The sequence below is a fragment of the Pseudomonas sp. HD6422 genome, from assembly GCF_025377065.1.
Taxonomy (GTDB): domain Bacteria; phylum Pseudomonadota; class Gammaproteobacteria; order Pseudomonadales; family Pseudomonadaceae; genus Aquipseudomonas; species Aquipseudomonas putida_U.
In genome coordinates this window covers 1-45603 of record NZ_JAHWIW010000041.1, presented here as the reverse complement: position 1 = coordinate 45603, position 45603 = coordinate 1, and the positions used below count along the sequence as shown (strand labels likewise).

Annotated in this window: 38 protein-coding genes and 1 pseudogene; 18 read left to right on the top strand and 21 right to left on the bottom strand. The window is 59.2% G+C overall.

Translation table 11 applies throughout. The features are described from left to right. Positions 1-120 precede the first annotated feature (120 nt). Entirely contained in the window at positions 121-636 is a 516-nt protein-coding gene (locus KY379_RS23590) for a DUF6586 family protein (protein WP_133328630.1), read from the top strand. Between the two features lie 50 nt (positions 637-686). Then, positions 687-920, top strand: a complete 234-nt coding sequence (locus KY379_RS23585) for a hypothetical protein (protein WP_133328628.1) — start codon at positions 687-689, stop codon at positions 918-920. Between the two features lie 50 nt (positions 921-970). On the opposite strand, the gene sulA is transcribed toward KY379_RS23585, so the two are convergent. Then, complete coding sequence (gene sulA, locus KY379_RS23580; protein WP_133328626.1) at positions 971-1447, bottom strand: SOS-induced cell division inhibitor SulA; 477 nt, start codon at positions 1445-1447, stop codon at positions 971-973. Between the two features lie 13 nt (positions 1448-1460). Beyond that, positions 1461-2069 (bottom strand): transcriptional repressor LexA, encoded by a 609-nt coding sequence (lexA, locus tag KY379_RS23575; RefSeq protein WP_261241548.1) that lies wholly within the window; start codon positions 2067-2069, stop codon positions 1461-1463. Positions 2070-2313: 244 nt separating this feature from the next. On the opposite strand from lexA, the gene KY379_RS23570 reads away from it, so the two are divergent. After that, on the top strand, positions 2314-3021 hold the full coding sequence (locus tag KY379_RS23570; RefSeq protein ID WP_133328622.1) for a TetR/AcrR family transcriptional regulator: 708 nt from the start codon (positions 2314-2316) through the stop codon (positions 3019-3021). Between the two features lie 37 nt (positions 3022-3058). Continuing rightward, on the top strand, positions 3059-4057 hold the full coding sequence (gene nagZ, locus KY379_RS23565; RefSeq protein ID WP_261241570.1) for a beta-N-acetylhexosaminidase: 999 nt from the start codon (positions 3059-3061) through the stop codon (positions 4055-4057). Positions 4058-4206: 149 nt separating this feature from the next. Here nagZ and KY379_RS23560 read toward each other — a convergent pair whose 3' ends face one another. The 3 genes from KY379_RS23560 to mfd are packed head-to-tail and all read right to left on the bottom strand — an operon-like array spanning position 4207 to position 11572. Beyond that, positions 4207-7542, bottom strand: a complete 3336-nt coding sequence (locus KY379_RS23560) for a DEAD/DEAH box helicase (protein WP_133328618.1) — start codon at positions 7540-7542, stop codon at positions 4207-4209. 1 nt (position 7543) lies between these two features. Further along, on the bottom strand, positions 7544-8113 hold the full coding sequence (locus KY379_RS23555; RefSeq protein WP_133328616.1) for a CsiV family protein: 570 nt from the start codon (positions 8111-8113) through the stop codon (positions 7544-7546). A gap of 9 nt (positions 8114-8122) precedes the next feature. After that, positions 8123-11572: a transcription-repair coupling factor gene (gene mfd, locus KY379_RS23550; RefSeq protein ID WP_196172135.1), complete on the bottom strand. Its 3450-nt coding sequence runs from the start codon at positions 11570-11572 to the stop codon at positions 8123-8125. A gap of 167 nt (positions 11573-11739) precedes the next feature. Here mfd and KY379_RS23545 point away from each other — a divergent pair, with 167 nt between their 5' ends. From KY379_RS23545 to sthA, 3 genes are all read left to right on the top strand, one after another. After that, a complete protein-coding gene (locus KY379_RS23545; RefSeq protein WP_261241549.1) occupies positions 11740-13203 on the top strand; it encodes a glyceraldehyde-3-phosphate dehydrogenase in 1464 nt (487 codons plus the stop codon). A gap of 156 nt (positions 13204-13359) precedes the next feature. Next, the gene (locus KY379_RS23540; protein ID WP_261241550.1) at positions 13360-14358 is read left to right on the top strand and encodes an FAD:protein FMN transferase; all 999 of its coding nucleotides are present in this window, start codon (positions 13360-13362) and stop codon (positions 14356-14358) included. Positions 14359-14562: 204 nt separating this feature from the next. Then, complete coding sequence (sthA, locus tag KY379_RS23535; protein WP_133328608.1) at positions 14563-15957, top strand: Si-specific NAD(P)(+) transhydrogenase; 1395 nt, start codon at positions 14563-14565, stop codon at positions 15955-15957. A 48-nt stretch (positions 15958-16005) separates the two neighbouring features. Here the strand turns inward: sthA and KY379_RS23530 are convergent, their stop codons facing one another. Both KY379_RS23530 and KY379_RS23525 read right to left on the bottom strand, forming a co-directional pair. Further along, on the bottom strand, positions 16006-16722 hold the full coding sequence (locus KY379_RS23530; RefSeq protein ID WP_196172133.1) for a glycerophosphodiester phosphodiesterase: 717 nt from the start codon (positions 16720-16722) through the stop codon (positions 16006-16008). Positions 16723-16754: 32 nt separating this feature from the next. Next, on the bottom strand, positions 16755-17339 hold the full coding sequence (locus KY379_RS23525) for a PilZ domain-containing protein (protein WP_261241551.1): 585 nt from the start codon (positions 17337-17339) through the stop codon (positions 16755-16757). Positions 17340-17432: 93 nt separating this feature from the next. On the opposite strand from KY379_RS23525, the gene KY379_RS23520 reads away from it, so the two are divergent. Genes KY379_RS23520 through KY379_RS23510 form a run of 3 tightly spaced genes read left to right on the top strand, consistent with a single transcriptional unit; the run spans position 17433 to position 20676 of the window. Next, a complete protein-coding gene (locus tag KY379_RS23520; protein ID WP_196172132.1) occupies positions 17433-18683 on the top strand; it encodes a lipoprotein-releasing ABC transporter permease subunit in 1251 nt (416 codons plus the stop codon). A 7-nt stretch (positions 18684-18690) separates the two neighbouring features. After that, a complete protein-coding gene (gene lolD, locus KY379_RS23515) occupies positions 18691-19374 on the top strand; it encodes a lipoprotein-releasing ABC transporter ATP-binding protein LolD (protein ID WP_014753922.1) in 684 nt (227 codons plus the stop codon). A gap of 60 nt (positions 19375-19434) precedes the next feature. Then, on the top strand, positions 19435-20676 hold the full coding sequence (locus tag KY379_RS23510) for a lipoprotein-releasing ABC transporter permease subunit (RefSeq protein ID WP_261241553.1): 1242 nt from the start codon (positions 19435-19437) through the stop codon (positions 20674-20676). A 33-nt stretch (positions 20677-20709) separates the two neighbouring features. On the opposite strand, the gene KY379_RS23505 is transcribed toward KY379_RS23510, so the two are convergent. Both KY379_RS23505 and KY379_RS23500 read right to left on the bottom strand, forming a co-directional pair. After that, positions 20710-22056 (bottom strand): heavy metal sensor histidine kinase, encoded by a 1347-nt coding sequence (locus KY379_RS23505; RefSeq protein WP_306466678.1) that lies wholly within the window; start codon positions 22054-22056, stop codon positions 20710-20712. Then, positions 22056-22736, bottom strand: a complete 681-nt coding sequence (locus KY379_RS23500) for a heavy metal response regulator transcription factor (RefSeq protein WP_261241555.1) — start codon at positions 22734-22736, stop codon at positions 22056-22058. Before KY379_RS23500 ends, KY379_RS23505 begins: the two co-directional genes overlap by 1 nt. 164 nt (positions 22737-22900) lie before the next feature. Here KY379_RS23500 and KY379_RS23495 point away from each other — a divergent pair, with 164 nt between their 5' ends. Next, positions 22901-23419, top strand: a complete 519-nt coding sequence (locus KY379_RS23495; RefSeq protein ID WP_261241556.1) for a cupredoxin family protein — start codon at positions 22901-22903, stop codon at positions 23417-23419. Positions 23420-23487: 68 nt separating this feature from the next. Next, a complete protein-coding gene (gene queF, locus KY379_RS23490; protein ID WP_133328592.1) occupies positions 23488-24318 on the top strand; it encodes an NADPH-dependent 7-cyano-7-deazaguanine reductase QueF in 831 nt (276 codons plus the stop codon). A gap of 85 nt (positions 24319-24403) precedes the next feature. Here the strand turns inward: queF and KY379_RS23485 are convergent, their stop codons facing one another. After that, the gene (locus tag KY379_RS23485; RefSeq protein WP_039614141.1) at positions 24404-24667 is read right to left on the bottom strand and encodes a DUF4404 family protein; all 264 of its coding nucleotides are present in this window, start codon (positions 24665-24667) and stop codon (positions 24404-24406) included. Positions 24668-24789: 122 nt separating this feature from the next. Then, a complete protein-coding gene (locus KY379_RS23480; RefSeq protein WP_196172127.1) occupies positions 24790-25353 on the bottom strand; it encodes a phosphonoacetaldehyde phosphonohydrolase-related protein in 564 nt (187 codons plus the stop codon). Between the two features lie 189 nt (positions 25354-25542). Between KY379_RS23480 and KY379_RS23475 the strand changes: the two genes are divergently transcribed. Then, positions 25543-26250, top strand: coding sequence for a VacJ family lipoprotein (locus KY379_RS23475; RefSeq protein ID WP_133328588.1), 708 nt, complete (start codon positions 25543-25545; stop codon positions 26248-26250). Positions 26251-26319: 69 nt separating this feature from the next. Here the strand turns inward: KY379_RS23475 and KY379_RS23470 are convergent, their stop codons facing one another. Continuing rightward, positions 26320-26625, bottom strand: a complete 306-nt coding sequence (locus KY379_RS23470) for a PilZ domain-containing protein (RefSeq protein ID WP_261241558.1) — start codon at positions 26623-26625, stop codon at positions 26320-26322. Between the two features lie 270 nt (positions 26626-26895). On the opposite strand from KY379_RS23470, the gene rssB reads away from it, so the two are divergent. Beyond that, positions 26896-28080: a two-component system response regulator RssB gene (rssB, locus tag KY379_RS23465; RefSeq protein WP_133328920.1), complete on the top strand. Its 1185-nt coding sequence runs from the start codon at positions 26896-26898 to the stop codon at positions 28078-28080. Beyond that, positions 28077-28559 (top strand): anti-sigma factor antagonist RssC, encoded by a 483-nt coding sequence (rssC, locus tag KY379_RS23460; protein ID WP_133328584.1) that lies wholly within the window; start codon positions 28077-28079, stop codon positions 28557-28559. Before rssB ends, rssC begins: the two co-directional genes overlap by 4 nt. A gap of 75 nt (positions 28560-28634) precedes the next feature. Here rssC and KY379_RS23455 read toward each other — a convergent pair. The 9 genes and pseudogenes from KY379_RS23455 to KY379_RS23415 form a co-directional block, all read right to left on the bottom strand. Beyond that, a pseudogene (locus KY379_RS23455) lies at positions 28635-29633 on the bottom strand (alkaline phosphatase family protein); the annotation flags it as partial. Positions 29634-29742: 109 nt separating this feature from the next. After that, positions 29743-30156 (bottom strand): hypothetical protein, encoded by a 414-nt coding sequence (locus tag KY379_RS23450; RefSeq protein WP_261241559.1) that lies wholly within the window; start codon positions 30154-30156, stop codon positions 29743-29745. Beyond that, positions 30153-32165 (bottom strand): hypothetical protein, encoded by a 2013-nt coding sequence (locus tag KY379_RS23445; protein WP_261241560.1) that lies wholly within the window; start codon positions 32163-32165, stop codon positions 30153-30155. The genes KY379_RS23450 and KY379_RS23445 overlap by 4 nt, the downstream gene beginning before the upstream one ends. Beyond that, on the bottom strand, positions 32162-33805 hold the full coding sequence (locus KY379_RS23440) for a hypothetical protein (protein WP_261261844.1): 1644 nt from the start codon (positions 33803-33805) through the stop codon (positions 32162-32164). The genes KY379_RS23445 and KY379_RS23440 overlap by 4 nt, the downstream gene beginning before the upstream one ends. A 301-nt stretch (positions 33806-34106) precedes the next feature. Further along, complete coding sequence (locus tag KY379_RS23435) at positions 34107-35564, bottom strand: tyrosine-type recombinase/integrase (protein ID WP_261241562.1); 1458 nt, start codon at positions 35562-35564, stop codon at positions 34107-34109. Between the two features lie 578 nt (positions 35565-36142). After that, complete coding sequence (locus KY379_RS23430) at positions 36143-36430, bottom strand: helix-turn-helix domain-containing protein (RefSeq protein ID WP_261241563.1); 288 nt, start codon at positions 36428-36430, stop codon at positions 36143-36145. 774 nt (positions 36431-37204) lie between these two features. Beyond that, positions 37205-38425 carry a lactonase family protein gene (locus KY379_RS23425; protein WP_261241564.1) on the bottom strand — a complete coding sequence of 407 codons (1221 nt, stop codon included), beginning with the start codon at positions 38423-38425 and terminating at the stop codon, positions 37205-37207. Positions 38426-38496: 71 nt separating this feature from the next. Then, positions 38497-39645: a 2-methylaconitate cis-trans isomerase PrpF gene (prpF, locus tag KY379_RS23420; RefSeq protein WP_261241565.1), complete on the bottom strand. Its 1149-nt coding sequence runs from the start codon at positions 39643-39645 to the stop codon at positions 38497-38499. After that, positions 39645-42272 (bottom strand): aconitate hydratase, encoded by a 2628-nt coding sequence (locus KY379_RS23415; RefSeq protein WP_261241566.1) that lies wholly within the window; start codon positions 42270-42272, stop codon positions 39645-39647. The genes prpF and KY379_RS23415 overlap by 1 nt, the downstream gene beginning before the upstream one ends. Positions 42273-42579: 307 nt before the next feature. Here KY379_RS23415 and KY379_RS23410 point away from each other — a divergent pair, with 307 nt between their 5' ends. The 3 genes from KY379_RS23410 (at position 42580) to KY379_RS23400 (ending at position 45529) form a co-directional block, all read left to right on the top strand. Beyond that, the gene (locus tag KY379_RS23410) at positions 42580-43899 is read left to right on the top strand and encodes a CitMHS family transporter (RefSeq protein ID WP_261241572.1); all 1320 of its coding nucleotides are present in this window, start codon (positions 42580-42582) and stop codon (positions 43897-43899) included. Positions 43900-44076: 177 nt separating this feature from the next. Further along, entirely contained in the window at positions 44077-45003 is a 927-nt protein-coding gene (locus KY379_RS23405; RefSeq protein ID WP_261241567.1) for a GntR family transcriptional regulator, read from the top strand. A gap of 223 nt (positions 45004-45226) precedes the next feature. After that, the gene (locus tag KY379_RS23400; RefSeq protein ID WP_261241568.1) at positions 45227-45529 is read left to right on the top strand and encodes a hypothetical protein; all 303 of its coding nucleotides are present in this window, start codon (positions 45227-45229) and stop codon (positions 45527-45529) included. Positions 45530-45603 lie beyond the last annotated feature (74 nt).

Sequence of the window (45603 nt, the reverse complement as noted above, 5' to 3'; positions counted from 1 at the left end):
AGGAACATTCTCGCGGTCGGGCATGGCCGTCTACCTGTAGGAATTCCCGTCCTTTAGGGCGGGGAGGATGTCAATTATGATGCAGCTATTCGCCTTGCAGCCTCATGGGAGAGCACCGAAATGGCCCAGGAACTCTACACCCGTACCAACCAGAAACTGTTCTTCGCCGGCCTCGCCCTTGAATCCATGGCCAAGGCCGAGCAAAGTCAGGCCATGAATGCCCAAGGCCTGGTCCAAGCTGAGCGGGAATCGTCGCTGTTCCACCTCTACGGCGCCCTGTTGGGGCTGTGCCATGAGATAGGCGGTTTTTACCGCTTGCCGGTTGCCGGCAGTGTTGAGCAGATGTTGGCCGACGACGCCTTGAACGACATCGCCATCCCCGAGGTCGCGGAATTGCTCGAGCTGGCCCGTCAGCGGGAAACCTGGCTGGCGCAAATGCTTGCCGCTTATGCCGATTTGTTCCGACCGCCGGTCGCCAGGAAAACGGCTAAAACCGACGTCACCCAGCCCCTGATCCAGGCCGTCAATCTCGATGCTGTCGAGGCTCCGGCGTTGTCCCGCGAAGAGCTGGAGCGGTGGCGTAGCGACCTCAAGGGCCTGGTGAGACGTTTCCGTGACGCGTTGAGTGAGTGCTGATCCTGGCCGCGACTGGTACACTAGCGGTCTTTCGTGGAGAACAGCCCTATATGTCAACGTCGTTTCTGGAAATTGTCGAGTTGCCGGATGGCCGAATCGAACTGCGTCGTGCCGAGGACGAAGGCTCGCTGGTAACGTTGGAATTTTCGGAGGACGCCAAGGTGTTCCTGCAGAACCAGCACGTGGAAGTGGCCAAGGCCATGTTGAGCGTGGGTGTGCAGATGGCCGGGCGGCTGATGGAAGGCGAGCTCGAGCGTGACGAAGGGCCACGCGTACTGCACTGAGCATTCAATGCCAGGGTTTCAATCCTGGCGTTACAGACAAAGCCTGAACATCAGCCAAGGCGGATGTTCAGGCTTTGTGCATTTCCGGCAGTGGCGGCAAGGGTAAGTTGCTGGCGGCTGCTAGCGTTGATGTTGCCCAGCCAGGTGACCACGGTGTGGCTGCGGCCCAGGCGCAGGGCTTCACGCGCCAGTTGCAACGCGCTTTGGGTACCACGGGGGTGCAGCAGCAAAATCCGTTCGCGGTTGAGTCCGGCATCGCGCAGCCAGGCCTGGGTCAGGCTGGCTGGTGGTGCGATCAGGGTCAGCCAGCGTGCATCTTCCTCTTCGCTCAGCTCGCGCAGCACGGGGGCCAACAGGCCCTGGCAGTGCTCGGTAGCTCCGCGCAGGGTCAGTTCGCTGAACAGCTCTGGCTCGCTGCTCTTGGGGGCCGGCCTCTGGGTCTTGAGCCCCGGCAGGACAGGTTGTGCCAGGAAGGCTTCGAACAGTGGAAGCTGGACCTGCTGGGGTGCTTGGATGAACTGCTGCATGACGCCTCCTGGTTCAGCGGCGAATGACGCCGACGCTCAAGCCCTCGATCACCAGCTCCTGCTCTTTCAGGTCGACTTCGATGGGGGCGAATTCCGGGTTCTCGGCCAGCAGCCACACCTTGCTGCCCTCGCGCTTGAAGCGCTTGACGGTGACTTCATCACCGATGCGGGCGACCACGATCTGGCCGTTGCGGGCCTCGCGACAGGTGTGTACCGCCAGCAGGTCGCCGTCGAGGATGCCGACATCCTTCATGCTCATGCCGTGCACGCGCAGCAAGTAGTCGGCTTGTGGATGGAAAAAGGCCGGATTGATGTTGCAGGATTGCTCGATGTGCTGCTCGGCGAGAATGGGGGCACCCGCGGCGACCCGGCCGATGATCGGCAGACCGGCTTCTTCGGCCTTGGTCTCGAGGCCAGGAATGCGGATGCCGCGTGACGCGCCCGGGGTCATTTCGATGGCCCCCTTGCGAGCCAGGGCCTTGAGGTGCTCTTCTGCGGCGTTAGGCGACTTGAAGCCCAGCTCTTGAGCGATTTCCGCACGGGTGGGCGGGAAGCCGTTATCTTCGAGGCAACGTTTGATGAAGGCCAGGATTTCGGCTTGGCGTGGCGTCAGTTTCAACATGGCGGGTCGCTCTGTCTTTTTATACAGTGACTGGGATTATATACAGTGGGTGGCGCACTGCAAGCGTCACGCCGCGACAAAGCCGCTGCGGCCCCACTGAAGCAAGCCTCGACGCGGCGTCAGCCGTGGGTTGCGGCGTTCATCCCCAGGCTGTGTTTTAATGACGACCCTGCGGTCACCGAGCCTTGACAGGACCCAGGCTGAAACGTATGTTTCAAACACCTGTTTGTCTGGCGGAGTAGTCATGGCCCAATCCGAAACCGTTGAACGCATTCTCGATGCTGCCGAGCAGCTGTTCGCGGAAAGGGGGTTCGCGGAAACCTCGTTGCGCCTGATCACCAGCAAGGCCGGAGTAAACCTGGCGGCGGTGAACTACCACTTCGGCTCCAAGAAGGCGCTCATCCAAGCCGTGTTCTCGCGCTTCCTCGGGCCGTTCTGCGCCAGCCTGGAGCGTGAGCTGGAGCGGCGTCAGGCCAAGCCTGAGCAGAAGCCAAGCCTTGAGGAGCTGCTCGAGATGCTGGTCGAGCAGGCGCTGATCGTGCAGCCGCGCAGCAATAACGACCTGTCCATCTTCATGCGCTTGCTGGGCCTGGCCTTCAGCCAGAGCCAGGGCCACCTGCGGCGCTACCTGGAAGACATGTACGGCAAGGTGTTCCGCCGCTACATGCTGTTGGTCAACGAAGCCGCGCCGCGCATTCCACCGCTCGAGTTGTTCTGGCGCGTGCACTTCATGTTGGGTGCCGCAGCGTTCAGCATGTCGGGTATAAAGGCACTGCGGGCCATCGCCGAGACCGATTTCGGTATCAATACCTCCATCGAGCAGGTGATGCGCCTGATGGTGCCGTTCCTGGCCGCCGGCATGCGCGCCGAGACCGGTGTGACCGACCAGGCCATGGCTGCCGCCCAGCTGCGTCCGCGTAGCAAGGCCCCGGCGAGCACCGCCAAGGCCTAACAGTGAGTTCAATTAAGGATTGCCTATGACCGTCAGCCTGCAAGGCTCTCTGATGGTGGATATCGCCGGCCACTGGTTGACCGCCGAAGACCGCCACCTGCTGCGCCAACCCGAAGTCGCCGGCCTGATCATTTTCGCCCGTAACATCGACAGCCCGCGCCAGGTGCGCGAGCTGTGCGCCTCCATTCGCGTCATTCGCCCCGACCTGATCCTGGCCGTGGACCAAGAGGGTGGACGGGTCCAGCGCCTGCGCCAGGGCTTCGTTCGGCTGCCGGCCATGCGCGCCATCGCCGACAACGCCAATGCCGAGTACCTGGCCGAGCAGTGCGGCTGGTTGATGGCTACCGAGGTGCTGGCGGTTGGCCTGGACCTGAGTTTTGCTCCGGTACTCGATCTCGACCACCAGCGCAGCGCCGTGGTGGGAACCCGAGCCTTCGAAGGTGACCCCGAACGTGCCACGCAACTGGCCGGTGCGTTCATCCGTGGCATGAATGCGGCGGGCATGGCCGCCTGTGGCAAGCATTTCCCCGGTCATGGCTGGGCGGAGGCGGATTCCCATGTGGCCATCCCGACCGATGAGCGCAGCCTGGAGCAGCTGCGCCAGGCCGACTTGGTGCCGTTCACTCGGCTCAGGGGGCAGTTGGCCGCGGTCATGCCGGCACATGTCATCTATCCGCAAGTGGATAACCAGCCGGCCGGCTTCTCCCGGCGCTGGCTGCAGGACATCCTGCGCGGCGAGCTGGGCTTTGACGGGGTGATCTTCAGTGATGACCTGTCCATGGCAGGTGCGCATGTGGTCGGAGACGCGGCCAGCCGTATCGAGGCGGCGCTGAGTGCGGGCTGTGACATGGGGCTGGTGTGCAATGACCGCGCTGCCGCGGAGCTGGCACTGAGCGCGGCGCAGCGATTGAAGGTCAAGCCGTCGCCTCGGATTGCGCGGATGCGCGGGCAAGGGTTTGCGCGGACCGATTACCGACAGCAGCCGCGCTGGCTGGAGGCGTTGGGGGCGTTGAAGGAAGCTCAGTTGGTTGATTGACCTTGATGCGCAGGCCGTTCGAGTGGTATCGCCGATGAGATCGAGCGCAGCTCGTGCGTGCCCGGCTCGACATTTTTGTTGGTCATGAGATCGAGCGCCGCCCGCGCGGCGCTCGATCTCACCGGCAACGCCTACCTCAGGCCAATCTCTCAGGCTTGAGCGCGCCCCCGCTTCCCAGGCAAGGGCGCAAACAGTGCCTCGATTTCTTCATCGCCCATGCGCCATTGCCCAGCCTGCCCGCCATCCAGCAAGCTTGCCGCCAGTGCGGCCTTTTCCTGCTGCAATTGTTGGATCTTCTCTTCCACCGTGCCCCGCGTGATCAGCTTGAAGACGAACACCGGCTTGTCCTGGCCGATGCGGTAGGCGCGGTCGGTGGCCTGGTTCTCGCTGGCCGGGTTCCACCAGGGGTCGAAGTGGATGACCGTGTCCGCCGCGGTCAGGTTGAGGCCGGTGCCGCCTGCCTTCAGGCTGATCAGGAAGACTTCGCTATTGCCCTCCTGGAAGTGCTTGACCGGCGCACGCCGGTCGCGGGTGTCACCGGTGAGCAGGCTGTAGCGGATTCCGCGCTTGTCCAGTTCCTGCTCGATCAGTGCCAGCATCGAGGTGAACTGCGAAAACAACAGCACCCGACGGCCTTCGCTGAGCAACTCATCGAGCATGTCCAGCAGGGCGCCCAGCTTGCCCTTGTCGGCCTGGCTGCCCTTGGGTTCGATGCCTTTGACCAGGCGCAGGTCGCAACAGACCTGGCGCAGCTTGAGCAGGGCATCGAGGATCACGATCTGGCTGCGCGCCGCGCCGTTGCGGGCGATCTCGTCACGCACTTTCTTGTCCATCGCCACCCGTACCGTTTCGTAGGTGTCGCGCTGGGCGTCGCTGAGCTCGACCCAATGCACCATTTCGGTCTTGGCGGGTAGTTCGGTGGCGACCTGTTCCTTGGTGCGACGCAACAGGAACGGACGGATCCGAGCCGCCAGATGGGCCATCCGCTCGGCGTCGCCATGCCGTTCGATAGGGGTCCGATAATCCTGGTTGAAGCGCTTGATATCGCCCAGCCAACCCGGCATCAGGAAGTGGAAGAGCGACCATAGCTCGGCCAGGTTGTTCTCCATGGGCGTGCCGGTCAGGCACAGGCGCTGGTTGGCCTGCAGCTCGCACACCGCCTGGGCGGCCTTGCTGGTGCTGGTCTTGATGTTCTGCGCTTCGTCGAGCACCAGCAGGTGCCACCGCTGGGCGCGCAGGTGCTCGAGATCGCGGGGGACCAGGGCGTAGGTGGTGAGCACCAGATCGTATTCGTGCAGCTTGGCAAAATGTCTGTTGCGCCCCGCGCCCTGCAATGCCAGCACGCGCAGCCCAGGTGCAAAGCGCTGGGCTTCGTCGAGCCAGTTGGGTACCAGACTGGTCGGCATCACTGCCAGCGCCGGTAGGGTCAGGCGCCCGGCTTGTTTCTCCAGGAGCAGGTGAGCCAGGGCCTGCAGGGTCTTGCCCAGGCCCATGTCGTCGCCAAGGATGCCGCCGGTACCCATCTCGCGCAGGGCCTGCATCCAGTTCAGGCCTTGCTGCTGATAGGGGCGCAGCGTGGCGTTGAGGCCGGCCGGGGGCTCGACCTCGAGCGCCCGGGCATCGCGCAGGCGCCGGCCAAGGTCGCGTACCTGCGCGCCGCCTTGCCACTGCAGCGGCAGCGCTTCGATGTCGTTCAGGCGCGGCGCGTCGGCACGGTCCATGCGCAGGCTGGGGCCGACAGCGTCTTCCTGCAGATACAGCTCGCCAAGCGTGCTCATCACCGCCTTGACCCGCCCATAGGGTAGGGCGACGCGCAGCGCGGGGCTGTCCAGGCGGCCCCGGTTGAGGTCGATCAGCAGGTGTTCGTCGTCACTGCGTCGCGCCAGTTCGCTGGGACGCAATAGCTCGGGATTGCTGCGCAGCAGCTGCAGCACGATCGGCAACAGACTGTGGCGCTGGCCTTCGACGACGATACCGAGCTCCAGGTCGAACCATTCGTGGCCCGGCGCTTCATCGACCTGCGCGTACCAATCGTCGACTTCGTGCAGGTTGAAGGCGAAGTCGCGGTGCATCTCGATGTCCCAACCGGCCTCGCGTAGGTGGGTCAGGCCTTGACGGGCAAACTGCAGCCAGGCGTCGTCGTCCGGCAGTTGCAGCATTTCTCCCGCGCTGTCGGGCAGGGCCTTGCTCTGGCGAGTGGCAGGTTTGAAGCCGAGGTCGCGCAGCACCTTGCGCAGTGCCTGCTCAGCCTCCGGTTGCCGGCGGATGCGCTGGCTGGTGGCGCCCACCAGGCGGGTCAGGGGCTTGTCGTCATTGCCGCTGGTGCGCAGGCCGTCATAGTCGAACGACAGCGCGGCACGGTGCTGCATCTGCCGTTGCATGCGGCCGGTCTTGGGCATGTAGGCGCTGAATTCCAGGCTGCCGAGGGTCAGGCGCCCGCGGGGGCTTACGTCATCCACCTGTTCGCTGCGCACAGCCGTGGGTGTGGGTACTTGGCGGTTCAAGGCGTTCAGTCGATGGCTCAGGGGCACCACCAGGTGTTCGGGGACAACAGGGGCGCGGGCAAGCTGGCTGGCGATGAATGGGTCCAGGCCATGGAGCAATGTGCCGACCTGGCGCGTTTGCGTATCGATGTAGTGCATCGGTTCGGTGGGCAGTGCCTGCAGTGCGCGCTGGTCGTCGAGGTGCCAGGCTCCCCGATAGCTGCCGTTGTCCAGCCTGACCCAACGAAACTCGGCGTGAAGCTCGGGTCCGGCGAGCAGGGGCTGTGGATCGTCTTCGTACAGCAGGTGCCCGCTGGCCAGGGCGTAACCGAGCAGTTCCGCGCCTTGCTTGCCCTGCAGTTCAACCAGAGGTAACGACGTTTCGCTGCGTGCGTCGATCAGGCGCAGCAGGCGGGCATCGTCTTCGGTGACATAGCGCGGGGTGTAGTAGATCAGTTCGGACATCGAGCTGATGCGGCCGAACTTCAGACTGCCATCGGCCTGCCGGGTGCCCTTGATGGCTTCCAGCTGGCAACGTTCATGGTCGATATGGATGCGGTAGTAGATCGCCGGGCCCTTGCGCATGGGCTCGCGGGGCGCTGTAGGCCTGGCAGGCGACTCCAGGCCCTCGACCCAGAGGTCGAGATCCGGTGGCAGCGACAGTGCAGCCTGTTCCTGTGGCATCTGCGGGTCGAGGTGGCCGACCCCGGCTTGCAGTTGTATGAGCGCAGCGACGCAATGCTTGCAGTTGATGCCGACCGGGCAGCTGCAGCGCCCGAAGATTCGCAGATCGTTGCCATCGATCACCAGCTTGATGTTCTGCTGGTAATGCTGGCCAGCCGAGCCGCGGCAGGTCGCTTTGACCGCAGCGTCCTGCTGCGACAGGATCCGGGTCCGTGCTTGCGCGGCGTAGTCCCGGCCTCGGATCAAGGTCTTGCTGTCGATGAAGTCGACCCAGTTGGGGTGCGTCCTCAAGAGCTGTTGCGGCTCGCGCCCACTCACATCACTGCTCCATCATCTCCGGGGGCGTCGGCATCTTCGGCGCATTGGGCGGTGTCACCTTGAGCAGCAGCGCCAGGTGGCCGCCGTCGATGAACGTCAGCTGGCCGCCCTTCATGTTGCTGTTGGCCTGCTTGAACTGCTCGCTGCGCAGCACGTTGCCGTTGTTGTCGAGATCGTTGACCCAAAAGTTGGCCTGGACGCTGATGAAACGGCCTTCGGTGATGCTCAGGTTGCCCTCGATCGGGAAGTGGCCGAAGCGCTCTTTACCGACGCCCAGGGCGATGGTGCTGGGCGCGCTGCCCACCTCTTGCTGCCAGGCCTTGTGCAGCAGCACGGTGTAGTCGGCGGTGGCTTCCAGGCGGGTGGCCTCGTCTTCCAGGGCCAGGCGCCGTTCGGCGCCGCTGTCCAGGCGTGGTGCGCCGGCGCTCCAGTCTTCGGGGGCGAACGGGCTGGTCACCGCAGGCACGGCGTTCTGCCGCACCAGGATCATTTCTACCTGATACAGGCCTTCGGCGAAGGCGGCTGGCGCGAACAGCGCCAGCAGCAGGGTCAGGCAACGGATGGCACGCATGGATCTTCCTTAGGCAGGCTGTGGGGTCAGGCGCTCGAACAGCGCCTCCAGGGTATTGAAGCGTTCGTCGGGGCGTTCCATCGGCACCAGGAAGCGGAACTGAGTGGCACCCTCGAACTTGTAGCGTTTGGGCTGGCCCTGAATCAGCTTGATCAGGGTCAACGGGTCGACCGGGGTTTCGGCCTCGAACTCGAGCTTGCCGCCGTTCGGGCCGGCGTCGACTTTCTTGATGCCGAGCTTTTCCGCCTGCAGCTTGAGCGAGGTCAGGCGCATCAGGTTCTTGGTCGGCTCCGGCAGCAGGCCGAAGCGGTCGATCATCTCCACCTGCAGGTCCTTGAGGCCTTCTTCGTCGGCCGCCGAGGCGATGCGTTTGTAGAGAATCAGGCGGGCATGGACGTCGGGCAGGTAGTCCTCGGGGATCAGCGCCGGCAGGCGCAGGTTGATTTCCGGGCCGCCGCCCAGTGGTTGTTCAAGGTTCGGCTGGGTGCCCTTGCGAATGGCCTTGACCGCCCGTTCGAGCATTTCCATGTACAGGGTGAAGCCCACGGCCTGGATCTGTCCGCTCTGGCCTTCGCCAAGCAGTTCGCCGGCGCCACGGATTTCCAGATCGTTGGTGGCGAGTACGAAACCTGCGCCCAGGTCCTGGGTATTGGCGATGGCCTCCAGACGCTTCTCGGCATCGCTGCTGACCTTCTGCCGGGTCGGTGTCAGCAGGTAGGCGTAGGCCTGGTGGTGGCTGCGTCCGACCCGACCGCGCAGCTGGTGCAGTTGCGCCAGGCCGAACTTGTCGGCGCGCTCGATGACGATGGTGTTGGCACTGGGCACGTCGATGCCGGTTTCGATGATGGTCGAGGCCACCAGCACATTGAAGCGCTTGTGGTAGAAGTCGCTCATCACCTGTTCCAGTTCGCGTTCGCGCATCTGCCCGTGGCCGATACCGATCCGCGCTTCCGGCACCAGCTCGGCCAGCTCGGCGGCGCATTTTTCGATGGTTTTCACATCGTTGTGCAGGTAGTACACCTGGCCGCCGCGCAGCAGTTCACGCAGCAGCGCTTCCTTGACCGTGCTCTTGTTCTGCTCCATGACGAAGGTGCGCACAGACAGCCGGCGAGCCGGCGGCGTGGCAATGATCGACAGGTCGCGCATGCCTGCCACGGCCATGTTCAGCGTACGCGGAATCGGCGTTGCGGTCAGGGTGAGGATGTCCACTTCGCTGCGCAGCGCTTTGAGCTGCTCTTTCTGGCGCACGCCGAAGCGGTGTTCCTCGTCGATGATGGCCAGGCCCAGGTCCTTGAAACGCACGTCGTCCTGCAGCAGCTTGTGGGTGCCGATGAGGATGTCGATCTTGCCTTCGGCCAGGTCGGCGGCGGCAGCGGCGACTTCCTTGGCCGACTTGAAGCGGCTCATCACCTCGACTTTCACCGGCCATTCGGCGAAGCGATCGCGGAAGCTGTTGTAATGCTGCTGGGCGAGCAGGGTGGTGGGCACCAATACCGCCACCTGGCGGCCGCTGTGCACGGCGATGAAGGCCGCGCGCATGGCGACTTCGGTCTTGCCGAAGCCAACGTCGCCGCACACTAGACGATCCATGGGCTTGGGCGCGAGCATGTCGACCCGCACGGCTTCGATGGCGGCCTGCTGGTCGGGCGTTTCCTCGAACGGGAAGCCGGCGCTGAAGGTCGCGTAGTCGGCGGCCGGGTCGGCGAAGGCATAGCCCTTGCGCGCGGCGCGGCGGGCATAGATGTCGAGCAATTCGGCGGCGACGTCGCGCACCTGTTCGGCAGCCTTGCGCTTGGCCTTCTGCCAGGCCTCGGAGCCCAGGCGGTGCAGCGGAGCCAGGGCATCGTCGCTGCCGGTGTAGCGGGCGATCAGGTGCAGGTTGGCCACCGGCACGTAAAGCTTGGCGCCTTCGGCGTACTCCAGGGTCAAAAACTCGGCGGCCTGGCCCTCGATTTCCAGGGTCGCCAGGCCCAGGTAGCGGCCTACCCCGTGGTCGATGTGCACCACCGGCGCGCCTTCGCGCAGTTCGGTGAGGTTCTTGATGACGGCATCGTTAGCCGCCTCGCCACGTTTTTCGCGGCGCCGGCGCTGCATCACGCGTTGGCCGAACAGCGGGCTCTCGGCCACCAGAGCGATGGCCGGGTCGTCCAGCAGCAGGCCGTCGTCGAGCGGTGCGATGGTGATCGCCAGGCGCTCGCTGCCGGTGATGAAGTCGGCCCAACCATCCACCGTCTGCGGGCGCAGCTTGAGGCGTTCGAGCAGTTCCAGCAGCACTTCGCGGCGCCCGGCCGATTCGGCGGTGAACAGTACCCGCCCGCTGAACTGGTCGAGGAAGCTGGCCAGCTCGGCCAGCGGCTGATTGGCCTTGGCCTCGATCGCCAGGTTGGGCAGGGCGCGCGCCGGGAAGCTTTCGCGCCCCACGCCAGCGTCGATCGGCTCGGCGCTGACCACTACGCGGGGCCATTGCTTGAGCTGGGCGAAGCAGTCCTCCACCGGCAGGAACAGCTCGGCCGGCGGCAACAGGGGCCGGGTCAGGTCGCCGCGGCGTTCTTCATAGCGCCCGCGCACGTCGTTCCAGAAATGCTCGGCGGCCTGTTCGACGCCAGGCAGCGAGAATACCTGGGTGTCGCTCGGCAGGTAGTCGAACAGGGTCGAAGTGTCTTCGAAGAACAGCGGCAGGTAATACTCGATGCCCGCGGGGATGATGCCGCTGGCCAGGTCCTGGAAGATCGCGCTGCGGCGGAAATCGACGTCGAAGCGCTCGCGGAAACGTGCCTTGAAGCGAGTGACTTCTTCCTTCTGCATCGGAAATTCACGCGCTGGCAGCAGACGGACCGAGTCGACCTTGTCGATCGAGCGCTGGGTCTCCGGGTCGAAGGTGCGCAGGGTCTCGATCTCGTCATCGAACAGGTCGATGCGGTAAGGCAGCTTGCTGCCCATCGGGAACAGGTCGATCAGCGCGCCGCGCACGGCGAATTCGCCGTGTTCGTAGACCGTATCGACGCAGCGGTAGCCGCTGGCTTCCAGGCGTGTGCGCATCAGTTCGACGTCGATGCGCTGGCCAATGTCCAGGACTAGGCTGCTGCCCAGCAGGAAGCGCGTCGGCGCCAGGCGGTGCAGGGCGGTGGTGATCGGCACGACGAGAATGCCGTGGCTGAGCTCCGGCAGCTGATAGAGGCTGGCGATGCGTTGCGAGATGATGTCCTGATGCGGCGAGAACAGGTCGTAGGGCAGGGTTTCCCAATCGGGGAACGGCAGCACCGGCAGCTGCGGGGCGAAGAAACGCAGCTCCTGTTCCAGGCGGTCGGCGGCCTGGCTGTCGGCGGTCAGCAACAGGGTGAAGCGGCCGGCGTTGCTGGCGGCTTCGGCGATGGCGAGACTGAGGGCGGCACCAGGCAGGTTGCCCCAGGTCTGTTTGCCGGCCGTGGCCGACATTTTCGGTAGGCGCAGAACTGACACGGGAGATTGGACTCCAAGCGTTGCGGCAAAGAGACCGATTGTACCGGTGCCGGGGTCCGCTGTCAGGTTGCAAAGGCCACGGCAGTAGGGCGCGGTGCTGGCGACAGGCGCTCATTGCCGGTTACGCGTCGGGGCGTCATAATGTAGCCCCTTTTTTCTGTCCCTACATGTGGAAGGTTCCCGTGACTCAGAAGCCCGACCAGTGTCTTGGTGAGTGGATCGACCGTGAAGCACTTGCTGAAGCGATGATCCCGCTTATCGGTCAGCTCTACCGCAACAACAACGTGGTGAGCTCGATCTATGGCCGCAGCCTGATCAACCGTTCGGTTATCTCGATCCTCAAGGCTCACCGCTTTGCGCGTCATCGCCAGACCGATGAGACCGAACTGTCCGTTCACGAAACATTCCCCCTGATCAAGGCCATGAGCGAGCTGAAGCTCGGCGCCGCCTCGGTCGATCTGGGCAAGCTCGCCAACAAATTCAAGCTCGAAGGCAACGGCCGCAGCGCCGAGCAGTTCGTGCGTGACGAACTGGCCGAGGTGGTCGGCCAGCAAAACGCTTCGGCCCGCAAGGGTACCGACGTCGTGCTGTACGGCTTTGGCCGCATCGGCCGCCTGCTGGCACGCATCCTGATCGAGAAGACCGGTGGTGGCGACGGCCTGCGTCTGCGCGCCATCGTCGTACGCAAGGGTGCCGAGAACGACCTGGTCAAGCGCGCCAGCCTGCTGCGCCGTGACTCGGTGCACGGCCCGTTCGATGGCACCATCACCGTCGATGAAGCCAACAACACCATCACTGCCAACGGCAACCTGATCCAGGTGATCTACTCCAACGACCCGGCGTCGATCGACTACACCCAGTACGGCATCGACAATGCCCTGCTGGTCGACAACACCGGTAAATGGCGTGATGCCGAAGGTCTCGGCCAGCACCTGCAGTGCAAAGGCGTCGACCGCGTGATCCTCACCGCACCTGGCAAGGGCGCGCTGAAGAACATCGTGCATGGCATCAACCACGGCGATATCACCGCTCACGACAAGATCGTCTCGGCTGCGTCCTGCACCACCAACGCCATCGTACCGGTGCTCAAGGCAGTCAACGACCAGTTCGGCATCATCAACGGCCACGTCGAAACCGTTCACTCGTTCACCAACGACCAGAACCTGATCGACAACTTCCACAAGGGCAGCCGCCGCGGTCGCGCCGCGCCGCTGAACATGGTCATCACCGAGACCGGTGCCGCCACCGCCGCCGCCAAGGCGCTGCCGGTGCTCAAGGGCAAGCTGACCGGCAACGCCATTCGCGTGCCGACGCCGAACGTCTCGATGGCCATCCTCAACCTGAACCTGGAAAAGGCCACCAGCCGCGACGAGATCAACGAGTACCTGCGCCAGGCGGCCATGCACTCGGAACTGCACAAGCAGATCGACTACGTCAGCTCCCAGGAAGTGGTCTCCACCGACTTCGTCGGCTCGCGCCACGCCGGTGTGGTCGATGCCGAAGCGACCATCTGCAACGACAACCGCGTTGTGCTGTACGTCTGGTACGACAACGAGTTCGGTTACAGCTGCCAGGTGGTTCGTGTGATGGAAGAAATGGCCGGTGTGAACCCGCCAGCGTTTCCACGCTGATTCGCTTGTAAGGCAATGAAAAAACGGGAACCTTCGGGTTCCCGTTTTTTTTGCCTGGAGTAAGTTGTGTGGCGCCTGTTAGATCGAGCGCCGCGCGGGCGGCGCTCGATTTACGCCACACCTGGAAACCCCAGCCAAGCACTCAGGACTCCAAACGTGCGCATAACTCTCCTGTTCATCCTGATGCTCCTCACCGCCTGTGACCAGGGCCCGACCCTGGAGCGCCTGGGTGGCCCGACCATGGGCAGCAGCTACAGCATCCAGTACGTGCGCGAGCCCGGCGGCCCGGCCCCGGCCAAAGTCCAAGCCGCGGTCGAGACCGTCCTGCATGACATCGACCTTCATTACTCGACCTACCGCGCCGACTCCACCGTCAGCCAGTTCAACCAGCTCCCCGCCAATCAGTGCCAGGCAATGCCGCCCGACATGCTCGAGCTGGTCGCACTCGGCCAGCACTTGGCGCAGCAGAGCGGCGGAGCGTTCGACCTCACCGTCGAGCCGCTGCTCGACCTCTGGGGCTTCGGTCCGCAGGCCCGCCGTGAGCAGGTGCCCGACCCTCAGGCCCTGGCCAGGGCCCGCGAGCGCGTGGGCTACCAGCACCTGCGCATCGAAGGCCAGGCGTTGTGCAAGGACGCCCCGGTGCAACTGGATTTCAACAGCATCGCCGCCGGGCATGCCGTCGACCTTGTTGCCGAGCGTTTGCGCGCCATGGGAATCGCCAGCTATCTCGCTGAAGTCACGGGCGAGCTCAAGGCCGCGGGCCACAAGCCCGACGGCAGCCCGTGGCGGGTGGCCCTGGAGCTGCCTCGCGAGGACCGTCAGGTGGCCCGCCAGATCATCGCCTTGAACGGCCTTGCCGTGTCGAGCTCGGGTGACTATCGGCATTATTTCGAGGAGAATGGCCGGCGCTATTCGCACACCTTCGATGCGCGCCTCGGGCGACCGGTGCTGCACGAGCTGGCCTCGGTCACCGTGCTCGATGCCTCGGCGCTGCAGGCCGATGGCTACTCGACCCTGCTCTTGATCCTCGGGCCGGAGCGCGGTTGGGCGTTCGCCCTGGCCCATGACCTGGCCGCAGTGCTGGTGACTCGAGCCGAGGGTGGCTTCGTCTCCCGATCGACGCCTGCGTATGAGCGGGCGGTGCAAGGCGAATGAAAGTGCATGGACGTATGATCGGCGCCAGGGTAGGGCACACGAACATGTAGTGCAGGCAAAATTGGCCTACGACGCGACCAAGGGTTAATGTGCGCGGCGTTCACGCTTGATTAGACTGCACCTGAATTTTCTCATGACGCTGCGGCGGCATGATCGAGTCCCGCGAGCGACCGTGGCCCGCGGGCCAGTTCTGAAGGAGTACGCATGGCTGTCTACAACTACGACGTAGTGGTGCTGGGGTCTGGCCCGGCCGGAGAAGGCGCGGCAATGAATGCCGCGAAAGCGGGACGCAAGGTGGCAATGGTCGACAGCCGCCGTCAGGTCGGCGGCAACTGCACCCACCTGGGCACCATCCCGTCCAAGGCACTGCGTCACTCGGTGCGGCAGATCATGCAGTTCAACACCAACCCGATGTTCCGGGCCATCGGTGAACCGCGCTGGTTCTCCTTCCCCGACGTGCTCAAGAGCGCCGAGAAGGTGATTTCCAAACAGGTGGCTTCGCGTACCGGCTACTATGCCCGCAACCGTGTCGACGTGTTCGTCGGCACCGGCAGCTTCGCCGACGAGCAGACCATCGAAGTGGTCTGCGCCAACGGTGTGGTCGAGCGCCTGAATGCCAAACACATCATCATCGCCACCGGTTCGCGCCCTTACCGTCCGGCCGACATCGACTTCAACCACCCGCGCGTCTACGACAGCGACACCATCCTCAGCCTCAGCCACACCCCGCGCAAGCTGATCGTCTACGGCGCCGGCGTGATCGGCTGCGAATACGCCTCGATCTTCAGCGGCCTGGGTGTGCTGGTGGAGTTGGTCGACAACCGTGGCCAGTTGCTGAGCTTCCTGGACTCGGAAATCTCCCAGGCACTGAGCTACCACTTCAGCAACAACAACATCACCGTGCGCCACAACGAAGAGTACGAGCGCGTCGAAGGCCTGGACAACGGTGTGATCCTGCACCTGAAATCGGGCAAGAAGATCAAGGCCGACGCCTTGCTCTGGTGCAACGGCCGTACCGGCAACACCGACAAGCTGGGCCTGGAGAACATCGGCATCAAGGTCAACAGCCGTGGCCAGATCGAGGTCGACAGTGCCTACCGCACCAGCGTGCCGAACATCTACGGCGCCGGTGACGTGATCGGCTGGCCGAGCCTGGCCAGTGCCGCCCATGACCAGGGGCGCTCGGCGGCTGGCAGCATCGTCGACAACGGTAGCTGGCGCTTCGTCGATGACGTGCCAACCGGTATCTACACCATTCCGGAAATCAGCTCGATCGGCAAGAACGAGCAGGAGCTGACCCAGGCCAAGGTGCCGTACGAAGTGGGCAAAGCCTTCTTCAAGAGCATGGCCCGTGCGCAGATCGCTGGCGAGCCGCAAGGCATGCTGAAGATCCTGTTCCACCGTGAAACCCTGGAAATCCTCGGCGTTCACTGCTTCGGCTACCAGGCTTCGGAAATCGTCCACATCGGCCAGGCGATCATGAACCAGCCGGGTGAGCAGAACAATCTGAAGTACTTCGTCAACACCACCTTCAACTACCCGACCATGGCCGAAGCCTATCGGGTAGCTGCCTACGACGGCCTGAACCGGCTTTTTTGAGCGGCTCCGGCCGGTGGCCTGAGCCGGTCGGGGAGACCGATTTCAGCCCTACCCGAGGGTGGTCTTGGCCAAACCGGGAAAGTCTGTAATCAGGCTGTCCACGCCAAAGTCGGCGAGTCGGCGCATCAGCGCCGGCTCGTTGACCGTCCACACCGACACGTGCAGACCCTGGCGCTGGGCCTTGATCAGGCGTTCGGGCGTGCACAGGGTCCAGTTCAGGGCCAGCAATTGGCAGTCATAGTTCTGCGCGACCTTCAGTGGGTCGAGCCAGGCGTATTCGGCCACTAGCCCACGGGCCACGTCCGGAACCAGCTCCAATGCCGCGCCGAGCACTTCCCGTGAACTCGAGGTGATGGTGACCTTGTCGAGCAGACCGTATTGCTGGGCCAGCTCTCGAATCGCCAGAACGGTGCTGGCGGCGCGGGTCCGCGAAGCGCTTTTCACCTCCAGTTGCCAATGCTGGAAGTCGCACTTCTGGAACAGTTCTTCCAGGCGCGGGATCGGGCAGGGCTGCACCCAACCCGGGCCGCCTTTGCGCGCATCGATGGTCACCAGGTCCGCCGCCGAATGCTCTACCACCTTGCCGCGCCGGCCAGTGGTGCGTTTGAGGGTCGGGTCGTGGATCACCATCAGCTCGTTGTCGGCCGACAGGTGCAGGTCCAGCTCGCAGCGGTCGACGCCATGGGACAGGCATTGCCGGAAGCTGGTCAGGGTATTTTCGGGGGCTTCGCCCTTGGCGCCGCGGTGGCCGTAGATCAGGGTCACGTTCGTTCCTTCAAAATCAATGGGGTGGGGGCTCAGGACGCGGGCTCGTCGTTTTCCAGTTGCTGGCGCCGCTGTTGCTGCTGACGTTGCAAGATATAGCGCGCCAGCAATTGGCGCTGGGCGTCGGTCATGTCGGTGAACTCCGCACCGACCTCGAAGCGGCCATCGTCGCGCGCCTCGCAGTGGATGATGCGCGCACGTAGCAGCAGACCGTGGGCGCGTGGCATCAGCACCATCTTCACTTTCACCGCGGCGCCGGGCGTGAACGGCTGTGCTTGGATGCACTCGATGCCACCCTCGGAAATAACCACTGGCAGCAATTGGCCGATCGTGCCGAGCAGGGATTGCGCGACCACTGCGCTGAGCAGATCGAGGCGTTTGTTCTGCGCACGCAGGAAGGCGGCGAGGGTGCGATCCTTGTCGCTGAGCTGGCGCAGCAGGTGTTGCGACTCGAAATCGCTGAGGTGTAGTTCGCTGAGCAGGTTGAACAGCGGCGAATCATCCTGCAACAGTTCTGCTTCAAGGGCTTCGGCCGCGCTCAAGGGGCTGATTTCCAGTGCGATCCTATCGTCGATGCGGTAGTATTCGCGGCGATCTTCTTCGTCTAATGTCGTCATGGCGAACCCATGGTAGCGGCGGTGGTCCGAGTGTAAAGCCGCCGTAGGCGCCTCGCCACAAGGACGTTCCCTTTCATCCGAACAAGCCCCGACATGTTCAGACCTCTTTTCGCATTCATCGGTACGCGTTACACCCGTGCCAAGCGCCGTAACCATTTCGTCTCGTTCATTTCCCTGACCTCGATGATCGGCCTCGCCTTGGGCGTGGTGGTGATGATCGTGGTGTTGTCGGTGATGAACGGCTTCGACCACGAGATGCGTACCCGCGTGCTCGGCATGATCCCTCACGCCACGCTCGAGAGCGGTCAGCCGATCGACGACTGGCCGGCTCTTGCCCAACAAGTAAAGCAGAATCCCCACGTGCTGGCGGTGGCCCCCTACACCCAGATGCAGGGGTTGCTGACCCATGACGGCAAGGTGCAGAAGGTGCTGCTCAACGGCATCGATCCGGCCCGCGAGCATGACGTTTCGATCATCGACAACTTCACCCTGCAAGGCGGGCTGGACAAACTGGCGCCGGGCGACTGGGGCATCATGATCGGCGACAAGGCCGCGGCCAAGCTGGGCGTCGCCATCGGCGACAAGCTCACCTTCGTCGCGCCGGAGGTCAGCGTCACGCCGGCCGGCATGTTCCCACGCATGAAGCGCTTCACCGTGGTCGGCACCTTCCACGTGGGGGCCGGCGAGATCGACGGCTACCTGGGTCTGACCAACATCGCCGACCTGTCCCGCCTGCACCGCTGGAAGCCCGATCAGGTCCAGGGCCTGCGCCTGAAGTTCGACGACCTGTTCCAGGCACCACGGGTGGCCTGGGACATCGCCCAGCACCTGGGCGACCAGGAGTTCTACAGCCGCGACTGGACCCGCACCCACGGCAACCTGTACCAGGCCATCCGCATGGAAAAAGCCATGATCGGCCTGTTGCTGCTGCTGATCGTGGCGGTGGCGGCGTTCAACATCATTTCCACCCTGGTGATGGTGGTCAACGACAAGCGCGGCGACATCGCCATCCTCCGCACACTGGGCGCCACACCAGGCCAGATCATGCTGATCTTCATGGTCCAGGGCACCGTGATCGGGGTGATCGGCACGTTGATCGGCGCCGTGGTCGGCATCCTCGCCGCGCTCAACGTGAGTGCGGCCATCGCCGGCATCGAGAAACTGATCGGGCACAAATTCCTCAATGCCGACGTGTATTTCATCGATTACCTGCCCTCGCAGATCCAGGCCCAGGACGTGTACATGGTCTGCGCTGCGGCGTTGGTCCTGAGTTTCCTCGCCACCCTGTACCCGGCCTGGCGTGCGGCCCGCACCCAGCCTGCAGAGGCGCTACGTTATGAGTGATTCGCGCATGAGTGATAAAGCCGTTCTGAGTTGCCGCAACCTGGGCAAGTCCTACGACGAGGGCCCGGAATCGGTGCAGGTGTTGTCTGGGCTCAACCTCGAGCTGCAGGCCGGCGAGCGGGTGGCCATCGTCGGCAGTTCGGGTTCGGGCAAGAGCACCTTGCTCAACCTGCTCGGTGGCCTCGACCGGCCGACCCAGGGCAGCGTCTGGTTGGCCGGTGAGGAATTGTCGGCGCTGGGCGAGCGCGCCCGCGGCCTGCTGCGCAACCGCGAGCTGGGCTTCGTCTATCAGTTCCACCACCTGCTGCCGGAATTCACCGCCATCGAGAACGTGTGCATGCCGTTGCTGATTGGCCGCACACCGATCCCTGAAGCGCGTGAGCGGGCCGAGGCGCTGCTCAAGCGGGTAGGGCTGGGCCATCGCCTGAATCACAAGCCGGCGGAGCTTTCCGGTGGCGAACGCCAGCGCGTGGCGATCGCCCGTGCCCTGGTCAATCGGCCGGGCCTGGTGATGCTCGATGAGCCGACCGGTAACCTCGACCACCATACTGCCCAAGGCATCCAGGAATTGATGCAGGAACTGTCCAGCGCGTCGCGCACTGCCTTTCTGGTGGTGACCCACGACCTCAACCTGGCGCGTCAGATGGACCGGGTGTTGAAGCTCGACGACGGCCACCTGGTGGCGATCTGATCGATTGCACGGGGCGCTTTGCGTCGCCCCGTTCCTTTTTCACAGTGGGTGTTTTCGTACATGTTCAGACCCTTGCCCATCTTCATCGGCGCGCGCTATACCCGGGCCAAGCGCCGCAACCACTTCATCTCGTTCATTTCGATGACCTCGATGATCGGCCTGTCGCTGGGCGTGCTGGCGATGATCGTGGTGCTGTCGGTGATGAACGGCTTCCAGCGCGAGATGAGTTCACGCATCCTCGGCCTGGTGCCGCACGCCAGTATTCTCGGCGAGCAGCCCCTGGCCGACTGGCGCCACGTGGCCGATGCAGCGTTGAAGAATCCGGCGGTGATGGCCGCCGCGCCGATCACCGAAATGGAAGGCATGCTCTCGTACAAGGGGGCGATGCAGCCGATCCAGGTCAGTGGCATCGATCCGGCCGAGGAAGGCCAGGTCTCCATCGTCGGTCAGCACATCGTCCAAGGGCGTCTGCAGGCGCTGGTTCCAGGTGAGTATGGCGTGGTGATCGGCGAACTGACGGCGCGGCGTTTCCGGTTGAACACCGGCGACAAGCTGACCCTGATCGTGCCGGAAATCAGCAAGGCACCCGGTGGCATCACCCCACGCATGCAGCGTCTGACCGTGGTCGGTATCTTCAAGGTGGGCGCCGAGCTCGATGGCTCCCAGGCTTATGTCCATGTGGCCGATGCCGGCGAGATGCAGCGCTGGGCGCCTGGCCAGGTGCAAGGGGTGCGCCTGAAGCTGCATGACCTGTATGCCGCACCTCAGGTGTCCAAGGCGATTGCCGCGAGCCTGGGCGATGGCTACCGTGCCGATGACTGGTCGCACACCCAAGGCAGCCTGTTCAGCGCCATGAAGATGGAAAAAACCATGATTGGCCTGTTGCTGCTGATGATCATCGCGGTGGCGGCGTTCAACATCATCGCCACCCTGGTGATGGTGGTGAACGACAAGGGGCCGGACATCGCCATCCTGCGTACCCTGGGCGCGACGCCAGCACAGATCATGGGCACGTTCATGGTCCAGGGCAGCCTGATCGGCATCGTCGGCACGTTGATCGGTGGGGTGCTCGGGGTGATCGCCGCATTGAACGTCAGCCAGATCGTCGGCTGGTTGGAGCGGGTCACTGGGCAGCACATTTTCACTTCGGACGTCTATTTCATCAGTAGCCTGCCGTCGGAGTTGCAGGGTAGCGATGTGCTGATGATCTGCGTAGCCGGGTTGGTAATGAGCTTCCTGGCCACGATCTACCCGGCGTACCGGGCTTCGCAGGTGCAGCCGGCGATCGGCCTGGCGGTCTGAGGTTGGCCTCAGGCCTGTCGTCACCACCAGGCTTCACGGTCGCTGCGGCAACTCGATCACGAACCGGGTCCAGCCGCCCTCGGATTCGGCCCGGATGCTCCCGCCGTGGGCCTGCACGATCGACCGGGTGATCGCCAGTCCCAACCCAGCGTGTTCGCTGTTGCCTGCTTGCCGTGCCGGGTCTGCGCGGTAGAAGCGATCGAACAGGCGGGGTATGGCGGCGGCGTCGATCCCGGCGCCGGTATTGGCCACGCAGATCTGCACGCCGGGTGCCAGGCTCACGCGAATCTGTCCCCCGGCCGGGGTATGTCGCAGCGCATTGTCCAACAGGTTGGACAGCGCCCGGCGCAACATATGGCGGTCACCGCACAGCATCGCCTCGCCCTCGCGCCGCAGCTGCACCTCGCCGTCTTCGGCCAGCGGGGTGTAGTACTCCAGCAGGGCATCCACCTCTTGGTGCAGGGCCAGCATCGATTGCCCCGGCACCAACAGACCATGGTCGGCCTTGGCCAGGAACAGCATATCGTTGACCATCTGCGCCATGCCTTGCAGTTCTTCGAGGTTGTCGTGCAGGGCTTCGCGGTACGCCTCGAGGCTGCGAGGGCGGGTGAGGGTCACCTGGGTGTGGGTCAGCAGGTTCGACAGCGGCGTACGTAGCTCGTGGGCGATGTCGGCGGAAAACGCCGAGAGGCGCTGGAAGGCATCGTCCAGGCGTTGCAGCATGGCGTTGACCGTGGCGGCCAGTTCCGCCAGCTCTTCCGGCAGTTGGGTGTCAGGCAGGCGAGTGGTCAGCGAGCGCGCCGAGACGCTGGCTGCCACCTGGCCCATCTGCCGCAGAGGGCGTAGCCCGCGACGTGCGGCCCAGGCGCCAAGCAGCGCAGTGGCCAGCGCCGACAGGCCAACGGTGAGCCAGATCAGGCGCTGCATGCCCTGGAGGAAATGCTGGTGGTGGGTGATGTCCAGGTACAGCGCCAGGCGTGGCGAGCCTGGTGCGTCGGCATCCAGGGGCACGACCAGGCTGCGATAGTCGACACCCTCGGCATGCAAGGTTGCCAACCCAGGTGGAGCGGGCTCGGGCAAGGCCTGGCGGCTGTTGAACCAAGGGGCGCCGTCGCTGCCCAGGATGCGTAGGCCCAGGTCGGCCTGATGGCCCAGTTCAAGGCGTAGAGCCGGCAAGCGGGGCTGTAGTTGCGCAAGAGTGGCTACGCCTGACAACTGGCTGCGCAACTGCGACAGCCGTGACTCCAGCAGTTGCTGGTCGAGTTCGATGAAATGCTGCGCACTGGCGTGGCTGAACAGCAGGCCGGCTCCCAGCGAGACGATGGCGGTGCAGGCGGCGAACAGCAAAGCCAGGCGGTTGCCGAGCGATAGCCTGCGCATCAGTCCTGGCGCTCTTCGAGCACGTAGCCCATGCCGCGCACGGTGTGGATCAGCTTGTTGGGGTGCGGGTCGTCGATCTTCAGGCGCAGGCGGCGTACAGCGACTTCGATCACGTTGGTGTCGCTGTCGAAGTTCATGTCCCACACCTGTGACGCGATCAGCGACTTGGGCAGCACTTCGCCCTGGCGACGTAGCAGCAGTTCGAGCAGGGCGAATTCCTTGGCGGTCAGGTCGATGCGCTGCCCGGCGCGCTCGGCGCGGCGGCGGATCAGGTCCAGGCGCAGGTCGGCCAGGCTCAGGGTGGTGTCCTGGCCGTTGCCGGTGCCGCGCCGCAGCAAGGTGCGCACGCGGGCCAGAAGCTCGGAAAAGGCGAAGGGCTTGATCAGGTAGTCATCGGCGCCCAGTTCCAGGCCGTGCACGCGGTCTGCCACGGCATCGCGGGCGGTGAGGAACAGCACCGGGGTGTCCAGGCCTGCTTCGCGCACAGCCTGGAGGATCTGCCAGCCGTTACGCCCCGGCAGCATCACGTCGAGGATCAGCAGGTCGTGATCGCCCGTGAGTGCCAGGTGCTGGCCGGTGTCGCCATCGGCGGCGAGTTCGGTGGCAAAACCGGCCTCGCTGAGGCCTTGGCACAGGTATTGGCCAGTGCGAGCCTGGTCTTCGACGATCAGCAGTTTCATGAAATGTTCCGGCTCCCACAGGAGTAGCGCTGGTCTCGGGATTGAAATGATACGTGACGATGCGTCTCTTCGCCCAAGCTGACAAAGTTGTAATCTGCTTGTCAGCTTGGTGCCAGACGCGCCTTTCTAAAGTGGCTTCATTTGTCGTCATGCTCGGAGCAGCCATGAAACACCTGTTCTTCACCACCGCCTTGGCCTTGGCCAGTTTGCCTGCCTGGGCCGGGCAGGGCGCATCGTTCGCTTTCGGCGAGCCCGCCCCGGCCAGCAAGGCCACCCGTACCCTGGAAGTGCACATGAAGGACATTGCCTTCGAACCTCGCGCTCTGCAGGTCAAGGCCGGGGAAACCGTGCGCTTCGTACTGATCAACGAAGGCCGGTTACCCCACGAGTTCAACCTGGGTGACAAAGCCATGCATGCCGAGCACCAGAAGCAGATGATCGCGATGCAGGGCCAACTGTTCAGCGGCCAGATGAACCACGCCGGCATGGATCACGGGAAGATGGAGCATGGTCAGATGGACCATGGGGCCCATGGCCACGATGGCGGCAATACCGTGCTGGTCCAGCCCGGCCAGCGCGCCGAACTGACCTGGACCTTCCACGCCTCGGCACCCATCGAGTTTGCCTGCAATGTACCAGGGCATTACCAGGCGGGCATGGTCGGGCCCCTGACCATCGAGTGAACGGCCCTCCAAGGTGGGGGGTAAAACCGGTAGACTAGGGGTATTTCCGAACCTTCAGGTCAGTTTCCATGCATCCCGCTGCCGAACACTCCCCGCTGGGCAAGTCCAGCGAATACATCGCCACCTACACGCCCGCGCTGCTGTTCCCGATCCCCCGTGAGGCAAAATGGGCCGAGCTGGGCGTCACGGCCCAGACCTTGCCCTGGCAGGGCGTCGATTACTGGAACTGCTTCGAGCTCTCGTGGTTGCTGCCGTCCGGTAAACCGGTGGTGGCCATCGGTGAGTTCGCCATCCCGGCCGACTCGCCCAACATCATCGAATCGAAGTCGTTCAAGCTGTACCTCAATTCGCTGAACCAAACGGTGTTCGCTTCCATCGGTGAATTGCAGGCGTGCCTGGTCAAAGACCTCTCGGCTGCCGCCGGCAAGCCCGTGGGCGTGCAGGTGCGGACCCTGGCCGAGGTCGAGGCGCAAGGTGTGGTGTCGTTGCCGGGTCAGTGCATCGATGCCCTGGACGTGGCCATCAGCAACTACGAGCAGCCGCAGCCTGAGCTCCTGCATTGCAATCCCGAGCGGGTGGTCGAAGAAACGCTGCACAGCCACCTGCTCAAATCCAACTGCCCGGTGACCGGTCAGCCTGACTGGGGCAGTGTGGTTGTGGAGTACAAGGGCAGGGCGCTAGACCATGCCAGCCTGCTGACCTACCTGATCAGCTTCCGTCAGCATGCCGACTTCCATGAGCAGTGCGTGGAGCGGATTTACCTGGACTTGAAGAACCTGCTACAGCCAGAACACCTGACGGTGTACGCGCGTTATGTGCGCCGTGGGGGGCTGGATATCAATCCGTATCGCAGCACCGGGGCGATCACTCCGGCCAATCTGCGCCTGGTTCGCCAGTAAATAGCTGAGGGCTTTTGCACGGCCCGTTCGCCGGGGGCCCGGCGATTGGGCCGCACAGCGGCGCCAGGTGTGTAGATGCGGTGTTTCAGATGCCCATGCTGTGCAGCGAGTTGGCAATGCTGCGCAGGGTGGCGGTCAGGTCGGGATGTTCGGCCTCGAAGCGCTCGATGGCCAGATTGACTCCATCCACCAGATTGTTGTCCGGCGTGGCTTCCTCGAGCTTGAGCTGCGCTTCGATTTGCCTGGCCTCCTCGTGCAGGGCGGCCAGTTCTTCATCGGAAAGCGGCACGTTTCGATCCAGTTGCTCGCGCAGGCTATTCAAACGCTCTTGCAATTCGCGGGCAGGCATTGGTAGTTCTCCATCAATGACTTGGCAAGCCATGGACCTCAGCGACACTGCAAAGGTTCTGGCCTGCTTTCAGCGTAATCCACTCGACAGCGCTTTGCATGATCCGGATCAACGGGGCTGTGTCAGGGTTTTTCGCCCTTGCGCCGGCGCTGGGCGATGTCCGCCAGACAGGTGTCCAGCGCTTCGAGGTGGTCGATCACCGAGTGCACGCCCAGGCGGAACAGCTCCAGGGTCGCCTTGCCGCGCGCCAGCTCCTGGTCTTGCGCGGTCATGGCCTGCCAGGCGCTGGAGGACAGGTCGCAGCCAGGGCTGCAGGCCGCCAGCCCGACCGTCCACAACCCGGCATTGAGCCCCGACTGCAACAGCCGCGGTTCGCCGCTGACCAGCACGCAGCCGTCCAGTTTCTGGCTGTCCAGGCTCATCAAGGCCTGCCAGCAGGCGTTCGGTGCCGGCCAGCGCACACCGTTGACGCTGTGCCCAGGCAGCCATTGCGGCAGCACGCTGGCCAGGTGCTGGCTCTGTGCGCTGGTCTGGTCGTCCAGCCAGATGCAGGGTACCTGGCGCCGGCGCAGTCCACTCAAGGCCTGCAGTGCACCTGGGGCGGGCTGAGGGCTGCCGTCGGCAGCCTGGACCAGGCAACCGCGCAGACCGAACAGCACGGCGGTGAAGGCGGGCGCGTCGAGCATGGCAGCTTCCCCCAAATAGTCCGCAGACTATGGCGGTATTGTTACCAGGCGATGACGGCGACGGGTATTCACGGAAAATTGATCAATACTGTGCGAAGCTGCGCAGCAGCCCGCAAGTCTTTATACTTGCCGCCGTACAGCGGCGTGCCAATGCGCGTTGCGGCCGAGAATTTCGATGGAGAGACATCTATGCGTAGGATCGGTGCCGGTGTGATCGAGCGAGTCACCCAGGCCTGTGTGTGTGCCAGCCTGCTGCTGGCACCTGTGGCGGCGACCCAGGCGGCCACCGAGGAGGATCCCTGGGAGGCGGTCAACCGACCGATCTTCAAGTTCAACGATACTCTCGACACCTATGCCCTGAAGCCGCTGGCCAAGGGATATCAGGCGGTGACTCCGCAGTTCCTCGAAGATGGTATCCATAACATCTTCCGCAACCTCGGCGATGTCACCAACCTCGCCAACGACCTGCTGCAGCTAAAGCCTCATGCAGCGGGCGTGGACACTGCGCGGCTGATCGTCAATACCACCTTCGGTCTGGGCGGCTTCTTCGACGTGGGTACCAAGATGGGCCTGCAGCGCAACGACGAGGACTTCGGCCAGACTCTAGGCTACTGGGGTCTGCCAAGCGGCCCATACGTGGTCATCCCGCTGCTCGGTCCGAGCACCGTGCGTGACGGCCTGGCCAAGTATCCGGACACCTACACCAAGCCCTACCGCTACATCGACCACGTGCCCACGCGCAATTCGATCTTCGCGCTGGACGTGATCGACACCCGTGCCAGCCTGCTGTCGGCTGAAAAGCTCATCCAGGGTGACAAGTACATCTTCATCCGCAATGCCTACCTGCAGAACCGCGAGTTCAAGGTCAAGGACGGCGAAGTCGAAGACGACTTCTGATCCTCCCGCCTCATCGTCGGCTCGCCGGCGATGAGGTCGCCGCAGGCAACAGATACTTCCAGTTACAGATCAGTGCATCGCCAGGATACGCAGGCCGAGTTTCTGCTGCCCACCGGGTTGGTCCGCAATCCAAACCACTTCGGTACTGGCGCGCAGCCCCTTGAGGGCCGGGTGTTCGGAGTCGATATGGACATCCAGCGAATCCCCCACCTGGAAGCGCTGCGGTGCGTGCACCTGCATCTGCATGCCACCGCTGGAGAGGTCCAGGCACATCGCGGTAATCACCTGGCCGGCGTGCAGCAGGGTGACCTCGGTGTCGATGCGCATGCGGATGAAATCGCGTTTCTCGCTGTGGTTGGAGGGCGTCTGAGGCATGCTGCGTCCTTCCCATCAGGTTGCGCTGGTCGGCTTTCTTATAACTCCCGGTGATTTGCCCTGTAAAGTGCAGCGAACTCGACCGACGTATGCTTGAAACGCCCCGCGGATGGGAGTACCGTCTGCGCCTTACAAGGTGCCTCTGCCGGTTGCCTGGCCCATCTTCTTGGCCTACAACTCAAGTAGAGTGTTACTACAGAGTATCCCAGCAGTCGGATGTCAGCTTTGCAGACGTCACTGCACCAACCCAAATCGGCGCCGTTCGCCCACATGCAGAAAATCAGTGCAACGCTGCTGATCATCGATGATGACGACGTGGTCCGTGCTAGCCTCGCCGCCTATCTGGAAGACAGTGGCTTCAGCGTCCTCCAGGCCGGTAACGGCCAGCAGGGGCTCCAGGTCTTCGAAGAACACCAGCCCGACCTCGTCATCTGCGATCTGCGCATGCCGCAGATGGGCGGCCTCGAACTGATCCGCCAGATCAGCGAGCGTGCGCCGCAGTTGCCGGTGATCGTGGTTTCCGGTGCCGGGGTGATGAGCGACGCGGTGGAGGCCTTGCGCCTCGGTGCTGCCGACTACCTGATCAAACCGCTGGAAGACCTGGCCGTGCTCGAGCATTCGGTGCGTCGTGCCCTCGACCGTTCGCGTCTGGTGCTGGAAAACCAGCGCTATCGCGACAAGCTCGAGGCCGCCAATCGTGAGCTGGAGGCCAGCCTGCACCTGTTGCAGGAGGACCAGACCGCCGGGCGCCAGGTCCAGATGAACATGCTGCCGGAGAGCCCCTGGAGTGCGGGCGGGTTCGCTTTCGAGCACCAGATCATCCCGTCGCTGTACCTGTCGGGCGACTTCACCGACTACTTCCGTGTGGACGAGCGGCGTATCGCCTTCTACCTCGCAGACGTATCGGGGCACGGCGCGTCGTCGGCCTTCGTCACCGTGCTGCTGAAGTTCATGACCACCCGGCTGTTGTTCGAATTCAAGCGCAGCGGCAAGATGCGCGAATTCAAGCCCTCGGAAGTGCTCAGCCACATCAATCGCGGGCTGATCAACTGCAAGTTGGGCAAGCATGTGACCATGGTCGGTGGCGTGATCGACGAAGAAACCGGCCTGCTGACCTACGCCGTGGGTGGCCATCTACCACTGCCGGTGCTGTACACCCCGGGCCAGGCTCGTTACCTCGAAGGCCGGGGCCTGCCGGTGGGTCTGTTCGACGAGGCGGCGTACCAGGACCAAGTCATCGAGCTGCCAGAGCGATTCAGCTTGAGCCTGATGTCCGATGGCATCCTGGACCTTTTGCCAGGGGACACGCTCAAAGATAAAGAGGCCGCCTTGCCGGACATCGTCAAGGCCGCGGGTGGTAGCCTGGATGGGCTGCGACAACGTTTTGGATTGGCTACGCTTGGGGAGATGCCGGATGATATCGCCCTATTGGTGTTAAGCAGGAACCTTCAATGAGTACCGGTAGAATCCAGTTCGCCGAGCAGAGCGGCACCTTCGTACTGAAGTTCGTCGGTGAAGTGCGCCTGACCTTGTGTTCGGCGTTGGATGCGACGATCGAGAAGATCTTCACTGCGCTGAACTTCTCGGCGATCGTCATCGATCTGACCGAAACTGAAAGCATCGACAGCACGACGCTGGGTCTGCTGGCCAAGCTGTCGATCCTGTCGCGGCAGAAGGTTGGCCTGCTGCCAACCGTGGTGACCACCAACCCGGATATTTCTCGCCTGCTGCAGTCGATGGGCTTCGATCAGGTGTTCAATATCGTCGACCGTCCGGTGCCGTGCCCGGAATGCCTGACCGACTTACCCTCCCAGGACCAGAACGAAGAGGTGGTGCGTTCGAAGGTGCTGGAGGCGCACAAGATCCTCATGGGCTTGAACGATTCCAACCGCGAGGCGTTCCATGATCTGGTCAGTGCGCTGGAGCGTACCTGAGCGGTAGTCTGTACCGGCCTCTTCGCGCCGAACCGCCGCGAAGAGGCCAGAAAATACCCGACACATCCCGCCGAATCACTCCGGCTTCACGAACTCCGTCACCTCCCGCCCATCCGCATTCAGCTGATACACCCGCGCTGGTCGCCCTTGCTCATCGAAAAACACCTGTCCCAACCCCGCACTGTTCCACAGACGTTCGCCTGCCTGGCGATGGCTCGGTGTTCTCGGCACCACCTCCATCTGTCTGCGCTTGGTGAACCAGTTCAACGGTGAGCGCGGCGAGTACAGCCAGCGGTTCAAGCGGTCCAGCACATCCAACAGGCGCCGGGGAAACTCGTTCTTGATCCCGCTGCTGGTCACCTGCCAGAGGTGCGGGTTACGTTGCCGGTGACGGATCAGCACTTCGTAGACGAACGAATAGTGCACGTCCCCGGACAGAATCACGTAGTGCCCTGGGGTGCGCGAATGGCGGAAGATGTTGAGAATGACCTGCGCCGCGCCGCGATGCGCCATCCAGTTTTCCGCATCCACCAGCAATGGATAGCCAAGCCAGCTGAACACCCGCTGTACCGTTTCGATCAGCTTGACCCCGAAGATCGGCGCCGGGGATACGATCACCGCCGAAGGGTGGTCGAGCAGCGAATGTTGCAGTTCGGTCAGCGCTTCCCAGTCCAGCAGTCCAGAAGGCTTTGCCAGATCGCTTTCACTGCGCCAGCGGCGGGTACGGGTATCGAGCACCAGGAGCGGCGGTTGCGTCGGTAAACTGAACTGCCAGCCCTGGAAGCCGAGCAGGTCATCGATCAGTGCATCCTGTTCGTCACGGCCCAGGGGCGCCGCCGCCAGCGCTTGGTAGCGCTGCACCAGTGGCTGGCAGCTGTCTGGATCGTTGCCCCAGGCCTGGCACAGCAGATAGCCGAGCAGGGCGTTGCCGATGATACGCCGCGAAAACGGGTGGCCGTAGGCGGTTTCTTCCCACTGCGCCGAAAGATTCCAGTCATCGGGGATGTCATGGTCGTTGTAGTCGTAAACAGCATAGCTATGGACATGACGGAAGCCACGAATTATCGGAGCTTCTCGGGTGTTTCTGAATGTCCATATGGACAAAGCATATATGGACATTTCATCTGGGGCTGTCCATAGCTAATGGTGGATCACGATACTTCAACATGGCGTTGACATAAGTCTAAGAATTGCGAGTGAGTGGATAGACATTTAAGCAATGCTTTTCGGGCGTGAGCTCTTCGATTTGAAGCCTTAAATTATGGTTCTCTTGGATGAGTGAAACAATTTTCTGTAGTGCTAATTCGTAATCTGCTTTTAATTCAGAAGTTTTTTTCTGATATTCCCTGCGTGCAATGTTGCGTTCATGGGATACAGTCGGGGTGACAGGCTCGCAGGCACTAATTATTGTTGATGCGGCTTCTATTTCTTCAATAAGGGCTCTGTGCGCTTGTCGGCCTTTTTTTATTGATCCTCGTTTCCGGCCAGCCTCTAGAGCAACTGTGTCCTTGTTAATTAAATAAGGTGCTTGTACAATCCGTGTGCTATTGTTAACTAGTCGTTGCAGTGCGGCGCGGTAATTGTCTATGGCGTTCATTGCATTGCTTCCATTTTGAAAAGTAAACCTCGCTTGTCAAGCTCCTTGTGAATCATCTTTATTTCTGATTCGATCTGAATTCTGAAAGGAGAGTCTGGGGCGAATAAGTCTTGTTCACGCCTTAGTTTTCTGACGGCTCGATTAATTTTATTTAAGCTGCTGTTATCATCGAGAATAGATTTCTCGCATAGTATGCAAGCTGTGACCCTGGTGAAGGATATTTTGTTGCAGGCTTCTAAGTTTGTGCATCCCCCTATTGGTCCATCTTTGTAAACCATTTCTCCTTTCGCAAATTTTCGTCTTGTCTCGTCGCGATCGGTTGTAATAATTAGCGGCTTTCCTTTGTTTCGGGCTATTTGAATTCTGTTACCTTCGCCACCCCAGAGTCGGCTTGTTGTTTTAATTACATCTAATTCATAGTTGTGATATTGTGCCATGCGGCGCTCATGCTCTAATTCGTTCAGCCAATTCCTGGCATCATCTGTCTTAATGAAGTTTATCGCAAGTGCACTACCTTTCCGATAATACGATGCCATAATGTCTGTAAGTTGTTTGAATTGAAGGGCAATTGTGCCAAGTGAGACTAGCCCCGAGCGTGCGCTATATACGGCTAGCGAACGTCTACACTGATGAGTGGTTAAAGGCCAAGTGCTGCCAACTTTGATAGATGGATCATTGCGCCAATCTTTAAAAGCGTCAAATCTTTCTAGTTCCTCTATGTCTACTTCTTGGATTCTAAGCGCGGGCCATCGATGTAATAATCGATCAAGCCTCTGTTTTTGAAATGAGGGCGGTAGTGGTGCGCCATCAAAAACTTGATGAGTCTTTGTTTCTGGTTGCGGTGCTATCAATTGTGGAAAGAGTGGGTACTGACTCGGCTCTGATTTGTCATAGTTGTGTCGAATGGCGCAAATTGTTCCAATGCTCTGAGCTGCTATTACACCCTTTTCTGCAATTTGTGCAGTGACCCAAAAAGTCTCAGAGTGATTGCCACCTGAAAATTTTGATGTGTAGCCTCGTAGTATGCTAACTGGTCTACCATTGATATTTATTGTTTGGTATGTGTTTGAAGGAAGGTGCCGTGCTTCATTCGAGCGCATACCTGAAAACAAATGCAGCCAATATTGCGCGGCAGTTTGAATTTCGTTGATGTAATACATCAGGTGTTTCCAGTGTAAAATTGATTGCTTATTGAATAGCCTTGAAAGGTTGAGCTTTTCGACCGCGTCGTGCCATGGTATGGAGGCTTTGTATTGATGTGCTTTGTCAATTGGTAGGGCGAAAAGGTGGTTATCCTTTTTCTCTCTGAATAGTTTGCATATTGCCTCGGCGTTTTCGTTGAACTCGTCAAGTTCAATGCTGAGCGCCATTATTAACGCTGCATAAATGCGTGATGGTATTAGTTTTGTTTGTTGATTTTGGTCTTTCTGAGGTTTTGGGAATTTGTCAAAAATTGCTTGCATTTTCTGAATGGTTGAGTAGTCGGATATGCATAGTTTGAATTGTGGGTTAAGCAGATTGATGTTAAATAACTCTTTGTAAAAATAAAGGCTGTCGCGCATCGGATTCTTTTTTAAAGATGCGTAGCCGGGAAGCACGAGTTTGATGCTGTTTTCCGGTCCCAGAAGATCGCTTATCGATAAACCATTTTTTAGGGCTAGCTTGGCTAGTGCTATTAGTGATGTCATTTTAAGTGATCGGGGTTTGCGCGGCGTTGGGTGTGAAAATAGACGAGCGAACTGTATTAGTTTCATTTCATTTGAAATGTGATTAATCAATGCCATGTTCTCTTTGTTATGCCAATTTGAAAAATTGAAAATGCATTTGCCGCTTGGGTCATACATTTTCATATTCCAGGATTCGTCTCTATAGCGGGAGACTATTGAATTATCAACGGCTTTTGAGACAACAAAATAAGAAAGCTGCTCAGAGGGGTTCTCACTGTTGAGTAGGTAATCTGGTATCTGCTCGTCATGCCAGTGACCTGTAGGGATAGAAGCAGAACTCATGCAATTACTCCGGCAATTATAAGGGCATCGACGTGGATAGCCCAGAACGGGTCAAGTGCACCAAGCTTTACTTCTTCTCGAATTTCATGGATTAGCCGGTCGCTGGCTTTTCCGTTTTCAGTGATTGCTGACAAAACTTCGTTTATACGATGCAAGATAGGGCTGAATTTATTATCCCACTGCTCATATGGTATGCCAGTCTTGGATGACTCGATTAGAAAGTACAGTGACAGCAACCGGCGGATATCTTCGTGATCTGCGTGAACGGCGTAAAATGTGCAAAAAAGGCAGCTTTCCGGATCGCGACATGATGGGGTGGGTGAGCCTTCACTGAAACCCTCTGCTCGTCTAGGGGAGGCTTTATCTGTGTTTTCACATGATCCTATAGACGTGTTCTTCTCATTGTTCCTTTCATCAATCAGTTTCACCGGGATGTTTTTCATTAGTCGCGTACGATCTATTGCTGCTTGGTGTACGGATTCAAAAAAAGCAGTCATCTCATCTGCGAAGTCCTCTAGCGCGGGTCTGCCATAGTTTTTCTTAATTGTAGACACATTATTGTTTAGCTTTTCTGCCGTTAGCGCTAAATCACCATCGCTTAGCTTTATATACTGATAGCTAACATTTTTCCGCCATTGAGATGCGGTAACCCAAGTCGTTTTCGGCAAGACCTTCGCAAGATGTAATTTTAAAGACCAAATGGTGTGGTTAAATACTCTGGTAACTTCATTATCTTTGGTTGCAATAGGGAAGATTAGGTCGCTGTCCTTTCCGTTTAGCACCCACAATCTTAACTCTAGTAACTTTTTAAAAAATGGAGCGAACTGTGCGCCAAATTCCGGGTAAACCTCTTTTCCATTGGCTCTACCTTTCGTGCCGGAAAAGCGATTTCCTTGAGTGCTTGGAACAACTTCTAGCGTATCTGAAATTAAATGAGTGGCCACACTTAAGTTGCAGGATGTTGCTGCTATAAATGCCATTAAGCCTGCGGTAATGGCATGGTTACCAATTTGGCGCCTAAGGGGTGTGCGAGAGTTGTTGTTGTTATAATGAAAACGCTTGCGAGATAAATCGTATGTATTTCTTTCATTTCTAAGAGTGTTGCTGTCGCTGCTTGCGTTAAAGTGATTTAGCATTTCCTGCCAACTGGGGAAAGTCGGTGAATGGATTAGCATTGATGTGGGACTGAATGATGAAGCTACTGGGTGTTTTTTTGCGCAATTCAAAGAATAAAAGTAATAAGGCGCGTCATTCGGAGATGTCAGCTTCATTGGGAGCTCTCCGCCATCTACTAATATTCGATGAGCCTCTTCAATATACTTCATCAATGCTGCAAATGTTCTGGCCTGTGCATCGGTCCCAGGTAAGTCAGAATTGACTAAGTTTTCGCCATTAGATCGAAGTTTGATGTATGTGGTGCTGGCCCTAATCTCAGGTTCGCTGAGCCCTGTAGCGAGCCTTATGGCCAGCCTGGCATGTGCTTGTAAGGGGGAAGCGCTAGTTCTTTTTAATGGCTTTCCATTGATGGATGATATATGCATCCTATGTAGTAAATGGATCGTATAGTTCCTGTATGCCTTTATCATGTCAGTTTTCTTGTCGAACGCATATATCTCTTTTTCCGAATCGATCCACTCCATGAAGCAGTTGATTGCTGCGAATGTGCTACATGCAGTACTCTTGGAGTGTCGCTTTCTTAGATGTCCAATTAAATTTCTGATGTACACATTTCTACTGTGGTCCATCGAGCTAATGTCAACCATGCGTCCATTTTTTTTAGCGGAGATTTTGCTTCTTCTTCTGTAGCTAAAGGAACCAACATCCAAGAAGTTTCTTGATCCCGGGGTGCTGAAAACTAGCACAGCAAAATGAGGGTTAATTAGATCAACTTCAGTCTCTTTCGAGTTTATGAAAGTGATTGGTCGGTGCACGTATTCCATGCTAGGAGGTTTTTCCGTTAGAGGTGTTTACGTATTTAAAAAGACTGCTCTCGAATTCGTGCTGGATATTTTTTCGCCATTCCAGTCTTGATTTGTAGTTAAGGTATTTCAGCGTCGTCTCTATGCTGGAGTGCCCCATTCGCTGTTGTACCTCTTCTAAGATGGCGGTGATTTTTTTATCTCCTGAATGAATAAGCTGGCGCTCAAGTAAATTCATGCCGAATGATGCGCGTAGATCATGGAACCTAAAGCCTTGGAACGTGGGGTTGTTCAGATGGATTCGAGGAAGTAAAATGCTATGTATATGCTGTCGTAGCGCTGAGCCGTCCTGCAAAAGTACTTTGTTTTGCTTAAGTTCAATGCTCTTACTTGTTGAGCTTTCCCTGTGACGCCTATCGATTATTTCTCGTTTGCTCGTGTAGTATGGAATCCCGTTTTTACTTAGGAATATGTAGTTGTTATCGCTGTCCCCATAGAATGAACGACTTCTTCGTTTTTTTGCTTCTTGGCTTAGGGAGTAAATCTTCATGTCCTCAACAAGCCATCCGGGTATGAGTAAGGTCATGGTTTTGTCGTACTTTGTATCAATATCCGTCCCGCCGCCAATCGGGAGCATTAAATTTCCATGTTGATCCAAGCGCATTTGAATATCTTTAATTCGTAAAGTGCATACGGTCTGAATTCGTGCGCCCGTGAACAAAGCGAGATAAAACATAAGTTGATACTCTCGAGAAGAGCCTGCTAAAGATTTAAGAACTATTTCTTGCTCTTCGGTTGTTAGTGGGCGCAGATCTCCTCCGTCGCAAATAAGTTCAGGGTGTTTTTGTTTCTTTGGTTTTTTTATTGTTAAGTTATGCGATGCTATCGCTACGTTACTGATTAAGCCGTGTTCTGAAGTGGTGCTAACGGTTTTAAGTATGTCTTCGAATGGTGGATTTTCTATTTGCTTCTTGTTTATGATTTTCCATTTAATTATTCTTCGATAAAAGTTAACTATTGTATTAATTCGTGCTTTTGCTGTACTCGTTGCGAGTCCCAAAGACATCTGTTCAACCAGTCTTTCTCGATAGCGAAAGGTGACTTTTAGACGGTCATTGGGCGGAAGGTGGAGAAAGGATAGCCCTTCGTCCTCAAGAAAACGGAGGTAATCCAGTAAGTGGTCTGCAATGCCTCTTATAGTCCGAGGCTCGTAACAGCCATCATTTTTTATTTTAGCAAGTAAATAGAGCGTGCTGATTTCCCATGGTGTTCCGTTGCTTTGAATTAGTATAGGGAAGTTTGGGAAGTGTTGATCGCGATCACTTGTAAATGTGTAGTTGACTTCGCCATTCGAATCGCTCGGGGTTGGAGTGTGATGGTATTCAATGTTATGAAGGCGGAATTCGCGGACAAGAATACGTCGGGCTTTAGAGTCGTAGTATTCCCTAGCGCTAAATTTATTAAGCTGTCTGCGTGGCATAGTCATCACCTTATTTGTTCGATTAAAAGCTAACGAATAAATTTGGTGGACTAGAAAGGCAAGGAATAATTATCGCTGGAGATGATTTGAAGCTGATTGGAGTAACTTCAGTGGTGAAAATATAGTATTGCCGGAAGGAAAGGCTTTGATGCTGAGCGTAGGGGTATAAAGAAGGATGGAAATTATCTTTGCCAACACCCCGGCTTTCCAGGCGGCTTGGGGTGAGGTTGTTAGCGCGTCGGAAAGAATAAGACTCTGTCCGAGGCTTTGGGGTTTGGTGGGGAAGAACTACCGGGGCGAAATTTTTTGATAGATAATCTGGCAAAGACATACCTACTCTCCATGAAGCATAATGGAAAGTAAGGTCGTCTAGGTCCTCTTAACGGGAGCCGCCTTACGTGTAATTGCGCTCCAGATTAACCATTCAGTTTGCAAGGCTGCAAATAGCTTTTAGCTATAGATTTAAGGTTTACGATTGATTGCGGCTTTTATGGGTGCCGCTGAGCGTAAGACAAGGGCTTACGGCTAGGGGCTCTCATGCATCAATCGTGAAGAGCTTTTCGCAATCAGACTCATCACTACGAGCCAATGCCTAACTGATTGAGTTCCTCCTGAATTCTTTGGTTGAGGCTTGGCGAATCTGTCAGTTCATTCTGCTTGATGAAAGTCGCCAGCATGAGTGTGGCCGGATGGACGTCGAGCACTCCGGCAAGCTGCGCCACCTTCTCGATCGTCGGGCTTTTGAGGCCCCGCTCAAGTGTACTGAGGTAGGTTCGACTGCTCACGTTCGAGAAATCTTCCTGGGTGAGGCCCTTGTGCTTCCGCACCTTCTGCAGCACCAACCCAAATGCAGTATTCAGTTCCAATGTGCACACCCACAAAAGGAACGATCAAGCCTTTTTGCGTCCTATAGGGCTACAATCTATAGTGTTCATTTTGGGGGGTGGCCTAATGTTTACTACCTATCGAAGCGCCGAGGTTGAGTTCTCATGCATGGGAGATCCTCGCTATAGAGGAACTCAGATCTGGCGCTACGTTGAGCAGGAACTGATGTGTCCGTGGTTCTACGTCCAGGTGCTACGACCCGGATCGACCGACACAGACCTCTCGATGCTGATGCTCCCATGCGCGAAGGACATCGCTGCCATGGTTGATTGCGAAACCCCAAATTGGTGTATTCAGCAGGTCCAAATCGTTACTCCAGCCCGCATGAATGGGACTGATCGGTGGCAGATGGAGCCTCTTCGCAGAATCACTCTTCTTGAGTCGCCGGCCTTAGCCAGTGTCTGCGAGTGCTTTGAAGTGAGCAGCGGACGGCTCTACACATCCGGCGGCCCCCGGGTCTTGGAAGGCGCTACCTTGCTGCAAGTGCTATTCGATGCCGCAGTACATCTCAAAAAAACACAATAATTGGTATGTGATTAGCTTTCGCGAGCATGGCGGCCACTCGCTTTCCTTGGCGTAGAACGCGGATTGCCATGCTAGCAGGCATTAAACTTGACGATCTCGGAGCAGCTTTCCGGCGAAATGGGTTATTCAGCGGCACCGTCCTCTAACTCAGCTCCACTGGCCACCAAGCTAATAGGGTTTCTGACAGGGTAGGCGTGACTCCCGGCACGCCAAGATCAGGAAAAAGATGTTCAAGCGGTGCGGAAAATCATGCAGACCGGGCTGCCGGTCTCGATCTGATGCTCCAGCAAAGCCAGTTCGCCTTTCGGGCTAATGGAGAAGGTCTTGATGTTGTCGCTGTCTTCGTTAGCGACGAACAGGAACCGCCCGTTAGGAGATGCCGTCATGAAGCGTGGCTTCTTGCCTTGGCTAGGTACGTTGCCGATCGGGTTGATCTTGCCGGTAGGCTGATCCACCGAATAAATGGTCACGCTGTCATGCCCCCGGTTGGAAGAGAACAAATGTTCTCCATTCGGTGCCATGACCAATGCTGCTGCACGGCTATCGCCAACGAAGTCCTGAGGCAGTGCTGGAACCATCTGGAATGGAACCAGGGAGCCGTCCTTCTGGTTGTAGCGGTAGCTAGTGATCGTGCTATCCAGCTCGTTCACCACGTAGGCAAAAGAACCGGTCGGAGAAAACACCACATGCCGAGGGCCGGCACCTTCACGGGCTTTGATTTCATGAGCCAGTTCAGGCTTCAGCGCGATGCCGTCCTGCTTCAGATCGAACACGAAGACCTTGTCCAGCCCTTTGTCCGGAACCACCAGGAAGCGTCCCGATGGATCGAGTGGGATCATGTGGGGGTGGGAGCTCGTCTGCTCGATCTTGTGCGGGCCAGGATTGCCCGGGAGGTCGTATTTGCTGATGACGGGTTGCAGGTGTCCAGTTTTATCAAACGGCAGAATGACAATGCTGCCGGTGGCATAGTTGGCCACAGCGAGGAATTTGTTGCTTTTGTCCACGGTAAGGTGGACGGGATTGCTCCCTTCGCAACTAACGGAGCTCACCTTGGTGAGCGTTCCGCTGGCTGGCTCAATTTGGAATGAGCTGACAATGGACTGGTCGCCATGCACGCAGAACAACAGGCTCTGGGTTTGGTTGAGACACAGGAAGGATGGATTGATCAGATCGCCGACGGTTTGAACCAGTTCGGAGCGACCTGTCTGCGGGTCATGTCGATAAACCGTAATGCCTGCACCGCGAGCGTTTCGCTCGCGAGTGGTTCTGGAACCCACATAGACAATTTGGGTTTTGTTCGAGTTGGCAGGCTGCATAGAGTTCTTCTCAGGTCCTGATTTGGCATCTGCCGCTCCCGCGCCGAGGCCCAGAATGGTTGCCGCAGCGACGATGGAAGTAGAAGAGAGCAGCGTGCGTCGAGTAATGGCGGGTGAGAACGGTGATGGGCACATAGCAAAATCTCATCGTTGTTTTTGTTGTGATGAGTACCGCCGACCTTCGGAGGTCGGCGGTAGTTGAGCAATCAGTACTTCGAAGGTACGAGAACCCAGCCTTCCATCAGGCGACGAGCGCTTCGGCTCATGACTGCCTTGTCCACAATCCAGTTGCCATCGACTTGGGTGGTCTGCGCGCCTACGGCAACGGTGCCGGCGGTGTGGCCCATATTGACTTGGCGTTCACCGATATCGCCGACGATATGGTTGACCAGCGTGCCTTCCAGGGCGGCTGCCACGGCAACGGCAACAGCGCCTGTGCCTGTAATTGCGTGGTGCAATTTGCCCATGGAGAGGATGCGAGCGATCACATCGATCTCGGCCGCTTCGACCGTCTTGCCGCCGGCAGCGCCGTAGGTTTGCGGCGGAGCTACCAGGCAGAGCTTCGGTGTGTGTGGGCGAAGGCGCGTTGCTTCCTCGGCGGTAGCCGCGAGGCCCATGGCCACGGTGCAGTGTGCGCGGATGGTTTCCAGCGACTGCAGCAGTTCTGCGTTGCCGTTGACCTGGTCTTGGGTCTCGGTCCCGGTCAGGCCAACGCGCTGGGCGTCGACGAAGATCGTCGGGTTGCCGGCGTTGAGCAGCGTTGCCGGCAAACCTGGGAAGCCAGGTATATCCAGTTCATCCACGACATTGCCGGTTGGCAAAATGCTGCCGCCCGAGCCGCCAGGCTGAAGGAATTCCACTACGATTTCGGCAGCAGGGAAGGCGACACCATCCAGCACGAAATCACCTTCCTCAACGACCTCGCCATCCTTCATCGGGACATGGGCGATGATGCGTTTCTGAATATTGGCCTGCCAGATGCGGATGGTGGCGATGCCGTCACGAGGTGCATCGACGAGCCCTTGGCGAATGGCGAATGGGCCAACGGCTGCGCTCAGATTGCCGCAGTTGCCGGACCAGTCGACCACTGGGTTTTCGATTGCCGGAGCACCGAACAGGTAGTCGACATCGCAATCGGTACGACCCGATTTACCAATGATGACGACCTTGCTGGAGCTGGAAGTGGCAGCGCCCATGCCGTCGATCTGCTTGCCATAAGGATCCGGGCTACCAATGACGCGGAGCATCAGTGCATCACGCTCGGGGCCCGCAGCCGGAACATCTTGTTCAAGAAAAAAGACGCCTTTACTGGTGCCACCGCGCATGAATACGGCAGGGATTCGAACTTGAGTCATTACACTGCTCCTTCCAGTTGCTTCGCTTTTGCAGCCTTGTCCATGCTCTCCACCAGCAACTGCGGCAACAGGCCGCCGCGGCGGAAGTAGCGCACGTCTTCGTGCGTATCCAGACGGCTGGTGACGGTCACGTTTTCAGTGGTGCCATCAGCACGCTCAATGACGAGTTGCAGCTTGTCGCCAGGAGCAAAGTTGTCGTTGATGCCTTCCACCGAGAACTTCTCGTGACCGGTCAGGCCCAGCGTCTTGCGAGTTACACCTTCCGGGAACTGCAGCGGGAGGATGCCCAGGCCAGCCAGGTTGGTGCGGTGGATGCGCTCGAAGCTCTCGGCCACGACAACGCGTACACCCAGCAGGCGAGGGCCTTTAGCTGCCCAGTCACGCGACGAACCACTGCCGTACTCCTTGCCAGCCACTACGATCAGCGGTTGTTTGCGATCGGCGTAGGCTTGTGCGGCTTCGAACACAGTGCTCACGCGGTTTTCCGGCAGCAGCAGCGTCCAAGGGCCTTCGCGGCCGTCGGTCATCAGCTCGTTTTTCAGGCGAGGGCTTGCGAAGGTGGCACGCTGCGCGGCTTCGTGGTTGCCGCGACGAGTGCCGTAGGAGTTGAAGTCATCAACACCAATGCCGTGACCTTTCAGGTACGAACCTGCATCGCTGTCCGGCAGGATGGCGCCCGACGGCGAGATGTGGTCGGTAGTAATGTTGTCCGACAGCATCACCAGAACGCGCATGTCTTTCAGGTCGCGTTGAGGGGCGGTAGCAGTCAGCTCATCACTCCAGTACGGCGGTTTGCGGATGTAAGTGCTGGTCTGGTCCCAGGCGTACTGATCGGTAACGCCGGCGCGCAGGTCAGAGGCGATGACGCCCGCTTCGCGAGGTACCGAGCTGTAGGCCTTGTCGAACAGGTCGGCCGACAGTGCTTTCTTCTCGATTTCGTCCAGCTCTTGATCCGAAGGCCACAGCTCGCTCAGGTAAACCGGCTTGCCTTCGGTGTCGGTGCCGAGCGCATCCACTTGCGGGTCGATGCGGTAGGTACCAGCGATCGCGTACGCCACGATCAGGGGAGGGGACATGATGAACACTTCACGAGCCAGCGGGTGTACGCGACCTTCGAAGTTGCGGTTACCGGAGGTAGCTGCAACGGTCTCCAGCTTGCGAGTGCGGATTTCGTCCTCGATCTCTTTGCTGAGCAGAGGGCCAGACATGCCGTTGCAGGTGGTGCAGCCGTAGCCAACAACGTTGAAGCCCATGTTGTCGAGGTCCACGTTCAGACCTGCACGGTCCAAGTAGTCGGCGACCACCTTGGAGCCGGGTGCGAAGGAAGTCTTGACCCATGGAGCACGACGCAGACCGCGCTTGAGTGCATTGCGGGCGACCAGGGCCGCAGCGATCACGCCACGAGGGTTCGAGGTGTTGGTGCAGCTGGTGATGGCGGCAATCACGACCGAGCCGTTATCCAGGCCAGTAGGGATGTCTTTCGCTGCTTCGCCTTTACCCAGCACGATGCGCTGGTGTGGTTGTTTCGGGCCAGCAATCGCACGGCCAACGGTGCTCAGGTCGAGGGTAACGACACGGTCGTACTCGGCCGACTCCAGGCTGTCATGCCACAGGCCTTGATGTTTGGCATAAGCCTCGGTCAACTCGGCAATCTCACCACCGCGACCGCTGAGTCTCAGGTAGTGCAGGGTGCGATCGTCGATCGCGAACATTGCTGCGGTAGCGCCGAACTCAGGGGCCATGTTGGACAGGGTGCCACGGTCCGCCAAGGACAGGGCGGCAACGCCTGGGCCATGGAATTCCAGCACGCTGCCGATTACACCGGCTTTGCGCAGGCTTTCGGTCAAGGCAAGCGCGATGTCGGTAGCAACATAGCCCGAGGGTGGGGCGCCTTCCAGCCGGACTCCGACGATTTCTGGAACCCGCATCATCAGGGCTTTGCCCAGCATTGCGGCTTCAGCCTCGATACCACCAACACCCCAGCCCAGGACGCCAATGCCGTTGATCATGGTGGTGTGGCTGTCAGTGCCGACTAGCGTGTCAGGGAAGGCCCACAGATCACCTTCAACTTCACGAGTGCCGATGACGGTGGTCAGGCGCTCCAGGTTGATCTGGTGAAGGATGCCGTTACCCGAAGGCACGATCGAAAGGTTGTTGAAGGCCTTGTTGCACCAGTCCAGGAATGCAAAGCGTTCGGCATTGCGCTCGCGCTCGATGGCTTCGTTATCGGCCAGTGCACTGGCATCACCCCAACGCTCTACGTTCAGCGAGTGGTCCACGACGAGGTGAGTCGGGGTGACCGGGTTTACCTGGCGTGGATCGCCGCCTGCTTTTGCTACTGCGTCACGCAGGCCGGCCAGGTCTACCAGGGCAGGGGTGCCGAGCAGGTCCTGAAGAACCACACGAGCGGGGCGGAAAGGGATGTCGCTGTTTTTAGAGCGAGTGCAAATTACCTTAAGCGCTTGGTTCGGCTCTGCCTCGGTACGCAGGACGTTCTCAGCGAGGATTCGGAGGCTCATTGGCAGGCGGCTAAAGTCGCCGCCTATTGCTTTTACGGCTTCCGATACGTTGCAGACGCGGTAGTTGCGACCATTGACGGCCAAGGGTTGGCCAATGTGCTTGCTCATGCCGGGGACCTCACAGGCGTGTTTTTTGTGAGGCGATATTGCTCTTTCTCTAAACTTGAGTCAATTTGTCTTCAGTGGTTTGACCCCGGCTGTTAATCGAGTGCGCACCTCGAAGTCTGAGGTGAGGTCGTTTGACTACCCATCAATCCCAAAACAGATGTTCCCGAACAAAGATAAAAAAACGAGGAAAATCAATATGATATTCAATAAGGCCACCCTTGAGTCCGCCCGGCTCCAGTCCGCACCTTCCCTCTCTTACCGCTAAAGCTCAGCTTCACGGCACTAAAACAATAAGGAGAGCGCTATGCTGCTGACCGTGCTTGGCTTTTCGATGGTCACCTGTTTTATGTACCTGATCATGACCAAGCGGCTGACCGCTCTGGTTGCGCTGATCGTGGTACCTATCGTGTTTGCCCTGATGGGTGGCTTCTATGCCGGCCTGGGCACAATGATGCTCGACGGCATCAAGACTCTGGCGCCGACTGGGGTCATGCTGACTTTCTCGATCCTCTACTTCGGCATCATGATCGACGCGGGTCTGTTCGATTCATTGGTGCGCTGCATCCTGAAGATCGTGAGGGGGGATCCGCTGAAGGTTTTGGTTGGAACCACGATTCTGACTATGCTCGTGTCCCTGGATGGCGACAGTTCAACCACCTACATGATTGTGGTCGCCGCGTTCCTGCCGCTTTATCGGCGCCTGGGTATGAGCGTTCTTGGATTGACCTGTGTGGTCAACATCGCAAACGGCATCATGAACATCTCCCCGTGGGGAGGCCCTACTGCCCGCGCTGCGGCTGCGCTACATGTCGACGCTATGGATATCTTCCTGCCGATGGTGCCATCGATGCTGCTGGGCTGCGCCTGCTTGCTCTTCATCGCAATTCTGCTGGGCCGGCGTGAGCGTGCTCGCCTGGGAGTGATTGCCGTGGATGACTTCCACAACGGTTCCATCGCGTTGGGTAATGGCTCACACGAGGAGTGCGACCGTAATCGTCGCCCGCACATGTTCTGGCCCAACCTGCTGCTCACTGCAGCGATGATTGGCGTGTTGATGGCAGGCATTATGCCGATTCAGGTGTTGTTCATGGTCTGCTTCGCCATTGCAGTGATGATCAACTATCCGCACCTGGAACAGCAGAAAGAGCGTATTTCAGCTCACGCGGGCAACGTTCTCGCCGTGACCTCGGTCATTTTCGCCGCAGGTATCTTCACCGGCATCCTTTCGGGTACCGGTATGGTCGATGCGATGGCGAAGGGTTTGTTAGCAGTCATTCCAGATGCGTTTGGCCCATACCTGGCGGTGTTCACTGCACTGGTCAGCATTCCTTTCACATTCTTCATGTCCAACGATGCCTTCTACTTCGGCATCTTGCCTGTGATTGCTCAGACCGCCGCCACCTACGGAATCTCTCACTTGGAGATCGCCCGTGCATCGGTGGTTGGCCAGCCTGTCCACCTGCTCAGCCCATTGGTACCTTCGCTCTACCTCCTGGTGGCGTTAGCCAAGGTGGACCTGGGTGATCACCAGCGCTTTTCGTTGAAGTGGGCGCTTCTGGTGAGCATGGCCATGTTGGTAGGTGGCGTGATGTTCGGGGCATTCCCGCTATATCACTCTGCGTCTTGAGTCGGTAGCTGGCCTAGTGCAGCTATTGCTCTGACTGTGGCTCATAAGCCAATGCACCCTTGGCAGTTGAGATCGAGCCACATTTGGAAATGGGACTTCAAAAGGGATAATGTAGACGCTGTCGGGCTTGTTCTCATGGATGAGTCCCGCAGTCTAATACCCAAGCTCGGAAGTGATATGAACCTGACCCCTCTTCAAGCCCGCGTAGCTCGCGACATCGTTGCCTATGTTCGGCAAGAACAACTGGCCGCAGGGCACCATGTGTCGGAGTTAGGGCTGGCCAAGGCTTTGAAGACGTCAAGGACACCTATCAAGATTGCTTTGAACTACCTTGCTGAGCGAGGAATGTTGAACCAAGACCGCAACCGCGGTTTTTTCTTGGCCAAGTCCCATGATGATCTGGCCGAAATTGCTCAGGATCTGTCGCTCTCCATCGACGATCCGATCTACCAGCAGATCGCGGTCATGCGGCTGAACCGGCAGATTCCTGAGCAATTTGCTGAAACAGACCTGATGCGTTTATTCAATATTTCACGCTATATGCTGCGAGGCGTGTTGATGCGCATCCAGCAGGAAGGCTGGATCGAGCAGCGTGCAGGGCAGGGCTGGCAGTTCCTGCCGATGATCGACTCTGTAGAGGCCTATGAAGAAAGCTATTCATTTCGGGCGATCATCGAGCCAGCAGGCCTGCTTGCCCCCACCTTCATGATCGATCCGGATGCCCTGGCTCGCTGCAAAAAGCAGCAGCAGTTCATTGCCGATGGCGGATATCTGAGCATGACGCCTCAGGAGTTGTTCGAGTCGAATGCTCAGTTCCACGAGACGCTTGCCAGTTTTTCTGGCAACAGATTTCACGTCCAGGCGGTTCGCCGTCTCGACCAGCTTCGCCGATTGGTGGAGTACAGGCAGGCCAGCAAACGTTCCCCACGTCGTGAGCAGGCAGTCGAGCATCTCGCGATTCTTGCCTGCCTTGAGCAGGGTGATCGTCTCGCGGCGGCTGATCATATGCGAAAGCATCTTGAACAAGCTCGACGGCACAAGGTTGCAGCTGAACTGTTTGAGGCAGTGGAGCCGCCTGTTCAGGCTGTATTTGAGTCGGCTTGATGGGTGATTACACCGATTTGATCATCTGTTTGCGTTCGACTTGACCAGCCATTTGCATCGGATGTGATCAGCCACGGGTACGTCTTCACTGGCAGGAATTGACCCATAGCTGCCCTTTGCGGAGGGCTGATAAAGGCCAGAAGCTGCCAGTAGTGGCAGAGCAAATCGATCTAAAGCAGCCCTATGGAATGGAAAGCCCACAGTAGATAAGGCGACCGACCTGATGTCACAACCTACGAATTATTTTTTTGCGAATGTAAGGAGGCTCAACGAATTTCGGCCTTGCGTCACCTCACTCGTGCTTTTTGCTCTAGAAGTCGAAGGCGATGACCCGGTATATCTTGAGATCCGCTTTGAGGACTACGAAGCGCTCCAGATTGAGGGTGACCACTTGATGCTTGGGTTAGAAGAGGCAATGGCAAGCGCTGAGCTTGAGTACGGTATTTTGCGTAGCGATTGGCGAGAAATGAGTGAGATGGAAATTCAGCGAATTCCGTTTTTTGTTGGTGGAGTACCTATTAAGTGAATCGCCCCTGGTTTCCTAGACACTCTCCAAGCTCAGGAAATAGCGTTTCTCATACTCTATTGGAGACAGCTGCA

What these genes read in the sequence shown, in the direction of transcription:
- KY379_RS23590 (WP_133328630.1), top strand. Translation starts at nt 121, where the DNA reads ATGGCCCAGGAACTCTACACCCGTACCAACCAGAAACTGTTCTTCGCC.
- KY379_RS23585 (WP_133328628.1), top strand. Translation starts at nt 687, where the DNA reads ATGTCAACGTCGTTTCTGGAAATTGTCGAGTTGCCGGATGGCCGAATC.
- sulA (WP_133328626.1), bottom strand. Translation starts at nt 1,447, where the DNA reads ATGCAGCAGTTCATCCAAGCACCCCAGCAGGTCCAGCTTCCACTGTTC.
- lexA (WP_261241548.1), bottom strand. Translation starts at nt 2,069, where the DNA reads ATGTTGAAACTGACGCCACGCCAAGCCGAAATCCTGGCCTTCATCAAA.
- KY379_RS23570 (WP_133328622.1), top strand. Translation starts at nt 2,314, where the DNA reads ATGGCCCAATCCGAAACCGTTGAACGCATTCTCGATGCTGCCGAGCAG.
- KY379_RS23555 (WP_133328616.1), bottom strand. Translation starts at nt 8,113, where the DNA reads ATGCGTGCCATCCGTTGCCTGACCCTGCTGCTGGCGCTGTTCGCGCCA.
- KY379_RS23545 (WP_261241549.1), top strand. Translation starts at nt 11,740, where the DNA reads ATGTGGAAGGTTCCCGTGACTCAGAAGCCCGACCAGTGTCTTGGTGAG.
- sthA (WP_133328608.1), top strand. Translation starts at nt 14,563, where the DNA reads ATGGCTGTCTACAACTACGACGTAGTGGTGCTGGGGTCTGGCCCGGCC.
- KY379_RS23525 (WP_261241551.1), bottom strand. Translation starts at nt 17,339, where the DNA reads ATGACGACATTAGACGAAGAAGATCGCCGCGAATACTACCGCATCGAC.
- KY379_RS23520 (WP_196172132.1), top strand. Translation starts at nt 17,433, where the DNA reads ATGTTCAGACCTCTTTTCGCATTCATCGGTACGCGTTACACCCGTGCC.
- lolD (WP_014753922.1), top strand. Translation starts at nt 18,691, where the DNA reads ATGAGTGATAAAGCCGTTCTGAGTTGCCGCAACCTGGGCAAGTCCTAC.
- KY379_RS23510 (WP_261241553.1), top strand. Translation starts at nt 19,435, where the DNA reads ATGTTCAGACCCTTGCCCATCTTCATCGGCGCGCGCTATACCCGGGCC.
- KY379_RS23505 (WP_306466678.1), bottom strand. Translation starts at nt 22,056, where the DNA reads ATGCGCAGGCTATCGCTCGGCAACCGCCTGGCTTTGCTGTTCGCCGCC.
- KY379_RS23500 (WP_261241555.1), bottom strand. Translation starts at nt 22,736, where the DNA reads ATGAAACTGCTGATCGTCGAAGACCAGGCTCGCACTGGCCAATACCTG.
- KY379_RS23495 (WP_261241556.1), top strand. Translation starts at nt 22,901, where the DNA reads ATGAAACACCTGTTCTTCACCACCGCCTTGGCCTTGGCCAGTTTGCCT.
- queF (WP_133328592.1), top strand. Translation starts at nt 23,488, where the DNA reads ATGCATCCCGCTGCCGAACACTCCCCGCTGGGCAAGTCCAGCGAATAC.
- KY379_RS23485 (WP_039614141.1), bottom strand. Translation starts at nt 24,667, where the DNA reads ATGCCTGCCCGCGAATTGCAAGAGCGTTTGAATAGCCTGCGCGAGCAA.
- KY379_RS23480 (WP_196172127.1), bottom strand. Translation starts at nt 25,353, where the DNA reads ATGCTCGACGCGCCCGCCTTCACCGCCGTGCTGTTCGGTCTGCGCGGT.
- KY379_RS23475 (WP_133328588.1), top strand. Translation starts at nt 25,543, where the DNA reads ATGCGTAGGATCGGTGCCGGTGTGATCGAGCGAGTCACCCAGGCCTGT.
- KY379_RS23470 (WP_261241558.1), bottom strand. Translation starts at nt 26,625, where the DNA reads ATGCCTCAGACGCCCTCCAACCACAGCGAGAAACGCGATTTCATCCGC.
- rssB (WP_133328920.1), top strand. Translation starts at nt 26,896, where the DNA reads ATGCAGAAAATCAGTGCAACGCTGCTGATCATCGATGATGACGACGTG.
- rssC (WP_133328584.1), top strand. Translation starts at nt 28,077, where the DNA reads ATGAGTACCGGTAGAATCCAGTTCGCCGAGCAGAGCGGCACCTTCGTA.
- KY379_RS23450 (WP_261241559.1), bottom strand. Translation starts at nt 30,156, where the DNA reads ATGAACGCCATAGACAATTACCGCGCCGCACTGCAACGACTAGTTAAC.
- KY379_RS23445 (WP_261241560.1), bottom strand. Translation starts at nt 32,165, where the DNA reads ATGAGTTCTGCTTCTATCCCTACAGGTCACTGGCATGACGAGCAGATA.
- KY379_RS23440 (WP_261261844.1), bottom strand. Translation starts at nt 33,805, where the DNA reads ATGGAGTGGATCGATTCGGAAAAAGAGATATATGCGTTCGACAAGAAA.
- KY379_RS23435 (WP_261241562.1), bottom strand. Translation starts at nt 35,564, where the DNA reads ATGCCACGCAGACAGCTTAATAAATTTAGCGCTAGGGAATACTACGAC.
- KY379_RS23425 (WP_261241564.1), bottom strand. Translation starts at nt 38,425, where the DNA reads ATGTGCCCATCACCGTTCTCACCCGCCATTACTCGACGCACGCTGCTC.
- prpF (WP_261241565.1), bottom strand. Translation starts at nt 39,645, where the DNA reads ATGACTCAAGTTCGAATCCCTGCCGTATTCATGCGCGGTGGCACCAGT.
- KY379_RS23415 (WP_261241566.1), bottom strand. Translation starts at nt 42,272, where the DNA reads ATGAGCAAGCACATTGGCCAACCCTTGGCCGTCAATGGTCGCAACTAC.
- KY379_RS23405 (WP_261241567.1), top strand. Translation starts at nt 44,077, where the DNA reads ATGAACCTGACCCCTCTTCAAGCCCGCGTAGCTCGCGACATCGTTGCC.
- KY379_RS23400 (WP_261241568.1), top strand. Translation starts at nt 45,227, where the DNA reads ATGTCACAACCTACGAATTATTTTTTTGCGAATGTAAGGAGGCTCAAC.